At 51.2% G+C, this 57,671-nt stretch carries 57 protein-coding genes and 2 pseudogenes (1 of these 59 cut by a window edge); 18 read left to right on the plus strand and 41 right to left on the minus strand.

Features of this window, described 5'->3' with window-relative positions:
* Nucleotides 1–376: the 5' portion of an LLM class flavin-dependent oxidoreductase gene (locus E2566_RS11160; protein ID WP_107169566.1), read on the minus strand. 605 nt of this gene lie to the left of the window's left edge; the window shows 376 of its 981 coding nt (coding positions 1–376); it begins with the start codon at nt 374–376; its stop codon lies off the left edge, out of view.
* Nucleotides 377–643: 267 nt separating this feature from the next.
* Between E2566_RS11160 and E2566_RS11165 the strand changes: the two genes are divergently transcribed.
* On the plus strand, nt 644–1,840 hold the full coding sequence (locus tag E2566_RS11165) for a M20 peptidase aminoacylase family protein (protein WP_107169567.1): 1,197 nt from the start codon (nt 644–646) through the stop codon (nt 1,838–1,840).
* 180 nt (nt 1,841–2,020) lie between these two features.
* On the opposite strand, the gene E2566_RS11170 is transcribed toward E2566_RS11165, so the two are convergent.
* Nucleotides 2,021–2,566: a flavin reductase gene (locus E2566_RS11170; RefSeq protein ID WP_107169568.1), complete on the minus strand. Its 546-nt coding sequence runs from the start codon at nt 2,564–2,566 to the stop codon at nt 2,021–2,023.
* Between the two features lie 280 nt (nt 2,567–2,846).
* Between E2566_RS11170 and E2566_RS11175 the strand changes: the two genes are divergently transcribed.
* The 6 genes from E2566_RS11175 to E2566_RS11200 all read left to right on the plus strand — a co-directional run bounded on the left by E2566_RS11175 (nt 2,847) and on the right by E2566_RS11200 (nt 8,671).
* Entirely contained in the window at nt 2,847–4,175 is a 1,329-nt protein-coding gene (locus tag E2566_RS11175) for an LLM class flavin-dependent oxidoreductase (protein ID WP_107169569.1), read from the plus strand.
* Between the two features lie 22 nt (nt 4,176–4,197).
* Complete coding sequence (locus E2566_RS11180; protein WP_107169570.1) at nt 4,198–5,133, plus strand: transporter substrate-binding domain-containing protein; 936 nt, start codon at nt 4,198–4,200, stop codon at nt 5,131–5,133.
* Nucleotides 5,134–5,201: 68 nt separating this feature from the next.
* Nucleotides 5,202–6,182 (plus strand): ABC transporter substrate-binding protein, encoded by a 981-nt coding sequence (locus E2566_RS11185; protein ID WP_107169571.1) that lies wholly within the window; start codon nt 5,202–5,204, stop codon nt 6,180–6,182.
* Between the two features lie 62 nt (nt 6,183–6,244).
* Nucleotides 6,245–6,799 (plus strand): GNAT family N-acetyltransferase, encoded by a 555-nt coding sequence (locus E2566_RS11190; protein WP_107169572.1) that lies wholly within the window; start codon nt 6,245–6,247, stop codon nt 6,797–6,799.
* A 78-nt stretch (nt 6,800–6,877) separates the two neighbouring features.
* The gene (locus E2566_RS11195; RefSeq protein ID WP_107169573.1) at nt 6,878–7,831 is read left to right on the plus strand and encodes an amino acid ABC transporter permease; all 954 of its coding nucleotides are present in this window, start codon (nt 6,878–6,880) and stop codon (nt 7,829–7,831) included.
* Between the two features lie 15 nt (nt 7,832–7,846).
* Nucleotides 7,847–8,671 (plus strand): amino acid ABC transporter ATP-binding protein, encoded by an 825-nt coding sequence (locus E2566_RS11200; protein WP_107169574.1) that lies wholly within the window; start codon nt 7,847–7,849, stop codon nt 8,669–8,671.
* Between the two features lie 35 nt (nt 8,672–8,706).
* Here the strand turns inward: E2566_RS11200 and arsC are convergent, their stop codons facing one another.
* A complete protein-coding gene (gene arsC / locus E2566_RS11205) occupies nt 8,707–9,132 on the minus strand; it encodes a glutaredoxin-dependent arsenate reductase (protein ID WP_107169575.1) in 426 nt (141 codons plus the stop codon).
* A gap of 660 nt (nt 9,133–9,792) precedes the next feature.
* Between arsC and E2566_RS11210 the strand changes: the two genes are divergently transcribed.
* Nucleotides 9,793–10,188: a hypothetical protein gene (locus tag E2566_RS11210; protein ID WP_107169576.1), complete on the plus strand. Its 396-nt coding sequence runs from the start codon at nt 9,793–9,795 to the stop codon at nt 10,186–10,188.
* A 237-nt stretch (nt 10,189–10,425) separates the two neighbouring features.
* Here the strand turns inward: E2566_RS11210 and urtE are convergent, their stop codons facing one another.
* The 10 genes from urtE to E2566_RS11260 all read right to left on the minus strand — a co-directional run bounded on the left by urtE (nt 10,426) and on the right by E2566_RS11260 (nt 25,505).
* On the minus strand, nt 10,426–11,124 hold the full coding sequence (gene urtE / locus E2566_RS11215) for an urea ABC transporter ATP-binding subunit UrtE (protein ID WP_107169577.1): 699 nt from the start codon (nt 11,122–11,124) through the stop codon (nt 10,426–10,428).
* Between the two features lies 1 nt (nt 11,125).
* Nucleotides 11,126–11,962, minus strand: coding sequence for an urea ABC transporter ATP-binding protein UrtD (urtD, locus tag E2566_RS11220; protein WP_107169578.1), 837 nt, complete (start codon nt 11,960–11,962; stop codon nt 11,126–11,128).
* Nucleotides 11,955–13,031: an urea ABC transporter permease subunit UrtC gene (gene urtC, locus E2566_RS11225; protein WP_107169686.1), complete on the minus strand. Its 1,077-nt coding sequence runs from the start codon at nt 13,029–13,031 to the stop codon at nt 11,955–11,957. The genes urtD and urtC overlap by 8 nt, the downstream gene beginning before the upstream one ends.
* Nucleotides 13,032–13,054: 23 nt before the next feature.
* Nucleotides 13,055–14,629 (minus strand): urea ABC transporter permease subunit UrtB, encoded by a 1,575-nt coding sequence (gene urtB, locus E2566_RS11230; protein WP_240618636.1) that lies wholly within the window; start codon nt 14,627–14,629, stop codon nt 13,055–13,057.
* Nucleotides 14,630–14,699: 70 nt separating this feature from the next.
* Nucleotides 14,700–15,968 carry an urea ABC transporter substrate-binding protein gene (gene urtA / locus E2566_RS11235; protein ID WP_107169580.1) on the minus strand — a complete coding sequence of 423 codons (1,269 nt, stop codon included), beginning with the start codon at nt 15,966–15,968 and terminating at the stop codon, nt 14,700–14,702.
* Nucleotides 15,965–16,744 carry a GntR family transcriptional regulator gene (locus tag E2566_RS11240; protein WP_107169687.1) on the minus strand — a complete coding sequence of 260 codons (780 nt, stop codon included), beginning with the start codon at nt 16,742–16,744 and terminating at the stop codon, nt 15,965–15,967. Before E2566_RS11240 ends, urtA begins: the two co-directional genes overlap by 4 nt.
* Nucleotides 16,745–16,781: 37 nt before the next feature.
* A complete protein-coding gene (uca, locus tag E2566_RS11245) occupies nt 16,782–20,396 on the minus strand; it encodes an urea carboxylase (RefSeq protein WP_107169581.1) in 3,615 nt (1,204 codons plus the stop codon).
* Nucleotides 20,389–22,191, minus strand: coding sequence for an allophanate hydrolase (gene atzF / locus E2566_RS11250; RefSeq protein WP_107169582.1), 1,803 nt, complete (start codon nt 22,189–22,191; stop codon nt 20,389–20,391). The genes uca and atzF overlap by 8 nt, the downstream gene beginning before the upstream one ends.
* A gap of 205 nt (nt 22,192–22,396) precedes the next feature.
* Nucleotides 22,397–24,073 carry a glycoside hydrolase family 43 protein gene (locus E2566_RS11255; protein ID WP_107169583.1) on the minus strand — a complete coding sequence of 559 codons (1,677 nt, stop codon included), beginning with the start codon at nt 24,071–24,073 and terminating at the stop codon, nt 22,397–22,399.
* A 103-nt stretch (nt 24,074–24,176) separates the two neighbouring features.
* Entirely contained in the window at nt 24,177–25,505 is a 1,329-nt protein-coding gene (locus E2566_RS11260) for an MFS transporter (RefSeq protein ID WP_107169584.1), read from the minus strand.
* Between the two features lie 144 nt (nt 25,506–25,649).
* Here E2566_RS11260 and E2566_RS11265 point away from each other — a divergent pair, with 144 nt between their 5' ends.
* Nucleotides 25,650–26,546: a helix-turn-helix domain-containing protein gene (locus tag E2566_RS11265; protein WP_234256986.1), complete on the plus strand. Its 897-nt coding sequence runs from the start codon at nt 25,650–25,652 to the stop codon at nt 26,544–26,546.
* A gap of 21 nt (nt 26,547–26,567) precedes the next feature.
* On the opposite strand, the gene E2566_RS11270 is transcribed toward E2566_RS11265, so the two are convergent.
* Nucleotides 26,568–27,575 (minus strand): Gfo/Idh/MocA family protein, encoded by a 1,008-nt coding sequence (locus E2566_RS11270; RefSeq protein ID WP_107169688.1) that lies wholly within the window; start codon nt 27,573–27,575, stop codon nt 26,568–26,570.
* Nucleotides 27,576–27,721: 146 nt separating this feature from the next.
* Between E2566_RS11270 and E2566_RS11275 the strand changes: the two genes are divergently transcribed.
* On the plus strand, nt 27,722–27,898 hold the full coding sequence (locus tag E2566_RS11275; RefSeq protein WP_011093700.1) for a hypothetical protein: 177 nt from the start codon (nt 27,722–27,724) through the stop codon (nt 27,896–27,898).
* Nucleotides 27,899–27,922: 24 nt separating this feature from the next.
* Here E2566_RS11275 and E2566_RS11280 read toward each other — a convergent pair whose 3' ends face one another.
* Complete coding sequence (locus tag E2566_RS11280) at nt 27,923–29,662, minus strand: type III effector HrpK domain-containing protein (protein ID WP_107169586.1); 1,740 nt, start codon at nt 29,660–29,662, stop codon at nt 27,923–27,925.
* 758 nt (nt 29,663–30,420) lie between these two features.
* On the opposite strand from E2566_RS11280, the gene E2566_RS11285 reads away from it, so the two are divergent.
* From E2566_RS11285 to E2566_RS11295, 3 genes are all read left to right on the plus strand, one after another.
* Complete coding sequence (locus E2566_RS11285) at nt 30,421–31,239, plus strand: oligogalacturonate-specific porin KdgM family protein (RefSeq protein WP_107169587.1); 819 nt, start codon at nt 30,421–30,423, stop codon at nt 31,237–31,239.
* A gap of 131 nt (nt 31,240–31,370) precedes the next feature.
* Entirely contained in the window at nt 31,371–32,123 is a 753-nt protein-coding gene (locus E2566_RS11290; RefSeq protein WP_107169588.1) for an oligogalacturonate-specific porin KdgM family protein, read from the plus strand.
* Nucleotides 32,124–32,223: 100 nt separating this feature from the next.
* The gene (locus E2566_RS11295) at nt 32,224–33,930 is read left to right on the plus strand and encodes a pectate lyase (RefSeq protein ID WP_107169589.1); all 1,707 of its coding nucleotides are present in this window, start codon (nt 32,224–32,226) and stop codon (nt 33,928–33,930) included.
* Nucleotides 33,931–34,078: 148 nt separating this feature from the next.
* Here the strand turns inward: E2566_RS11295 and E2566_RS11300 are convergent, their stop codons facing one another.
* The 11 genes and pseudogenes from E2566_RS11300 to E2566_RS21860 form a co-directional block, all read right to left on the minus strand.
* Nucleotides 34,079–35,200, minus strand: a complete 1,122-nt coding sequence (locus tag E2566_RS11300; RefSeq protein WP_107169590.1) for an ABC transporter substrate-binding protein — start codon at nt 35,198–35,200, stop codon at nt 34,079–34,081.
* A gap of 566 nt (nt 35,201–35,766) precedes the next feature.
* Nucleotides 35,767–36,495, minus strand: a complete 729-nt coding sequence (locus E2566_RS11305) for a carbon-nitrogen hydrolase family protein (protein ID WP_240618637.1) — start codon at nt 36,493–36,495, stop codon at nt 35,767–35,769.
* 93 nt (nt 36,496–36,588) lie between these two features.
* Nucleotides 36,589–36,942, minus strand: a complete 354-nt coding sequence (locus tag E2566_RS11310; protein ID WP_107169591.1) for a hypothetical protein — start codon at nt 36,940–36,942, stop codon at nt 36,589–36,591.
* 47 nt (nt 36,943–36,989) lie between these two features.
* A complete protein-coding gene (locus E2566_RS11315) occupies nt 36,990–37,559 on the minus strand; it encodes a hypothetical protein (protein WP_240618638.1) in 570 nt (189 codons plus the stop codon).
* 34 nt (nt 37,560–37,593) lie between these two features.
* The gene (locus tag E2566_RS11320; RefSeq protein WP_107169592.1) at nt 37,594–37,977 is read right to left on the minus strand and encodes a DUF6896 domain-containing protein; all 384 of its coding nucleotides are present in this window, start codon (nt 37,975–37,977) and stop codon (nt 37,594–37,596) included.
* A 106-nt stretch (nt 37,978–38,083) separates the two neighbouring features.
* Nucleotides 38,084–38,341, minus strand: a complete 258-nt coding sequence (locus E2566_RS11325) for a hypothetical protein (RefSeq protein ID WP_133169864.1) — start codon at nt 38,339–38,341, stop codon at nt 38,084–38,086.
* A 192-nt stretch (nt 38,342–38,533) separates the two neighbouring features.
* Nucleotides 38,534–38,896 (minus strand): hypothetical protein, encoded by a 363-nt coding sequence (locus E2566_RS11330; protein WP_107169594.1) that lies wholly within the window; start codon nt 38,894–38,896, stop codon nt 38,534–38,536.
* Nucleotides 38,897–38,978: 82 nt separating this feature from the next.
* A complete protein-coding gene (locus E2566_RS11335; RefSeq protein WP_107169595.1) occupies nt 38,979–39,368 on the minus strand; it encodes a contact-dependent growth inhibition system immunity protein in 390 nt (129 codons plus the stop codon).
* Between the two features lie 179 nt (nt 39,369–39,547).
* Nucleotides 39,548–39,655, minus strand: a pseudogene (locus E2566_RS22040) (hemolysin); the annotation flags it as partial.
* A gap of 131 nt (nt 39,656–39,786) precedes the next feature.
* Nucleotides 39,787–40,191, minus strand: a complete 405-nt coding sequence (locus E2566_RS11340; RefSeq protein WP_107169596.1) for a DUF4279 domain-containing protein — start codon at nt 40,189–40,191, stop codon at nt 39,787–39,789.
* 9 nt (nt 40,192–40,200) lie between these two features.
* Entirely contained in the window at nt 40,201–40,308 is a 108-nt protein-coding gene (locus E2566_RS21860) for a polymorphic toxin type 33 domain-containing protein (protein WP_338090071.1), read from the minus strand.
* Between the two features lie 48 nt (nt 40,309–40,356).
* On the opposite strand from E2566_RS21860, the gene E2566_RS22045 reads away from it, so the two are divergent.
* Complete coding sequence (locus E2566_RS22045; RefSeq protein ID WP_107169597.1) at nt 40,357–40,467, plus strand: SymE family type I addiction module toxin; 111 nt, start codon at nt 40,357–40,359, stop codon at nt 40,465–40,467.
* Nucleotides 40,468–40,564: 97 nt separating this feature from the next.
* On the opposite strand, the gene E2566_RS11355 is transcribed toward E2566_RS22045, so the two are convergent.
* Nucleotides 40,565–40,912, minus strand: a complete 348-nt coding sequence (locus tag E2566_RS11355; protein WP_107169598.1) for a hypothetical protein — start codon at nt 40,910–40,912, stop codon at nt 40,565–40,567.
* A 57-nt stretch (nt 40,913–40,969) separates the two neighbouring features.
* Nucleotides 40,970–41,464, minus strand: a pseudogene (locus E2566_RS11360) (hypothetical protein); the annotation flags it as partial.
* Between the two features lie 116 nt (nt 41,465–41,580).
* Between E2566_RS11360 and E2566_RS11365 the strand changes: the two are divergent.
* The gene (locus E2566_RS11365) at nt 41,581–42,252 is read left to right on the plus strand and encodes a GntR family transcriptional regulator (RefSeq protein ID WP_107169600.1); all 672 of its coding nucleotides are present in this window, start codon (nt 41,581–41,583) and stop codon (nt 42,250–42,252) included.
* Here the strand turns inward: E2566_RS11365 and E2566_RS11370 are convergent.
* A complete protein-coding gene (locus E2566_RS11370) occupies nt 42,249–42,671 on the minus strand; it encodes a type III secretion system chaperone (protein WP_107169601.1) in 423 nt (140 codons plus the stop codon). The two genes, E2566_RS11365 and E2566_RS11370, sit on opposite strands and share 4 nt — an antisense overlap.
* Nucleotides 42,672–42,691: 20 nt before the next feature.
* Nucleotides 42,692–47,587, minus strand: a complete 4,896-nt coding sequence (locus E2566_RS11375; RefSeq protein WP_107169602.1) for an AvrE-family type 3 secretion system effector — start codon at nt 47,585–47,587, stop codon at nt 42,692–42,694.
* Between the two features lie 176 nt (nt 47,588–47,763).
* Between E2566_RS11375 and E2566_RS11380 the strand changes: the two genes are divergently transcribed.
* The 3 genes from E2566_RS11380 (at nt 47,764) to E2566_RS11390 (ending at nt 50,148) form a co-directional block, all read left to right on the plus strand.
* The gene (locus tag E2566_RS11380; protein WP_107169603.1) at nt 47,764–49,221 is read left to right on the plus strand and encodes a pectate lyase; all 1,458 of its coding nucleotides are present in this window, start codon (nt 47,764–47,766) and stop codon (nt 49,219–49,221) included.
* 1 nt (nt 49,222) lies between these two features.
* Nucleotides 49,223–49,546, plus strand: a complete 324-nt coding sequence (locus tag E2566_RS11385; RefSeq protein ID WP_107169604.1) for a DNA-binding protein — start codon at nt 49,223–49,225, stop codon at nt 49,544–49,546.
* A 299-nt stretch (nt 49,547–49,845) separates the two neighbouring features.
* Nucleotides 49,846–50,148 (plus strand): hypothetical protein, encoded by a 303-nt coding sequence (locus tag E2566_RS11390; RefSeq protein ID WP_133169865.1) that lies wholly within the window; start codon nt 49,846–49,848, stop codon nt 50,146–50,148.
* 89 nt (nt 50,149–50,237) lie between these two features.
* Here E2566_RS11390 and E2566_RS11395 read toward each other — a convergent pair whose 3' ends face one another.
* The 11 genes from E2566_RS11395 to E2566_RS11445 form a co-directional block, all read right to left on the minus strand.
* Nucleotides 50,238–51,320: a harpin HrpZ family protein gene (locus E2566_RS11395; RefSeq protein ID WP_107169606.1), complete on the minus strand. Its 1,083-nt coding sequence runs from the start codon at nt 51,318–51,320 to the stop codon at nt 50,238–50,240.
* A 145-nt stretch (nt 51,321–51,465) separates the two neighbouring features.
* On the minus strand, nt 51,466–51,813 hold the full coding sequence (locus tag E2566_RS11400) for a type III secretion protein (protein WP_107169607.1): 348 nt from the start codon (nt 51,811–51,813) through the stop codon (nt 51,466–51,468).
* Entirely contained in the window at nt 51,806–51,997 is a 192-nt protein-coding gene (gene hrpT / locus E2566_RS11405) for an HrpT family type III secretion system protein (protein WP_107169608.1), read from the minus strand. The genes E2566_RS11400 and hrpT overlap by 8 nt, the downstream gene beginning before the upstream one ends.
* Nucleotides 51,998–52,024: 27 nt before the next feature.
* Nucleotides 52,025–54,094 carry a type III secretion system outer membrane ring subunit SctC gene (gene sctC, locus E2566_RS11410; protein ID WP_107169609.1) on the minus strand — a complete coding sequence of 690 codons (2,070 nt, stop codon included), beginning with the start codon at nt 54,092–54,094 and terminating at the stop codon, nt 52,025–52,027.
* A complete protein-coding gene (locus E2566_RS11415; RefSeq protein WP_107169610.1) occupies nt 54,087–54,521 on the minus strand; it encodes a type III secretion system chaperone in 435 nt (144 codons plus the stop codon). The genes sctC and E2566_RS11415 overlap by 8 nt, the downstream gene beginning before the upstream one ends.
* The gene (locus E2566_RS11420; protein ID WP_009112566.1) at nt 54,508–54,732 is read right to left on the minus strand and encodes a type III secretion protein HrpF; all 225 of its coding nucleotides are present in this window, start codon (nt 54,730–54,732) and stop codon (nt 54,508–54,510) included. The genes E2566_RS11415 and E2566_RS11420 overlap by 14 nt, the downstream gene beginning before the upstream one ends.
* Before the next feature lie 126 nt (nt 54,733–54,858).
* Nucleotides 54,859–55,458, minus strand: coding sequence for a type III secretion system stator protein SctL (gene sctL / locus E2566_RS11425; RefSeq protein ID WP_107169611.1), 600 nt, complete (start codon nt 55,456–55,458; stop codon nt 54,859–54,861).
* Between the two features lie 36 nt (nt 55,459–55,494).
* A complete protein-coding gene (locus E2566_RS11430) occupies nt 55,495–56,112 on the minus strand; it encodes a type III secretion protein (RefSeq protein ID WP_107169612.1) in 618 nt (205 codons plus the stop codon).
* Entirely contained in the window at nt 56,109–56,876 is a 768-nt protein-coding gene (gene sctJ / locus E2566_RS11435) for a type III secretion system inner membrane ring lipoprotein SctJ (RefSeq protein ID WP_107169613.1), read from the minus strand. The genes E2566_RS11430 and sctJ overlap by 4 nt, the downstream gene beginning before the upstream one ends.
* A gap of 6 nt (nt 56,877–56,882) precedes the next feature.
* Entirely contained in the window at nt 56,883–57,248 is a 366-nt protein-coding gene (locus tag E2566_RS11440) for an EscI/YscI/HrpB family type III secretion system inner rod protein (protein ID WP_107169614.1), read from the minus strand.
* A 67-nt stretch (nt 57,249–57,315) separates the two neighbouring features.
* On the minus strand, nt 57,316–57,522 hold the full coding sequence (locus tag E2566_RS11445) for a type III secretion system major pilin HrpA (protein ID WP_014915546.1): 207 nt from the start codon (nt 57,520–57,522) through the stop codon (nt 57,316–57,318).
* Between the last annotated feature and the right edge of the window lie 149 nt (nt 57,523–57,671).

Below are 57,671 nucleotides of genomic sequence, written 5' to 3' on the forward strand. Positions count from 1 at the left end.
CAATTTCCTGCTGAAGTGCACGCGTCGCCCGTGGCAATCCGCCTGGTGCTTTGCCGATGCCTAAATCAACACGTCCGCCCGCCAATGCACTGATGACATGGAAATTCTCTGCAACCTTATACGGGCTGTAGTGCTGTAACATCACGCCGCCGGAACCGATGCGCAGCGTTGTCGTGTGCGCTAGCAGCCAGGTGATCAAAACCTCGGGAGACGACCCGGCCAATTCATCGGAATTATGATGCTCGGAAACCCAAAAGCGGTAATAGCCAAGTGCTTCCGCCACTTTCGCCAACGACACGGTTTGCGCCAACGCCTGCGCCACACTCATTCCTTCGGCGATAGGGCTTTGATCTAATAAACTGAGCTTATATCCCACGATGTTTCCTTATTTTAGCGACTATCCGTTAACACTATTCATAGCAATAAATAGGCATAACAAAAAAACAGAATAAGAAGAATGTTGCATAAAAGTGTGAAAAATAAATATCAATAATGAATTTTGTTAGCAGAAATATTCATAATAAATGAATACAAAAAAGCGCCATCATAAAAAGACATGAAATATAACCAGACGGTATTTATCCATTGAGTGGCTATCGGCTACCTTTACCATGTTTACGTTTTGTTAAGGAGGTGTATTGATATGGCTGAATCTATCCCCTGTTGTGATACGTCATTTGAGCAACAGTTAATTAACTGGCGACGGCACTTACATCAGTACCCGGAATTATCCAATCAGGAACACCAAACCACCGCGCACATTACCCGCTGGCTACAAGAGAAAGACATCCGTCTGTTACCTCTGGCGTTAACCACAGGCGTCGTTGCCGAAATGGGTCACGGCAGCGGCCCAACCATTGCGCTGCGTGCCGATATTGATGCATTACCCATTGAAGAACAGGTTGATGTCGATTTTCGCTCCCAGCATGCTGGCGTTATGCATGCCTGTGGCCACGATTTCCATACCGCCGTCATGCTCGGTGCTGCTTGCCTGCTGAAAAAACGTGAGCATGTCTTACCGGGTAAAGTCAGGTTATTTTTCCAACCGGCAGAGGAAGTGTCTACCGGTGCCAAACAGTTTATCCGTGCCGGAGCACTCGCCGATGTTGCCGCCGTTTTCGGCCTGCACAATGCGCCAGAGCTTCCTGCGGGGATGTTCGCCACACGCAGCGGCCCGTTTTATGCCAATGTGGATCGCTTCGCTATTCACATTACAGGCAAAGGGGCGCACGCGGCCAAGCCGGAACAGGGTATCGACAGCATTGTCACCGCCTGCAATATCGTCAATGCGCTGCAAACCCTCCCCAGCCGCAGCTTTAGTTCGCTGGAATCGCTGGTGATCAGCGTCACGCGTATTCAGGGCGGTAACACCTGGAACGTACTGCCGCAAACGGTAGAGCTGGAAGGGACCGTACGCACCTACAATGCCGCGATCCGCGCGGAAATACCGGAGCGAATTGAACAACTGATTGGTGGTATTGCCCTTGCGCTGGGCGCCAAAGCGGAACTGAAGTGGTATCCCGGCCCGCCTGCTGTCGTGAACACCAGCGAATGGGCAGACTTCAGCAAGCAAATTGCCCGAGACGCAGGCTATCAGGTAGAAAACGCCGAACTGCAAATGAGCGGCGAGGATTTTGCCCTTTACCTTCAGGACGTGCCGGGCACGTTCGTCAGCATTGGCTCAAACAGCGAATTTGGTCTGCACCACCCTCAGTTCAACCCAGATGAAAGTGCTATTGCGCCGGCATCACGCTACTTTGCACAGTTAGCGGAAGCCGCACTGCATCGCCTGCGTACCACGAAAAGCACCGTTCCACAGGCGGTACTGTCTCCATCGTAATATTTTGATCTGCAAATATAATCACCTCCGCCCAGTCGATTGGGGGGAGGTGTAGTGGTTACATAAATCCGATATTAGGAGAGACACGGGGATGAGGTTCCCGCAGGGACGCCTCACCCCGTGGTTGCTCCGGGTATCTCGATCGTCAAACGATCGGAGTTAGAAAGAAAGCGATACTCATTAACCACGAACCACATGATAACCACGGGAAAAATACACCAGACCATCAGTACTTTCGCCCTGCTTAATCGCTAACACTCGGCAAATAAAGATATCGTGTGTCGCCGCACTCACCACTTCCTCAACCCGGCAGTCAAATGCAACCAAAGCATCCTGCAATACGGGTGAACCCGTGTGTAACACGTCCCATTCCGCCGCCGCAAACCGTTCTTCCGTCGATGATCGACTCCCAAACAGCGACGACAGCGCTTCATGATCTGCCGTTAGCGTATTAACGCACAAATGTTCATTCGCCTGAAACGTGGGATACACCGATGAACCACGATTCAGACACACCAGCAGCGTGCCGGGCGTGTCGCTGACGCTGGACACGGCAGATGCCGTAAATCCGGCCTTACCGGCCGGGCCATCCGTCGTAACGATATTAACCGCTGCGCTCAATTTTGCCATTGCGTCACGAAACGCCTGCTGGTCAACGGCGGTCACCGCCGCAGAGGGAACGGCGTCATTCGCTGTTGCGCGTCGTTCAACTGTCAAATCAGACATCAAATTTTATCCTTTAGATACGGCGAGACACATAGCCATTAACATCATACTAACAAAACAAGCCGCGCCATCATCTGAAATTTTTGAATTTCATTATACATTTTTGTTGTTTTACATCATACCTCGCCTCATCAATAGTGAAAACACGCTATTAACGTCCTATTAACCTTTCATTGAATACGTGAATACCTATTGATGGCTTATCGATTGATAGCCGGTTTATTGATGGATTGTTTTCACTTTCATGGAAGTGTGTTCAATTAATAAAAGGTTTCGAATAATGAGTGAAAAACAAATATCATCAAAACGGCAATTAAGACTGGGTTTAATATTACAAGGTGCGGCGGGAAATATGTCCGCATGGCGACATAAAAACGTCGTACCAGACGCCAGTATTAATTTTGGCTTTGTTCTGGATGCGGTAAAAAAAGCCGAACAGGGTAAATTCGACTTTGTCTTCGTGGCTGATGGATTGTATATCAATGAAAAATCCATCCCCCACTTTCTCAACCGGTTCGAGCCGTTAACGCTGCTCTCCGCATTGGCTACCGTCACCAGCCATATTGGCCTGGTCGGCACACTGTCAACATCGTATTCCGAGCCCTTTACCACCGCCCGACAGTTTTCCAGCCTCGACCATCTGAGCAATGGCCGCGCAGGGTGGAACGTGGTGACATCACCGCTGGAAGGCTCAGCGAAAAATTTTTCCCGCGCACAGCACCCGGAACATGCACTGCGCTACCGCATTGCCGATGAATTTCTTCAGGTGGCGAAAGGCCTGTGGGATTCCTGGGAAGACGACGCCTTTATTCGTGACAAAGCCAGCGGGCAGTTCTTCGATCCTGAGAAGTTACACACGCTGAATCATCAGGGGGAATTCTTCTCGGTACAAGGGCCGCTGAATATTGGCCGATCCGCGCAGGGTCGCCCGATTGTATTTCAGGCGGGTGCGTCTGAAGACGGCCAAAAACTGGCCGCCAAACACGCCGATGCCATCTTCACCCACCAACACACGCTGGAAGACTCACAGCGCTATTACCGCGAAGTGAAGCAGAAGCTGGAAGAAAACGGTCGCCGCGCCGATCAACTGCACGTATTCCAAGGCGTCAGCGTCATTGTCGGCAACGATGCAGAAGACGTAGAGCGCCAGTATCAGGAAACGGCACAGCTAGTGACAATTGAAGATGCCCTCAATTATCTGGGGCGCTACTTTGAGCACTACGACTTCTCGCAGCATCCGCTGGATGCGCCCTTCCCCGATATCGGCGATCTGGGGAAAAACAGCTTCCGCAGCACTACCGACGAAATCAAACGCAACGCGCAGGAAAAAGGCTTAACGCTGCGTCAGGTTGCACTGGAAGCCGCATCACCGCGTCCGGTCTTCAGCGGTACACCTGAGCAGGTGGCAGATGGTTTACAGCGCTGGTTTGAAAATGGTGCAGCAGACGGCTTCATTATTCAGGGTGGCACGCCGGATACGCTCAATCACTTTGTCGATCGCGTCGTTCCTCTGCTGCAACAGCGTGGCCTGTTCCGCCAGGAGTATGCCGGCTATACGCTACGGGAAAATCTGGCGCTGGACTATCCGGTGAATCAATTCACGCGCTAATTCGCGCTACAGGAGATTTACCGTGAAACGTTCCCCTTTTATTACCGCGACAAATCTGGCAACGCTGCTTAGCGCCACGCTGGCAATAAGTGCGCAGGCGCAAGACACGGGATTCGTCAGCCGTATCGATCTCAAGGCCAACCAGATTCCCATTCGCACGGGGAAAAATGCCGAGGCTATTGCGCAGATTCCGGCTCATTTCAAATTTGTGACGCCGGGTAAATTGACCGTTACCGTCTCATCGCTCAGTTCACCGCCGCTCTCGTTGCTGGCTGACGACAACAAAACGATTGTCGGCAGCGACGCCGACATCGCACGACTGGTGGCGGACAGTCTCGGGCTCGAACTAAAGCTGGTTCCTGCTTCTTGGGAGGACTGGCCGCTGGGTATCACGGCGGGGAAATACGATGCCGCTATTTTTAATATTGCCGTGACAAAACCGCGCAAAGAAAAGTTCGATTTCGCTACCTACCGCATTGATACATTGGGTTTTTATGTGAAATCGACCAGCAAAATTACTGCAATCAATAAGCCGGAAGACGTGGCGGGCCTGAAGGTGATTGTTGGTTCCGGTACCAATCAGGAAAACATTTTGCTGGGGTGGGATCGACAAAACCGTGCCAACGGTCTTCCCCCTGTGCAACCGGTCTACGTCACCGACGATGCCGCCGCCAACCTGAGCATTCAGTCTGGGCGCGTCGATGCGTTTTTCGGTCCACATTCCATCGGAGCCTATAAAGCAGCGCTGACAGGCAAGACGCGCATGGTAGGAAAAGGTCCGACTGTCGCTCATGTCGCCGTCACCACGCAGAAAGGCAATGGTTTGGCGCAGGCAATCAGCACCGCCATCAATGGCACGATCCACAACGGTAGCTATGCACAGGTACTGGATCGCTGGGGTGAAGACGATGAAAAGGTCACGCAGTCCGTGGTAAATCCGCCAGGTATCGGTGATTAAGTAACGGTAATCAACCCAAAAAGTGACAGTGTCACCATTATAAATAATAACCTGCAAGGGAAAAAGAGATGCAAAAAGAGATCACCCACATCACCGCACAGTCGGTCGCAACACCTCGCGTGCGCCCATCACTTTTGACAACGCTACTGGCAGGATCGCTACTGCTCGGCACGCTGTCCGCAACCGGCGTACAGGCCGCCATCGACCTGAAAGCCAATCAGCAGCCAATCCATGCACCGAAAAATGCAGAGGCCATCACGCAGATTCCAGCCGACTTTAAGTTTGTTACGCCGGGCAAGTTCACCGTCGCCATTGCCGCGTTGGGATCATCACCGCCGTTGGCCTTTTTGGCTGACGACAACAAAACCGTGGTGGGCAGCGAGCCGGATATCGCCCGACTGGTGGCAGACAGCCTTGGGCTGGAGCTGAACATTGTGCCCACCTCGTGGGAAGACTGGCCGCTCGGTGTAGCCTCCGGTAAATATGACGCCGCCATCATCAACATTACGGTCACCAAAGAGCGTAAAGAAAAGTTCGATTTCGCCACTTACCGCATCGATTCACTCGGTTTCTATGTGAAATCCACCAGTAAAATTCAATCCATCAAGGAAGCGAAAGACATCGCTGGGCTGAAGATTATCGTCGGTTCAGGCACTAATCAGGAAGCCGTCCTGCTGGCATGGGATAAACAAAATCGCGCCAACGGCCTGCCCGCCTTTCAGCCGATCTATGTCACGGACGATGCCGCCGCCAACCTCAGCCTGCAATCCGGCCGTTCTGATGCCTATTTTGGTCCAAACGTGGTGGGTGCCTACAAGGCAGAGCTGACAGGCAAAGTTAAACATGTGGGTACGGTAAACGGCGGTTACCCCGACGTCGCACATATCGCAGTCACCACGCGCAAAGGCAGCGGATTGGTACAGCCGATTAATACCGCGTTGAACGGCGTGATTAAAAGCGGCGAATACGATCGGGTGCTGAGCCGTTGGGGAGAGAGTATTGAGCGTATTGACCGTTCAGAAATCAATCCACCTGGTCTGGGCGATTAATCCCGTCCTATGGCTATCGGGATACCGATAGCCCGTAATACGCTAATGAATCAGGAGCACTTATGTCCGACGACATCTTCATCATTACCCAGCCCGAAGACCCTATTGTGGCCCCCATTATCGACGGTCTGTTCGCGGAATATGCACAGCGTTATGGCGATTTTTTTGGTGAACGGGAAAGCGATCCACCGGGAATCTACCAACAGCCGCACGGCATTTTTATTGCGCTGCTGCGTCAAGGTGTCCCCATTGCTACCGGCGCATTTAAACGCTACGACAGCACCACCGCTGAGATTAAACGGGTATGGACGGATAATTCGCTGCGCCGTCAGGGGTTAGCAGGGAAAGTGATGCAAGAGCTGGAGCAGCATGCCCGGCGACTAGGCTATCAGCATTTTTTCCTGACGACGGGCTTCCGTCAGCCTGAAGCGGTGCGCTTATACCTGAGCCACGGTTATACCCCTCAGTTCGATACCACCGTCGATCCAGCGACTTACAGCATTCCGCCTTACGATGGGCGTTTACCGTTTAAGAAAGCGCTGTTTGAAATAGCAACGCCACAGGCCGCGTGGCAAACGGAAGTCGAGATGATCAACCGCCATTTGAAAGTGTGTTGATCCTTACGCACCGCTAATAACGCAATGGATTAACCACAAAACGACATTTTTCAGCATCACCTTCAAATGGTATCGATCATGACGCAATCTCTACAAACGTCTTCTCAACAGCCACCGCTGAGTCAGGCACAGGAACCGCCATTAAACATTGTTCCCGCGCGTTACCCTTTCCGCTTTGCCGGTGCGCTGTTTTCGCTGTTTATTTTTGCCGGGATTATTCAATCCATCGCGCTGAACCCACGTTGGGAGTGGGCAGTCTTTGCCGAGTGGTTTTTTAATCCGGTAATCCTTACCGGATTAGGGCAAACGCTGCTGCTGACCGCGCTTGGCACATTATTCAGCATTATTTTCGGCACCGCGCTGGCGCTGGCTCGCCTTTCGCCGTCGTACCTGCTTTCCACGCTGTCATGGCTGTATATCTGGCTCTTTCGGTCACTCCCGCTGATTCTGGTGTTGATCATCCTGTACAACTTCTCTTATCTCTATGACGAATTGGCGTTAGGCATTCCGTTCACCTCCGTCGTATTTCTGCGCTATCCGACGATTGACCTACTGGATCAATTTTCCGTCGCCGTGCTTGGCCTGACGCTAGTGCAATCTGCGTATACGGCGGAAATTATTCGCGGCGGTATTCTCGGCGTGGACGCGGGCCAGTTTGAAGCCTCTGCGGCACTCGGTCTGCCCGGTGGTCGCCGCACGGTGCGCATCATTCTGCCGCAGGCGCTACGTTCCATTCTGCCCACCGGCTTCAACGAAATCATCAGTCTGGCGAAAGGCACTTCGATCGTTTACGTACTGGCGCTACCGGAGCTGTTTTACACCGTTCAGGTCATCTACAACCGTACACAACAGGTTATTCCGTTGCTGATGGTCGCTACCATCTGGTATCTGCTGATTACCACTGTGCTCTCCATCGTCCAATACTACGTAGAACGCTATGTGTCCCGCGGTGCCGTGCGCGAAATGCCGCCTACACCGCGCCAGAGGTTCGTCCGTTTCCTGACGCGCAAACGCGCACGTTCACTCACCTGATTTTGGAGATTCACCATGTCTGAAGCTATCGACTATTTTGCTCACGCCCGAACCACTACGCAGCCACAGGCAGAAAGCGCGCGTGGGCTGCTCGAGATCCGCAATGTGGCAAAACATTTTGGTCAACATAAAGCGCTGGAGGATATCAATCTGACGCTGGCACCCGGCTCGGTCACGGTAATCCTTGGCCCATCCGGTTCGGGGAAATCCACGCTGCTGCGCACGATTAACCATCTTGAGCGCGTGGATCAAGGCTTTATCCGTATCGACGGCGACTACATCGGCTATCGCCGCAAAGGGAATACACTCTACGAATTGAAAGAAAAGGACGTGTTACGCCAGCGTATCAACGTCGGCTATGTATTCCAGAATTTCAATCTGTTCCCCCATCTTTCGGTGTTGGAAAACATCATTGAAGCCCCGCTGGCGCATCGGCTCTATTCCCGGCAGGAAGCCGAAGATGTCGCCTTTACTCTGCTAGAGAGTGTTGGACTTCGTCACAAAGCACACTCTTATCCACGCCACCTTTCCGGTGGTCAGCAGCAGCGCGTCGCCATCGCCCGCGCGCTGGCACTTAAGCCGAAAGTGATGCTGTTTGATGAACCGACGTCCGCCCTCGATCCCGAGCTGGTCGGCGAGGTGTTGGATGTCATCAAATCACTTGCCCGCTCCGGCGTGACGCTGGTTGTCGTCACACATGAAATCGGCTTTGCGCGTGAAGTCGCCGATCGCGTGGTATTCATGGTCGATGGCAAAATCGTCGAAAGCGGTGATTCCTGGCAGGTGCTAAACCATCCCCGCCACCCGCGCACCATCAATTTTTTGAATAAGGTGTTGTGAGAAAGCGCATTGAGCCAGATGTCTCCCTTCTGGCTCTATTTCACGCGTTGGCCCGCTTCATCAGTGACTTCTTCACCATCTTCTTTCGTGAATGCACCTCGTTGCGGATCGGGAAGAATATCCAGCACCTGCTCTGATGGACGACATAGTCGGGTTCCCAGCGGAGTAACGACAATCGGACGGTTTATCAGGATCGGATGTTGCAACATGAAATCAATGAGCTGTTCGTCAGTAAATCTTTCTTCAGCAAGCCCCAGTTGTGTGTAAGGTTCTACGTTCTTGCGCAGCAAGGCACGAACCGTCATTCCCATGTCGCCAATGAGCGTCACCAGTTCATCACGTGAAGGCGGCGTATCAAGATAGTAAATCACCGTGGGTTCTGCGCCGCTATTACGGATCATCTCCAGCGTATTACGCGAGGTACCGCAGTCGGGGTTGTGGTAGATACTAATTGTGTTCATATCGATATCTCATAGCAACGTAACAGTGAGACGGAAAGTCACGCCTGTGGCTAGAAAAGATAACTGACGATACGTCGAATATACAGATAGCAGAGTATATATTTGAGCAGAAGAGAGAAGAAACGGTGGTTTCTGCACAGCAATACTCGCGTCGAAAGCATGCTGCTTATAGCGTAGGCACTATCATTTCGGGCGTGTTAACAACGCGGTGTTCATGTCTGTCCGTACACGCCCACTTCAACGCAATTTTCTACGTTGAAGTTACGAGACATCACTATAAACCCGCCTGACAAAATAAGTCGCAACACCATCGTGAATTCTGATGTGCTGATGTGCTGATGTGCTGATGTGCTGATGTTTGCAAGGATACACGTTCTACAGCAAAGTACATTTTCCTGACAAGCTTTGAATGTGGCTGTTATATCCAATAAAGCACCCATTTGTTGAATAATAATTTCCCAAAAAATAAAATTTTAGAAAAAACATAATCAGAGAATTATATTTAAAAAAATCATTAATTAATAGGTTAAATCATTGAGGATTTTTACCCTTTATAGCCTAGAATAAGCGCGATTTTTTAATGGATTGGTTTATTGATGACGATATGCATTGCAAGATTGCATTAATTCATCCATGACCCGCTTATCAGGAGATTTAATCATGCGTAATACCGCTATCAGCATGTTCATGCTGGCCTTTTTTTCTTTCGCCACAGAAGCTGCAACGAACATAACGATTGATCCTAAAAGCAATTGTTTGAGTACACCGTTTACTGACACCTTAACAGGCACCCCCGTAAAATTTACTTTAGATCAAGGGAGATATGTTTTTTCTCTCGTTTCTAATACCATGAATTGCATGGGCGCATCTAATAGTTGCATTATCGATAGCGTTATGTTGCAAGGTGGATTTAAAAATGCCCGCTGGGGCGTTTCTGTGACCAGCACTCCGACGGTTGTGGATACAACAACATCACCGTTTGTAGCCTATATCGTTGACGATAATTGTAATGATAATGCCGGTCAGGCCACGTTGTTGATACAAAAAGCAGAATAATTCAGCTCCGTTAATATAATTTCGGATATGGATTCGATTTTTAAATATAAAGCCAAATTTATAATTTTATATCCTAAGCAATTCGACATTCAGGGTGAAAATTAACGTTTGAACACCGTTCGTGTTGGTACGCTAGCGGTGTATCTGCTACAGAAAATTAGGCTGCCTCTTCTACTCATTATGTAATATTGAAAATATGCAGGCGCAGCCTATTCAACATTTTAGACAGAACACGTATCAAATCGCGACCAGTCCGCGTACGCCGTCTTGCTCCATTGTTTCTCCCCGCCCGCGCTGGACGATTTCCCCACGTGACATCACCAGATAGCTGTCTGCCAGTTCAGCGGCGAAGTCGTAAAACTGCTCGACCAGCAGAATCGCCATATCACCGCGCTGCGCCAGTTGGCGAATAACCGCGCCAATCTCTTTAATGACCGATGGCTGTATCCCTTCTGTCGGCTCATCCAAAATCAATAACTGTGGTTTGCAGGCCAGCGCGCGTCCAATCGCCAGCTGTTGCTGTTGCCCGCCGGACAAATCACCGCCGCGCCGCTGTTTCATTTCATCCAGCACCGGGAAAAGCTGGTAGATCTCATCTGGCACCTGTCGCGCCTGTTTGCCCGGAAAGCGTGATAGCCCCATCAGCAGATTCTCCTCTACCGTCAGGCGAGGAAAAATTTCCCGCCCCTGCGGCACGTAGGCGATGCCCGCCTGCACACGCTGATAAGGTTTACGCGTATTGATCGCTTCGCCCTGCCAGCGAATTGTGCCGGATTTTGCCGGGATCAAGCCCATCAGACATTTCAGCAGCGTGGTTTTCCCTACGCCGTTGCGCCCTAGCAGGCAGGTAATTTCGCCGGAGTTTACCTCAAAAGATAAGCCGCGCAGGATGTGGCTACCGCCGTAATATTGATTCAATTCTGAAATTTCTAACATGTTAGCGCCCCAGATAAACGTCAATAACCTGCTCGTTAGCCTGTACCTCGCGCAGCGATCCTTCTGCCAGTACCTGTCCCTGGTGCAGCACCGTAACGTGGTCAGCAATACTTTCGACAAAACCCATATCGTGTTCCACGACCATCAACGAGTGCTTACCTGCCAAACTGCGGAACAGTTCGGCGGTATAGGCGGTTTCTGCATCGGTCATCCCGGCTGCGGGTTCATCGAGCAACAGCAGATGTGGTTCTTGAACTAACAGCATGCCAATTTCTAAAAACTGCTTTTGCCCATGCGACAACAGCCCTGCGGGTCGCTGTCGTTCATGGCCGAGCCGCAACAGCGCCAGCGTGTCGTCAATCCGATCACGTTGTTCGCCGTTCAACCTGGCACGCAGGCTTGCCCACACCGATTTATCGGTTTTCAACGCGATTTCGAGGTTTTCGAACACCGTCAGTGCTTCAAATACCGTCGGTTTTTGGAATTTTCGCCCTATTCCCGCACGGGCAATGTCCACTGGCGATAGCATCGTCAGGTCAGTGAACTGATCGTAAAACACCTTACCGTTATCCGGTCGCGTTTTACCGGTAATCACATCCATCAGCGTAGTTTTCCCCGCGCCGTTAGGCCCGATGATGCAGCGCAGTTCCCCCACACCAATCTGCAATGAGAGATCGGTGAGCGCACGGAAACCGTCAAAACTGACGTTAATCTTGTCGAGTTGCAGCACCGGGTCGGTCTGGTGTCGATGGCGATCCGACGGGTGTCGCTGGGCAAACTGGGTCTGTGAAGAAACCGTAGGTACAGCCGCTGAGGGTACAAATACAGACTCAGTCATGTTTCTTCCTCCTCAACAATCCAATCACCCCACGCGGTAAAAATAGCGTGACGAGAATAAACATCAGCCCCAAGAAAAACAGCCAGTATTCGGGAAAGGCCACGGTAAACCAGCTTTTTGCTCCGTTGACGATCCCCGCGCCGAGCAGCGGGCCGATTAGCGTTCCGCGTCCACCCAAAGCAACCCAGATCGCCGCCTCGATGGAGTTAGTTGGTGACATTTCGCTAGGGTTGATGATGCCAACCTGCGGCACATACAGCGCCCCTGCCAGCCCGCATAGCACGGCGGAAAGCGTCCAGACAAACAGCTTAAAGCCTTTCGGATCGTAGCCGCAGAACATCAGGCGATTTTCCGCATCGCGCACCGCCGTCAACACACGGCCAAATTTGCTACGTGCCAGCGTAAACCCCACCAGCAGGCTGGCAGCGAGCAGCAGCACGGTGGCAACAAATAGCCCGATACGTGTACCCGTAGCCGTAATGGGGAAGCCCAGCAGCGTAGTAAAACCGGTAAATCCGTTGTTACCCCCAAAACCCGTTTCGTTACGGAAGAACAGCAGCATGCCGGCGTAGGTCAACGCCTGCGTCATGATTGAGAAATAGACGCCCTTGATTTTGGAGCGGAATGCGAACCAGCCGAATACAAACGCCAGCACACCCGGCACCAGCACAATCAGGCACAGCGCCCAGACGAAATACTGCGTGCCGGCCCAAAACCACGGTAGCTCCGTCCACGACAGGAATGACATAAATGCGGGCATCCCTTCGCCAGCGGCCTGTCGCATCAGGTACATGCCCATCGCGTAGCCGCCCAGTGCGAAAAACAGGCCGTGACCGAGCGACAGCAGCCCGGCGTAGCCCCACACCAGATCCAGCGCCACGGCGACAATCGCATAGCACAGAATTTTGCCGATTAGCGTCAGCGTATAAGTGGAGATCGCCAGCGGGTTCTCTGCGGGCAACAGCGCGAGAAACGGCAGGATCAGCAAAGCCAATAGTAGCGTCGAACCAAGGCCAAGCATGAGTCGCGGCGCGCGCTGCGTCAGGGTTATCGTCATCGGCTGCTTAATAGATTGCGTAATAGGTTGCGTCATCAGTCAATCACCCGTCCTTTGAAGGCAAACAGCCCCTGTGGCCGTTTCTGAATAAACAGCACGATCAGTACCAGAATGACGATTTTACCCAGCACCGCACCGATCTGCGGTTCCAGCACTTTGTTAAGGATACCGAGGCTGAACGCGGCAACCACTGTCCCGGCAAGCTGCCCGACGCCACCCAACACGACGACGAGGAAGGAATCAATGATGTAACCTTGTCCCAATTCCGGTCCGACGTTGCCCAATTGCGACAGTGCCACCCCACCAAGACCAGCAATGCCAGAGCCGAGGCCAAAAGCCAGCATATCGACGCGTCCGGTCGGCACGCCGCAGCAGTCTGCCATCGCCCGATTTTGCGTCACCGCCCGCACATTCATGCCAAGGCGGGTTTTATTGAGTAAGATCCAAGTGAGCAGCAGCACGCCGAGGACAAACAGAATTACCGCGATGCGGTTATACGGCAGCACCAGATTCGGCAATACACGCAGCCCGCCAGACAGCCACGCGGGGTTCGCCACTTCCAGATTCTGCGTACCGAACAGCATCCGCACCAGTTGGATCAGCATCAGGCTAATCCCCCAGGTCGCCAGCAGCGTTTCCAGTGGTCGGCCATAAAGATGGCGGATCACCGTGCGCTCCAGCGCCATCCCGACGCCAGCGGTAATGAAAAAAGCGACAGGCAGCGCCAGCAGCGGGTAATACGCCAGCCAACTGGGTGCAAACTGCTGGCACAGCGACTGCACCAGCCAGGTTGCGTATGCTCCCAGCATCAGCATTTCGCCGTGCGCCATGTTGATGACGCCCAGCAACCCGTAGGTGATTGCCAGCCCCAATGCCGCCAGCAGCAAAATAGAACCGAGCGACAGCCCAGTAAACGCCTGCCCCAGCAGATCGCCCACGATCAAACTTTGCTTAATCTGATCCAAACTCTCCTGCGCCGCCGCCCGCACGCCGGTATCGGATTCATTGGGTGCCTGCGTCAACGGCTGTAACAGCGCCTGCATTTGCGGATCGCCGGTCTGCCCTAATCGTTTGACGGCATCGAGACGCACCAACGGATCGGCGTCGATTAGCTGCCGAGTGGCAATCGCGATATTCAGCGCATCGTGCACCTGTGCGTCTTTTTCTACCTCAAGCCGTTGCACCAATAGCGGCAGTTGCTCCGCACTGCTGTCGCCCTGCAATTGCCGCACCGCATTCAGGCGAGTGGTCGCGTCATCACTGACTAACTGGTGCGAGGCCAGCGCGGTGGCAATCAGCACGCGCAGGCGGTTGTTCATAAACAGTTTTTTGGTCGCACCAACCGGTTCCGCACTCCCTTCCAGCGGCGTTAACGTACCCTGTACATCCATAAACGGCTGCTGATCCCGATCGAGCACCACCGATTCATTACGCAGTGCCTGTAGCAGCGGCAAGCGCGCAGGTTCCGGCGCTGTGGCCCATTGCTGCAACAGTTCGGCCTGCTGCGTGCGGCTGGCGGCGGCGAAATCGGCCGCAGGCCCAGCCTGTGCCAGACAGGGAAGCATCAGACACAGCGACAGCACAAACGTAGATAATTGACGATTAATCATCGCAATGTCCGCCATATAAGAGAGGAAATATCCCCGTCCAATCGTTGGACGGGGCGTATAGGGGCGATGTTTACTGTGCGGCTTTGATTGGATGATCGGGCTTCTTATCATTACCGGCGATGTACGGGCTCCAGGGCTGAGCGCGAACCGGTTTATCGGTTTGCCAGACCACGTTGAACTGACCGTTTTCCTCGATTTCGCCAATCATCACCGGCTTATGCAAATGGTGGTTGGTGCTATCCATCGTCAGCGTAAAGCCATCCGGTGCGGCAAAGGTTTGACCCGCCATTGCAACGCGTACTTTATCCACGTCCGTGGTGCCCGCTTTCTCTACCGCCTGTGCCCACATATGAATGCCGACATAGGTGGCTTCCATTGGATCGTTAGTCACCACCGTGGCCGCGTTCGGCAGGTTCTTCGCTTTGGCATAGGCTTTGTAGGCTTCCACGAAGTCGGCATTGGTTGGATTATCGACCGATTCAAAGTAGTTCCATGCTGCCAAATGACCGACCAGCGGTTTGGTATCGATACCGCGCAGTTCCTCTTCGCCTACCGAGAACGCGACAACAGGCACATCGGTCGCTTTGATGCCTTGATTCGCCAGTTCTTTATAGAACGGCACGTTGGAATCGCCGTTAATGGTAGAAACTACCGCCGTCTTACCGCCCGTCGAGAACTTCTTGATATTGGAAACGATGGTCTGATAATCGCTGTGGCCAAACGGTGTATAAACCTCCTCGATATCCTTGTCCTGAACGCCTTTGGAATGCAGGAACGCGCGCAATATTTTATTGGTGGTACGCGGATACACATAGTCTGTACCCAACAGGAAGAAACGCTTCGCCGCCCCGCCGTCTTCACTCATCAGGTATTCCACCGCAGGGATAGCCTGCTGATTGGGGGCTGCACCGGTATAGAACACGTTCGGCGACATCTCTTCACCCTCATACTGCACCGGGTAGAACAACAAACCGTTTAGCTCTTCAAATACCGGCAGCACCGATTTACGCGATACCGATGTCCAGCAGCCGAACACCACCGCCGCCTTATCCTGCGTCAGCAACTGACGCGCCTTTTCAGCAAACAGCGGCCAGTTTGATGCGGGATCGACCACTACCGGCTCCAGCTTTTTACCTAGCACCCCACCCTTGGCGTTGATTTCATCAATGGCCATCAGCGCCACATCCTTCAGTGGCGTTTCCGAAATCGCCATCGTGCCGGACAGCGAATGCATAATGCCGACTTTGATGGTCTCCGCCGCCTGCACGCTCCAGGTTAACCCCATACCCACCACCGTCGCGGAAAGCGCAAAAACTTTTAGCAATGAACGTCTTTTCATTTATTAGCCCTTAAGTCATGTTGAGTGAGAATGGAATCGTGTGATGCGTTAGATGCAACTGAGACCGATTCCGTTGGAACCGATTGAGGTCGCGCCTGCTGTAGCATGTGCAAAGTAATTTTCCTGACTTCGGCCTTACTGACCGCAATGTGATCGGTCAGAATGCGCTGTGCCTCCTCGGTGTGTTGTTGCAATATCACCAGCAAAATCTGGGCATGTTCTTTATAGGTGGCGTCGATGCGATCCTCACGGGTGAAGTCGAGGCGGCGAATGATGCGGATTTTCTCCGTCAATTCACCGTGAACACGCGCCATTTCGCTATTGCCCGCCGCCGCAACCAGCCCCCGGTGAAACGCTTCGTCATAACGGGATACGATCTTGCCGTCATCCAGACGCGGTTCTTCAATCCAGAAGCGTTTCAGGTCAGCCAGTAACTCTGCGCAACGACCTGGTGGCATCCCACACAGTCGCCGAATAGCTTCGCGTTCCAGCACAATGCGGAAGTCATACAGTTCTTCGAAATAGGCGAAATCAAACGGACGAACCTGCCAACCGCTGCGGAAATAGACTTCGACATAGCCTTCCCGCTCCAGCCAGAACAACGCCTGACGCACTGGCGTACGGCTGACCGACATCCGCTCGGCAATCTCATTTTCACTAAAGCGATCGCCCGGCATGAGTCGAAAATCGAAAATGTCGTTTTTCAGCGTTTGATATACCCGCTCTGCCAGTGCTTCCGGGCGATCTTTATTGCTTTTCTGTGTGCCTGTTCGCATCGTTTTCTCCATTTAGCCGTTTATTCCTGCCAATCCGTTATTCCAGCCACAGCAAGGCATCGCCGGGACTAACCGGTCGACCCGGCTGGCAGCCAATACGCTTCACCCGACCAGACTGCGGCGCACTAATCGTCAGTTCCATCTTCATGGCTTCGACGATAATCAGCGGCTGTCCGGCTTCGATGACATCCCCCACGTTCACCAACACTTTCCAGATATTGCCGTTCATATCTGCACTCACCTGAAACGCGTCTTCGTCGTTGTCTACGGATGCCGATGGTGTGTTCTCCAACGGCGAGCTGTCCTCCTCCTGCTGCCACAGCGCCACTTCGGCTTCAAATGCTGAAGCCTGACGCTGGCGAAACGCGGTGATGTCTTCAGCCTGTTCCGCCAGGAAACGTGTGTGTTCAGCAAAATCAAACTCGGTTTCCTCGATATGGATCGCCGCGCGTCCTTCGCGGAAATCCTCACGCAGCGTCGTCAGTTCGGCCTCGCTAACCGGATAAAACCGCACCTGATCGAAGAAGCGCAGCAGCCAGGGTTCATCGGCGATGAACTGATCATTTTTGAGGAACTTGTTCCAGATCGGCAGCGTGCGCCCTACGAGTTGATAGCCGCCCGGCGAATCCATGCCATAGATGCACATGTACATGCCGCCGATACCGACCGTGCCTTCGGCGGTGAAGGTGCGCGCAGGGTTATATTTGGAGCTGAGCAGACGGTGGCGTGGATCGACGGGCACCGCACAGGGTGCGCCAAGATAAACGTCGCCCAATCCCAGAATCAGGTAGCTGGCATCGAAAATGATGTCGCGCACATCATCACGACTCGGTAAGCCGTTAATGCGTTGAATAAAATCGACGTTATTCGGCAACCAGGGCGCGTTGGCGCGTACGGTTTCACGGTAGCGTTCCACCGCACCGAGCGTGGCGCCATCTTCAAACGCCATTGGCAAATGGACGATGCGCGACGGCACGGTCATCTGGCTGACATCGCCAAGCTGGCTTTCCAGATGCAGTAACACATCCAGCAGTGCACGCTGGCGGAGAATTCGGCTGTCATAACGCACCTGTAGCGAGCGCACACCAGGTGACAGTTCCTCTATTCCTACCGTCTCAGAAGCACGAATGGCAACCATCAGCAAATGAATACGCAGCCGCAGCGCTAGATCCAACACGTTCTCGCCGTATTCGATCAGAATGTAGTTATCGCCTGCCTGACGGTAAACGGCGGCTGGCGTGGTCGCCGTAGCCTGCACTGCCGCCAGTACCGTTGCAGAACCGTATGCCGTTGTCGCCAACGAGGGAACGTCAAATGCAGGCGCATGGGCTATGCCCAGCGTAGAAACACGGTCAGATTGCGCCTGTTCCAGCGCCAGCGCTTCCTCCGCGCTGATAGGATGAAAGCGGATACGATCGCCCGGTTTCACCTGACCGACTTTCCACAGTTCCGCTTTGGCAATCGTGACCGGGCAGACAAACCCGCCCAGGCTCGGCCCATCTCGCGTGAGGATCACCGGGAAATCGCCGGTAAAATTCACCGCGCCGATGGCGTATTCACAGTCGTGAACGTTGGAAGGATGTAACCCGGCCTCACCGCCGTTCGCCCGCGTCCAGCTTGGTTTTGGCCCCACCAGACGCACGCCAAGTCGGTTCGAGTTGTAGTGCACCTGCCATTCTGCTGCGAAAAATTCGTCGATCGCCGCGTGGGTAAAGAAATCCGGTGCACCATGCGGACCGTAGAGCACACCAATGCGCCAGTCGTTGCCATACTGCGGGATCAGCGCGGCATCCACGGCCTGCGGCGTGCTCACCGGGGCGGGCGTGGTGCAGGCGGGCAAATCGGGTTGAGAGATCGCCAACATATCCGCCACGCGCAGCGTTCTTCCTGCATGGCCGCCAAATTCTCCGAGTGCGAAAGTCGAGCGGCTACCGAGATATTGCGGTACATCAATGCCGTTGCGTACCGCCAGATAAGTGCGGCAGCCAGACTGCGCGCGCCCCAGCGTCAGCGTTTGTCCGGCCGTGACCGTAACGGGCTGCCAGTATGGCACCGCCACCCCATCCAACGTCGCCGGGCAGTCAGCCCCCGTCAGCGCAATTACCGCTGTACTGTGGAAACGCAGCGTCGGTCCTTGCAGCGTAAATTCCAGCCCTGCCGCAGCCTCATCGTTACCGACAATGCGGTTCGCCAGCCGGAAGGCAAAATCATCCATCGGACCGGATGGCGGCACGCCGATATCCCAATAACCGAGACGTCCGGGATAGTCTTGCACGCTGCTCCAGGTGCCGGGTTGGATCACTTCAATGACCGACGCAGACGGCATAAAGCTATCAAGCATCCGCGTCCACACGGTTCCGTTGCGGAACGCCTCGGTAGCGATAATCTGGCGCAGGTAATCGAGGTTGGTGGCAATACCGTGCAAACGCGTAACATTCAGCGCCAGCAGCATCTTCTCCAGCGCCAGTTCGCGGGTTTCCGCGTGAACGATCAACTTAGCGATCATCGGATCGTAATACGCCGACACCGCAGTACCGGTGCTTACCCAGCCGTCGACCCGCACGTCGCTGGGAAACGCGACTTCGGTCAGCACGCCGGGGCTGGGCTGGAAGTTTTTCAGCGGATCTTCCGCATAAATACGCACTTCAATCGCCGCGCCACGCGGGAGCTGTGCGAGCTGCACCCAATCCAGCGGTTCATCCGCCGCAACGCGCAACATGCATTCGACCAAATCCAGCCCGGTGACGCACTCGGTCACTGGATGTTCAACCTGTAAACGCGTGTTCACTTCGAGGAAAAAGAACGCATCACGCTCGGCATCGTAGATAAACTCCACCGTTCCCGCGCTGCGGTAGTTGACCAGTTCGCCTAGTTTTACTGCCGAAGCCAACAGCGCCGCGCGCGTAGCGTCCGGCAAATGCGGTGCGGGCGTTTCTTCAACCACTTTCTGGTTGCGCCGCTGCAATGAACAATCACGTTCGCCCAGCGCCACCACGCGGCCTTTGCCATCGCCAAAAATCTGTACTTCTACGTGACGCGCGCGATCGATGCAGCGTTCGAGAAAAACGCCAGCATCGCTGAAAAATTGCTCGCCCAACCGGCGCACGCTCTCCCACGCGGCTTGCAGCGCAGCGGCATCCGCACAGCGCGTCAGACCGATCCCTCCGCCACCGGCTGTACTTTTCAGCATCACCGGATAGCCGATCTCTTCTGCTGCGGTCAGCGCCTCCTCCAGCGAGGCCAGCAGCGGTGTTCCCGGCGTCATCGGTACACCAGCGGCGGCAGCCAATTCACGGGCGCGGTGCTTCAGGCCAAATTCACCAATTTGCTGCGCGGTTGGCCCGACAAACACAATGCCCGCGTTTTCACACGCGGCGGCAAACGGCAGGCTTTCAGAGAGAAAACCATAGCCCGGCCAGACCGCCTCAGCCCCCGTCTGTTGCGCGGCTGCAAGCACTTTATCGATACACAGATAGCTGTCGCTGGCCTTTTCCCCACCAATCGATACAGCAATATCGGCATCTTTCACATGCTGCGCGTTTTTATCCGCGTCGGAATAAATTGCCACGCTGGTAATACCCAAGCGCTTCAGCGTGCGTATCGCGCGGCAGGCAATTTCACCGCGGTTAGCGATCAGTACGGTTTTAAACATGAGACGCCTCCTGACGGGCAAGCCAGTTGCGCCAGCCGCCGAATGCCGTGATATCCACGGCGTCGCTCAGCGCGGCTGGTTCGCAAATAAAGCCTTTAACCTGTCGGCCATCCGCTAACGCCAGCGTGCCAATCCCCAACGGCGCTGGAATCTCTGCGACAAACTCACCAAAGCGCGCCAGTGGAATGTCCCACAGTTCGACGACGATCGCCGCGCCATCGGTGCTTTTCGCTAAACCGGGCTTGGCCGGTTGCGTATTTGCCAGCGCATAAAGACGATAGTTTTCCGCCGTGCGCGTCTCTTCTATTCGTACCGCATCGCGGTTAGTTAATTGATGGTTCAGAGGCATGCCCGTTAGATGTGCACCGACAACGGCGAGGCGAACGTGCAATGCGGAAGGCGGCAAGACAGCGGAAACGGAAGGCTGCGGTTTTCCCGTTGCGCCCAGCGTAAGCGCAAGATGCGCCTGCCAGCGCAGGCCAAAGCTTGCTAATGCACGGTCATGCCAGGCGGGTGCAATCAGCGTGATACCTGCGGGCAAGCCGTCAGCACGGAAAGGAGCAGGCAGCGCCAGCGCCGAGAGGTCGGCCAGATTGGTAAAGTTGGTATAGGTTCCCAACTGAGAGTTGTAGCGCACCGGCTCCTGCTTCATCGCCTCACGCGTGTGGATGGTCGGCGAGGTCGGCACAACTAACGCATCGAACGCGGTCAGCCTCTGCTGGATTTGGCGTGCCAGTTCAGCCCGCAGATATTCGGCTTTGAAAGTATCCACTGCACTGAAACGCTCGCCGCTCGCCACAATACCGAGCACCACCGGGTCCATGTTTTCTGGCTGACGTAGCAGGTCACCCACAGCCACCGTACGCTCCGCCACCCAAGGGCCTTGGTAAAGCTGTTCTGCTAACTGCGTGAACACACTGAAATCGATAGGATGCAGCGTCGCACCCGTCGCTTCTAATTCAGCCAGCGCGTGCTGCCATGCTGCCTGTGCGGTGGCATCGGCAAAAAAGGTCGGATCGCTGGGGATAGCAAAGCGCGGTGCGGTTGGCAGCGTGGCAGACGTACTCCCCGGATGACGGCGTGAATACGCATCTGCTGCATCGTACCCGCCAGCCAGCTCAGCGACGGTAAACGCATCTTCGACCGTTAACGCGAACACGGAGATGGTGTCATTCAAACGACAGGCTGGTACGATACCGCTTGCCGATAGCCACCCTTTGGTCGGCTTAAGACCAACGATATTGTTAAACCCTGCAGGAACCCGCCCCGATCCGGCGGTGTCGGTTCCCAACGAAAATGCCACCAGTCCACGTGCTAATACCGAAGCCGATCCTGAACTGGAGCCACCGCTGATATAGTCTGCATTGAAGGTGTTCGGCACCTCGCCAAACGGTGAGCGCGTACCGACTAGCCCAGTGGCAAACTGATCGAGATTGGTTTTGCCAATGACAATGGCCCCTGCCGCTTTTAATTTGGCAACGGCAGTCGCATCCTTGTCGGCCAAATAGGTGAATGCCGGACACGCCGCGCTCGTCGGCCAGCCTGCAACATCAATATTGTCTTTGACGGCAAAGGGAACGCCAAACAGCGGCAGCGCGTCTGGGTTTTCACGATATCGCGGTAATAGCGCCGCGATCTGCACCTCAAGCAGCTCAGGTGTCGCCAGCACGATCCACGCTGGATCGTCCGCCGACAGACTAGCAAGCAGTGAACTTAACGTCTTGCCAACGCTATCGGCCTGCTGTTGGTAATGCTGTTTCCATTCCTGAAGCGTGAGTCCCGTCATTCTTGGCATAGTGTGAATCCCATCTGGTATACAAGATTGAATTCACTAAAGCGAAAACCATGCCAGTTTTTATTCTATTGATTTATAAATAATTAAATGAATTAACTTCATTGGCGTGCACAGAAAAGGAACAACCGTGCGCCATTGCGGAGCACGGTTGTTATGGCTTAACTCGCGAAAAATACGCGACCGCTGCGTTTATCTCTGACGTGATTTATTCAATATCTCGAATTTCATCCGCCTGATAATCGAAGAAATCAAACGCAGCAGTATGCTGATGCAACACGCTGTCTACACAGGCGATCCCAACAAACGTCCCCGTAAACTCGCCATGTTGGCTGTATTCATCCGAAAACTTGATCGTTTCGTAAACATTCCCGACCGATTGATAATGTACATCGTCATACGACCAGGCGAAGGAAATCGACCGCCCTTCAATCGTCAGCCGTAAATACACCGCGTCGGCATTAAGCCGAGCACTGGCATGCCAGTCTTCCCGCTTCGCACCATTTTCCATGTGAATAACAGAAAGTGCCGCACACTGATTTTCTTCGTCATAGTGCTTTTGTAAATAGAGATAGTTCATGTTGTCGTAGTACAACACCAGTCCTGCACTATGCTGGAACACCTCTGGGGTAAAGCACATTTTGGTTTTCACTGTCGTATAGACAGAGGTTAATTTTCTGGCCAGTAAGCTGACGTTATTCGTGGAACTGAGCGATTCTTGCCCGCGTAAACAGACATGGCTGGCTCGGTTTGTCAGGTCGGTAAATGAATTAGGATGAATTCGCGGAGCGTAGTAATGCAGTGCGAGCGTATCATCATTAAAGTCGTCGCGCGCAGGCGTTACGAATGACGGCGATTCAGGCAAGGCGCTCGGTTCGACGACGGCTTTCGCCATGTTGTCATCCCCTTCCAACCGCATCCACCCCTCTGTCGTCCAGCACATTTTCTGTATTGCCGATTCGCGCCCTAAGGGGCAGCATAACTCTGGCCGAAAAGGCCGCGCGCAGAGATGGACCAAATACACCTCTCCTTCTGGCGTTTCGACATAGCTACCATGACCCGCCTTTTGTATTTTCACCTCTGGGTTAAAACACTCCGGCCGCAGATAGTCTTTCACGCCTAAAATCGAAAAGTCAGGCTTCTCATATTCCGCGTTATTCTTTTCAAATAGCGCCGGATTCACCGACGTGAGAATTGGGTTACCCGTATCGCTTTCATAAGGCCCCCAGACCTGTTCCGCTCGCGCCATCGTCACGCAATGCCCGTAGCCCGTCCCACCTTCCGCGCACATCAGATAATAGTAACGGCCCCGTTTTGTCAGATGCGGGCCTTCCGCGCCAATTCCCGTCATTCCCGCCCAGATTCGTTTCGGGTAGCCGATGACAGCCTGCGTTTCTGGCGAATATTCCACCAGAGAAATCGCGCCGTTGTAGCCATCGCGAGTTTCCCAATCGACAGCCACAATCCATTTCCGCCCGTCATCGTCATGCAAAATGGAGGCATCATAACCACCAGAATGCAAATAGACGGGCTCGCTCCAGGGACCCGTAATGTCCGGTGCTGTAATCAGATAATTGTCTACATCGAAATATCGGCCATGCATCGAGTTCATCACGCCGTAAATGACGTAAAAAAGCTGTTCTTCTTCGCACCAGGTGAGGCACGGAGCCCAAATGCCCTTTGCTGAAGGCAGTCGCGTTAAATCGACTTTCTTTTCATCATTTAAAACATGAGTATGCAACGTCCAGTTTTTTAAGTCGGTAGAATGGTAAATCGGTATTCCGGGAAACCATTCAAAAGAAGAAACAGCAACGTAATAATCATTATTACGGCGACAAATAGACGGATCGGGATTGAATCCTTTAAAAATGGGATTTTTGATCATAAAGCACTCCGTTATAATCTATTCTTAAATCACATAGCATCAGGTAGCATTATCTGCATAGCTAATATTGCTTGTGGATTTGCATTTTCGGTAAGGTTTACTTTCAGGTTTTCGTTATTGCCTCAAGTCTGGCATCATTCAAGGTATAATGATTCATAATAATCACCAGACTAAAAACCAATATCGCCGGATAAACAGAAAACAGAAGCGCGACGGTATTAACAGCATTTTCCGGCTGAACGTCAGCCCCACCGATATAACCACTCCAGGACAATAGCCAGCCAATAAATGCACCGCCCAGCGCGATACCTAGCTTAATCGCAAATAGGTTGGTGGAAAATACAATGCCACTTAATTTCCTGCCACTCTCTTTTTCCAATACGTCAACCACGTCCGATATCATTCCCCATTGCAATGGCGTCGCCGCCCCTTGAATGATATTAACCAGTATCACAGTACCAAATATCAGCCACAGCATGTCGGGAGTGATGATGTAGATGGCAATCAGTAAAATGGCTTCCAGGAACATCGCATATTTAAATCCTCTCACCTTATCAATATTTTTAAAAACGTATGGTGATATAAATGCACCGATGGTTCCAGAAATGATCGCCGTGGTTAATAAATACGTGCTGATATCCGGGCGATTCAATACATAGTTACAATAATAGATCGCACTACCGCCTTTGAATAACACCGCAATCAGGTTGATAACATTCAACGTGAACATGCTACGCCAGTCGCGGTTCCCGCACAGCGTTTTAAAATCACGCCAGACAGAACCTGAATTTTGCTCTACCGGGGAGATGTATCGCTCATGGGTATTTGAGAAACAGAGGTAAAAAAACACAATACTCAGTGCGCCAAATACCATCATGGTATAGAAATAGCCTTCCTGAATATTGCCTTTCCCTATGTATTTTACCAACGGCAACGCGGAGATAGAGACGATTAACCCACCGATGGCGCTGAGCGAAAACCGCCATGACTGGAGAGAAACCCGCTGGCGGGAGTCGTTGCTGATGTTATTAATCATCGCACAGTACGGCACGTTAATCGCGCTGTAGACGATGGACAGCAGCAGGTAAGACGCATAAGCGTAAATCAGTTTCCCGGTGTAACTAAAATCAGGCGTATAAAACGTCAGCGTGCAAACCACGCCGAACGGAATGGCGAACCAGAGAATATACGGCCTGAACTGCCCAAACCGCGTTCTCGTTCTATCCGCCAGAGCACCAATACCAACGTCAATGACTGCATCAATCGCCCGAACCACGAGAAACATGGTTCCCATATGGGCAGGCGATAAACCAAAAACATCCGTATAAAAGTAAGCCATAAACAGCATCACAGTCTGCCAGACTAAATTACAGGCCGTGTCCCCTAATCCATACCCTATTTTTTCTTTAATACTTATTGCAGAATCAGACATAACTCCCCCACATCAATTTGACAGAGCTCAACCCTTTTGGGGACTCAGAGTAGGCTTACTCTCTCATCCTCAAAATCAGGTTATTGATTTTCATCCGGGAGATATGTATAAAAAAAAGATAAAAATATAATGAAAGTGAACCTTATGAGTGACGAACATCCCATTTACGAAATCATTCCTGTTTTAACGGGGGAACTTTATACTCTGGTAGAAGATGACGTTCTAAAATTTAACGGCTGCGATGTTATCCCACACTATCACTTCATGAATGAAATTATGTGGTTCAGAAGAGCGGACGGACTCTTTTCCATTAACGACAACCAGTATAAAATCAAAGATAATACGCTCATCTTCGTTCCAGCCCTCGTCATTCATGATATGTTTTTATCGCCTCAACCCAATCATTTACGTTATTTATTCCAGTTTGAAAACGATTTCATCAATGAAACTAACGCCTCAATTTCCTCACTAAAAAAATCAAAACCCCTGGTTTTCCATATTGACGAAAGAAATGCAGAACGTATTGATACACTGCTATCCTGGTGCAATGAATTGTTTACCTATAACAGGTCATCACTATTGATGACAAAATTATTAGCGTCATTTCTTGAACTGGTATTTTCTTTTGAAAGTCAGGAAGAAAATGAAAGTGACCACGATGTTACGTCTAGTGCATCAAGCCTGATAAAATATCTGTACAGTCTGGAAAATAGCACGGTGTCTGAGATCACAACGGCAGAGGCTTCTGCTGCCTGCAATTGGTCTAAATCCTATTTTTCTCGGCTATTCAAAAGTTACTTTGGCATGACGTTTAAACAATATATGTTATTAAAAAAAATAAAGCATGCCATCCGGTTACTGTCTTCGACAGAGTTAAAAATTGCCGATATTGCTGAAAATGCGGGTTTTACGGACAGCGCGTATTTTTGTATGAAATTTAAAATTGTCATGGGCTGTAGCCCAGCCACCTTCAGACACAGGATCTGGGCATCACAAAATTTAGCGGCTCCGGTTCAGATAACCCCCTGTCTGCCGGATTGACGGGGAGTCGTCGTGCAATCGTCAGACAATCTTCTTCGCAGCCTGCTGTGCCAGAATCGACAACTCTGTTGCCTTGAAGATATGCGACTGCGACATCGCGTTTTCGGTGCGTTCACGGCAGTCACGCAAAAAATCCGGGAAAAAGTGGCGTTTGACGCGGCCTGCGGGGGTAAAACGCTGCTCACCCTTGCTATTCACCAGATAAACAATGTTGCTTTCACCGCGCGTGAGATCGACATATTTCCTGATTTCGATATAGCCTTCCGTTCCCAGTATCGTCAAACGGCCGTCGCCCCAAACGCTCAACCCATCCGGCGTAAACCAGTCACAGCGGAAATAGCCCGTCGCTCCATTGTCGCCCAGCAGCATGGCATCACCAAAATCCTCAAATTCGGGATGATGCGGATGGTGGTAATTCGCCGTCTGACTGGTCACCACTCGCGCATCGGTGTTGCCAGTAAAATAGAGAAACTGTTCTATCTGGTGGATGCCGATATCACAGAGAATTCCCCCATATTGATGTTTTTGATAAAACCAGTCAGGCCGCGCGCCGCGTTCACGATGTGGGCCAACCCCCATCGTCTGAATCACCCGCCCAATCTCGCCCTGTTGCACCAGTTCACCCGCAAACAGCGCGCTATCTACATTGATGCGTTCATTAAAGTACACAGCAAACTTGCGACCCGTTTTCGCCACCTGACGTTGGACGGCATCCAACTGTTCCAACGAGGTCAGCGGTGGCTTAGCCGTGAAAAAATCTTTGCCGGCATCCAGCGCTCGCAACGCGAGTTCGGCTCTATCACTGGGGATCGCCGCGCAGGCGATGAGATCGATCGATGTGTCGCTAATCAACTGTTCTGCCGATGACGCAAAAGGAATGGAGGGGAAAAGCGAGGTGAATTTTTCTCGATTATCCGGGTCGGATTCGAATACGCCAACCAGTTCAGCGCCTGCATCAATCAACTGTCGACACATATCGTAAATGTGGTTATGCGCTAACCCAATCGCTGCAAACCGAATCTTTTTCATCTTCACCTCGCCGATCTCACTATGTCGAATCACTACAATAGAGTGGAAACCGAGCAGGCTAAAGACAAAAGCCACGTAACACGTTAGAATTTTTCCTGTTTTTTTAACATATACACATTTTTGTAACGCAACCACGAAAAATAACCATGAAAAGAAAACGTATACTGATCCCCCTCCTCATTCTGATCCTGTTTGTGCTCTATCTGAATCGCGATGCGTTGAATCCTTTTGCTCCAGACTGTAAAAACCTGCCAGCGAATCAGCCAAAGCCTGAAGCGTGTAAAAAACCAGTGAAAGAAGTCGCTCCAGGTTTTGAAATTTAAGCCGTCGAGATTTAAGCGGGCACCTTAGCGCGGTTTGGGGATATTGAACTGCTCCAGCACGGGATTAACCGTCTTGGCAAAATCTTCCCGCCGGTGTTTGAGTTTGTTTTTGGCATTGAAAAAATTCACTAGCTCAGCAATTCCCATACCGATGCTGAGCGCCCCGCTCACTGCCCAACCTACTGGGCCTGCGGCTGCGCCAACGGCGGAAGCAGCGGCGACCCCCGCAGCTTCACCTGCAATAGCGCCGACCACTTTTCCGGCAATCGCCGCCCCCGCTTTACCTGCCAGCCCAATGGCCGTTTTGCTCCCCGCAGCCTTGGTTAAATCCTCCGCATGCAGCGACGATTTAGCAAAATCCATCACGCTGCGTCCGGCATCTTTTAGCGCCTTCGCATCGCTTTTTACTCCTGAATCTGCGTGAGATACAGCCGAAAGTGAAGTATCCAGCCCAACAGATCGCGGCACAGTCGGTGACGCCGTAGAAAAACGTTGGCTCATTGCCGCCTGCGCTAACAGCGGGTCGGACAGTAAAATGGTGTTAATCTCGCGTGGCACCGCTTGCTCAAAATGTTGAATAACATCTCCGTCTTTCTGTAACGCCTCAATACGTTGATTCAGCGCTTTTTCCGTTTCGTCAGTGTTCCGATATTCTCGCCCTGCTACCACCTGTTCCAGCGTCTGTTGCAGTTTGATCAGCGTTGCCGATTTTTGCGCCCCGCTATACTGCGGCGGTTGGGTAAAAATAGCGTCATTCAGCTTACTGATATCGGTTTTCGCTGCCAGCCCTAATGCTGCCGCATTGTGCAGCGTCTCCGCCGCTTCCTGACGGTTTATCGGCGCCTGCTCCCGAATCCAGCTTGTCATGTCCTTCATCATCAGTTTGCCATCGTGCGGGACGCGCGCCAGCTTCTCTCCTTTAACATCCGCATGCTCCAAAATTCCGAATAATCCAGGGTTAGACCACAATTTTACCGCTGCTTTAAGCTGAGGTGACAGCGTCGGGTTATTGGTTATGATCGCGTTCAGATCGGTCAGCGTGCTGGTGCGTTCGTTCTGTTGCGGAGGGGAATGCGCATGGGATTTCTTGGGATCGGCGGCATTAAGTAACGGTTCATTAGCCAGTAAAAGCGCGGAAGATTGCACTAACCGCAGCGACTGCGCATCGGCTGACGGATTTTTCGCCTTGTATTCCTTCACCGCGTGGCTGGCATCGCTAGCGCGCCGTTCCATGTTATTAATAAAGGATTGGGTATCCCGATTCGAAATATGTCCGTCGGCTCTATCTCCATCTTTTGCCGTATCCATCGCCGTATAGATGGCAGGATTCTCACGCAGATAGATCAGTGCTTTTTCCGCGTTTACCCCGCCATCCTGTAGCATTTTCGCTGCGGCCAGCGGACGGTTCAGTTCCTTTGCCGCCTTCTCGCGTTCGTTTTCCGGCAGATCGCTCAGTAGTGTCGACCACTTTTCCAGTGCTTTTGCGTTACTGTGTGCCGAACTATCGATCGCCTGAAGATCGACGAGAGGTTTCGGTTCCGCAATCAGCGAGCTGTCCGCAATCTGCATGGCTGGCAGTGCCCGCGTAGGTGCCATCGCTCTCAAATCAGAGGAAATCGGCGGCACATCACCAAAATCGATTGAGCGCGATCCCGACCGCGCAGCGGGCAATGCTGCATGTTGCCCATGTTGTCTGCTGGCTTCCGCGCCATATGCAGGCGCCGCGTTTCCCCAACTGCTTTTGCTCTCAATACGGTTGATCATTAACGCCCCCATTCTGCTGTCGCCAAACTTAATAAACGGATGTCCCGCGTCATTCCACACGGAAAGGCCTGCAAACGTGCTGACCGCAGCATGACGGAGATAGCTAGAGATGAGTGGCGTGAAAATAAGATAGGTTCCCTAAAATTTTAGGGATAGTTGATGGCTATCGGTTACTTATTCATTTAACAACGGCACGTCGATAAAATAATTTCGAGTTCGTGGTAGAAGCAATACAGGCGAAAGGTTAAACATTGTTCAATCACATATCATTATCATCATTAACGTTCAAGAGATACATCCCCCAATCTTACAACAATGTCCTCCATACACTTATTCCATTCCCTTACAATAATCAGATTAAAAGATTACAAAAAATTTCAAACAGTAACCAAATGTGTGATCCACATAAATGAAACAGCGTTTCCTTTTCACCATAATGCCATACAACCTAATTATCAAGTCTGCTGATTAATTAGAACGAATTGTAAAAGGTCAGAATTATCGATATTCACTCTTCAGCATTAGCCGTTGCTATGTGTGAAATATTCATAACTCAGCCTCTATATAAGGAGTATTCGATGAGCTGATAGAACCTGATTTACCAGGGGGATACCCTGTATAACATTATTAATGGCGTTATCATCATTCCTGGTGATTCTATTTTTACGCCCAAAAAATGACATCAACTGTCTGGTTTTAAAGATAGAGACTGCGCTCGTCAATAGTATTATTTATTTATCAAGAAAGAGAAAGATAGAATGAAAATATACACACGTAACCTACTCCTCGTTTGTGCTGGATTCGCTCCTTTCCTCGCCCAGGCAGAGACCGACGGCAAAACCACCTTCCAATATGAGCACAACTGGAAGACGGAAGACCGCCGCCACTCAGACTCCGTCAAGCTTATTCATAAGAAAACCAACGGCTGGTCGTACGAAGTCAAATTCAGTACATCTGCGGGTGGGAACAGCAACTATGACGTCGCCTATGACGATATGCAAGGCGGCTCAGGCGGTATGGTGATTGGTAAAGACTTCAAGCTAAGCAAGGCTGCAACCTTAACACCTAGCTTCGAGTTTTCCATCGGGAATGCCTCCATGATGTATCAGTCGGGGTTAAAATATGGTTACCGTATTAACAGCGACTGGTCCACTTATGGCCGCTACCGCTACGAATATAAAAAGCCCACTCGCAGCTCGCGTTATTCGACCATTTCCACATCGGACAAATATGGTCACGCAGGGGAATCTTATTTATCAAAATCTGACACCGGACGCCACCGTCTGGATGCTGGGGTAACCTATTCCGGGTTTGATAATATTAGTCTGACTTATGTCTTTAACTACTATATCGGTGATAACACCACCAAATCGTATAAATATAGCAAAGGTGAATTCACAGAAAGAGAATACGCCGTTTATGACAATGGTAAAACGGACTATGAGCATCAGTTCAAAGTTCAATATAAGTTAAACAAACAGCTAACTCCTTACATTGAGTATGATGATATTAGCCAATCCAGCACATCATCAAGCCGTCAGGGGAAAATCAAAGTTGGTTTCAACTACGTTTTCTAAGAAATACCGAATTTTATAAAGAAAACATGCCGTATTTCGTGCTGCGTTGATGAAAAAATAAATTCATGAATGAATTTTGTCTATCAGCGCACAGTTTTCACAATTAACGACCAATATTAATGGTGCCTATAATGAAAAAACGCTACCTTGTGGCCGGTATTCTCTTTGCCCAAATCTATGCTATTTCCGCGTCAGCCTCTGATACCAAACTCAGCTATGAACATAGCTGGGGTACGATGAATCGCTATCACGGTGATGAAATCGGCATGCGACATTTTATGGATAATGGCCTCTACGTTGGCGTTGAGCTGAATTTTTATAATAAGAATAAAGATCTGACCATCGATGATGTCGTTTCTAATTCTTATGCTTTTTATACCGGCTATGCCTACAAGTTAACGCCAGAACTAACGCTGACGCCCAACCTGGAAGCGCGCTTCTACTCCGGCGGCACCAGCGGTGAAGGCACTGTCGGCAATATCGGCGATAGTCAAACTTCAGGTGCACGCTACACGCCAGGCTTGAAACTGACCTGGGCTGTGACTGATACAATGGATCTTCATGCGCAATATCGCTATGACCTTAGAAAAATCACTCGCAGCAAGCGTACCAGCACGGACGATGACACCCATCGCCAACGCTATGAAGCTGGTGTTGCCTATAAAGGCTTCGATAATTTCACGTTGGCGTATACCGCTTACTACTATCACGCGGATTACGTGCTGCAAAACAACAAGAAGCATGACTATCAGCAGGATTTCGACGTGTCTTATACCATCAATGAAAACTGGACGGCACACGTTGGCGTTGAAGATGTCGCTAGCGGGCGCGATGTGAAATCGCGTGAAGGGAAAGGGAAAGTCGGCTTCACCTATACCTTCTAAAGACGGCTTACTGCTACGCACTTGTTTCTCGGGGGACCTGTTAACCAAACAGGTCCTCTTTATTACAGCTATGGATTAACACTCGTTACAGGTAGATAACATGAAAAGATTTACGCTATCGCTCCTTGCGGGCCTGGTCGCTTTACAGGCCAGCGCCGCGACACCAGACCGCCTCACCATCGTCAACCAGTACGTTGACAACGTGTTGACGAAAGCCGGTGACCATTATCACGGCCAATCACCCACGCCACTGCTTGCTGATGGTGTCGATCCTCGCACCGGCAAACAGATGGAATGGATCTTCCCTGATGGTCGTCAGGCCGTGTTGTCCAACTTTTCCGCTCAGCAAAACCTGATGCGCGTGCTGGTCGGGCTCAGTAATCTAAGCGGTAACCCCAGCTATAAGCAGCGTGCCGAAGCGATTGTGAAGTATCATTTTCAACATTATCAGGATGAGAGCGGCCTGCTGATTTGGGGCGGCCACCGTTTCGTTGATTTAAAAACGCTGCAACCGGAAGGCCCCAGTGAAAAAGAGATGGTGCATGAGTTGAAAAATGCCTATCCCTACTACGATTTGATGTTCAGCGTCGATAAAGAGGCGACCGCGCGCTTTATTCGCGGTTTCTGGAATGCGCACGTTTATGACTGGAAGATCATGGAAACCAGTCGCCACGGTAAATATGGGCAAAAAATAGGTGCACTCTGGCAAAGTCCGTTCGAGCAACAACCGCCCTTCTTCGCGACCAAAGGCCTTAGCTTCCTGAATGCCGGTAACGACCTGATCTATTCCGCTTCCTTGCTGTATAAATACAATAAAGAAGAGGGAGCGCTAATCTGGGCAAAACGTCTGGCGCAGCAATATGTGCTGCCACGGGATAAAGCAACCGGACTCGGCGTGTATCAGTTTACGCAGGCGCTGAAACGCGACGAAACCACCGACGATGCCGATACGCATTCCAAATACGGCGATCGCGCTCAGCGTCAGTTTGGCCCAGAGTTCGGTCCAACTGCATTGGAAGGCAATATGATGCTGAAAGGACGCACCAGTACAATCTATTCTGAAAATGCGCTCATGCAGCTCCAACTCGGTAAAGATTTAGGGGTGGAAGGCAAAGAGTTGCTGACGTGGACAACCGACGGTCTCAAAGCCTTTGCTAAATATGCCTACAACGAGTCCGATAACACCTTCCGTCCGATGCTCGCTAACGGCAAAGATCTCTCCAACTATGTCCTGCCACGTGACGGTTACTACGGCAAAAAAGGCACCGTGCTCAAGCCTTATCCTGCGGATAACGCATTCCTGCTCTCGTATGCTCGTGCCTACACCGTTTCACCAGATGCTGAACTATGGCGTGTCGCACGCGGCATCGCTCGCGCACAAGGACTTGGTGAATTAGGTTCAGCACCGGGTAAGGACGTCAAAATTGATCTCGCAACAAAAAACAGCGATCCTTACGCCCTGTTCGCGCTGCTGGATCTGTATCAGGCGAGCAAAGTGAAGGACTACCTGTCGCTGGCGGAAAAAGTAGGCGATAACATTATCAGTACGCGTTATAAAAACGGCTTTTTCATGGCTGAACCCAACAGACAATATGCCGATGTCGACACCATCGAGCCTTACGCTCTGTTAGCGCTGGAAGCCACGGTACGTAATCAACCACAGTCCGTTGCTCCGTTCCTGAATGGTGCAGGCTTCACCGAAGGCGGTTACCGCATGGAAGATGGTTCAACACGCGTGTCTACGCGCGATAACGAGATCTTCCTGCTGAATGTCGGCGAGACATTAAAGCCAAACAATAAGAAGTAAGCGTTAAGCCTCAATAGGCCAATGGCGGTTCATTGCCATTGGTCATCTCCTGTAGCCCTACCTAACGATTCATTGACAATGCTGCTCACATTAAATGAGCAGCATTAATTAGCGTAATCATTCCAACAATCGGTTCGATCAGATGCTATCAGTTAACCAAAGGCACTGTCGGGCGTGGACCGAGCCAGCCTGGAGTGGGTTCCCCTTTTACCTCACCGATATACAGGCTCAGCTGCGCGCGAAAGCGCTCGACCGCACCGCGATCGTACATGAAATCGGCAAAAGCCTGCGGACGGGTATTGCGGTATTCCCAGATAGGTTTGTAACCCGCGGGTGGTGCAACATCAGTACGTACCGACCACATCCGCGAAACCTGAGTCTGCGTTTGCGGATCGAGCAGCCAGCTCAGATACAACTTGGCGCTTTCGGGGTGTTTAGCCTGTTTGAGAATGGCGGCACGCTGCGCCCAGGAAACAAAAGGATCGGACTTCGGCAAAACAAAGCGGGTCACAGAATCCGCAGCCGGAACGAGCGCACCGGAACTGGTAAATGTCGCGCTGTATTTTCCCGTCGCAATTTCAACACCGGGCACGTTGGTGCCGCGTACATAGACCGGATCTTGTTCCTGTAATTTTTTAACAAAGTCCCAGCCGTATTTATCCACGACCAACTTATACCAGAACAGCACTGCATCATCGTCATTAGGATAGGCCAGAATCAAATTGCCTCTTAGACTGGGACGAAGATAGTCATTAGCTTCACGCGGCCAGGACTTTTCATCCAGAAGCTGCGTGTTGACCAGATTGCTGAACGCGATGACATAGGCACCGATCCAGGCACCATCTGCATCACGAAATTCCGGGTAGATCTTGTCCCAGCCCCGTGGTTTGTAGTTCAGTAACACGCCCTCTTTTTTCCAGCGTGGATAATTTTGCACTGTTTGCAATTGCACCACATCAGGAACCAAAGCATCGGACGCCAGTTGGTTATCGATACGGGCATCATGGTATTTGCTGTAATCCACAATCACGTTCAACTTGATGCCGGGAAAACGCGTCTCAAACGCACGTTTGAAACCCGCTTGCTGTGACTGTACATCACCACCGGCATAGACAGTAACCGTACCGCCTTCGCTCAACGCACTCTTATATATTTGATCCAGCGAACGCGTCTCCAGCTCGACTGCCGCCTGACTTTGTCCGACGCTGAGCCCGGCCATCATAGCCAACATCAGCACTGTTTTCTTCAGGTACTTCCCAGTGTATTGCATTGTGATTTCCTTCACTTAATGAATAAAACCCGTGCCAAAAAACGACAGAGATGAGCCGTTGAAGCGGCAACGGTGTAACCAGCGAATCGCGGCTAGACGACGCACAGGATTGATTCGGCGATAGTCGATCGCCAAAAATAAAATCGGAATAGGAAGCGTATAAGCCTTCGGCATTACCTCTTATCCAAAGGAAAATACCCATACTTATAATGTGTCATTTGGCCGTGAGTTTACAGGATTAAATAAAAACACATAGAGATAAAAAGTGAACAGTATAGTTAAAATTATTGAATGAATAAGATAGACGATTATTCTATTCAGCGCGAACCCAATATACTCGTCATACTTCAAGTTACATGTCCGTTGGCAGCGCTACTCGGCATTCCTGAAAATCGAATTATTTAGAGTATAAAGGTAGGAAGCCAGAGAAAATGGAATGAAATTATTTATCTTTTATAATGATTTGACATTTAATTATGTGAATTCAAAATCATATCTATTTAATAATATTAGGATTAAAATCATTTATCTATTTAGACATTGAAATAAAAGGCTGAAAATAATTGTCACTCGATTATTGTTACCTTATCTGTTTCAGTATCCAGAATAAGCAAAGCTTCTTGTGTCGCGTTAGCCTGTATAAGAAGTTTGCCCTCACGATCCCAAATCGCCGACTGCCCTGCACAGATAAAATTATCGGCGTGGCCCACCGCATTCGCCATCAGGACAAACATCTTATGCTGACTGGCGATGGTAGGATAATGTTCATAAGCCTGTATGACGCCAGTCGATGACTTTGCCACGCTCGCGACATACAGATCGGCTGCCAGATTTGCAGCCTCAAGTGCATGATCAGGCTGCAAAGACTCATAACATATCGCCGGCACCACTAATTCCTCTTCAACGCGCACCGTTGTCTGTTGCTTGCCTTGTTTAAAAAAAGATATTTCATCAGGATGAAGTAACTGCTTTGAATAAAATAACGTCTCTTTTTCCGGCTGAAAAATAACCATCGTTATTTTTATTCCATCGTTAAATCTGACGGGATAACCTACTGCAATAAAAATCCTATATTCATCGCTCATAGATTGAAAGGTATAAATATTAACGTCATCAGATGGCAATGCTAATGATTCAGCTAATGAGGGGACATAGCCACTTAATGAGAGTTCAGGAAATAAAATGATATCAACAAAATTCTTCGCCGCCGTAATAACCATATCCTGATGCTTTTTTATATTTTCATCAACATTGCCAAGAATTGATTCCATTTGAGCGATGCAAATTTTCATCATGAATCCATTTCATTTATTTTAAGTGAACATTATAGATCTTATACCACGTATAAACTAAAAATTAAAATAAGAGTTTTTTATTTTTAACGATAGTCATTTATAGCTGAAGAATACATTTTCAGGCATAACATCAAGATAGTCGGGTAGCAGACCGTGGCTATCTAAAAATCGCCGATGCTGCGCAATAATCTCAAAAGCTTGCTGCAACGGATCTTGCATTTGCTCTGCTCCTGCAATCCACTGCTGGTTATGCAATAAGAATTCCGCCGTTTTTTTCAATTCCCCTATCGACCATTGATCGACAGGGTCATAAGCTTGCTCAAGCTCGGCAATATACGCTCGAAGCTCAGATAAATAACGCTGGAACAGGGCAATGTCAGCTACCGTGGCACAGGCCGTTCGATCAAAAAAAGCATTAAATGCCTGCTGAACCAACCCCCTATTCATATCGCTTTCATCCTTAATCCGTCTGGTTTTTCACAATATATTCTACATCAAACGATGGTACGCGCGAGATCGGGCACCAAATACACAGCAAAAATTCTGCAAGGCCCCGGCTCACAGCCGTGAAAAATGCCACTTTCCAGATGTTCTTTTGCCTCATCAAAAGAGGCCAACAAGCAATGTTCATTAACATCCAACGCCTGCGCCATATGATTACAGGATAAATAAGAACACTCTGGCCATCGTTCATTGCACAAAGAAACAATATCAAAACCCTGCAACACCTTTTTCTGCGGTATCTTCACGTCAGTATCAAAAGACACTTCTGGCTCGAACATTTTCCATCCAGATATCTTTTCATCATACTGATACTCGTATGCCTCGTAATAAAACATCGTTGTACCGCTCATATCAATCCCTTCTTCTTTTGCCAGGGAATAAATCAACGCCGGCGAATCAAACAGCCAGTAGCCATTATGGCGCCAGAACTGGATATACTCACAAAAGGAATCAGAGATACAACAACTTACCGAATAAATTTCTTTTACTTGTTCTGTTTTTAGCCAGCTTGGCTTTATTTCTACCCTTTTAGATAGATATCCAACTGGGATCATATGCATTTACTCTACTCTGCTGAAATAATAAAATTTATTTTTAGTGAGATTGTAACTCATATTTATTTCCTAATTTCTTTTTTAAAATTCCAGACGTAACCATTTCATCTAATAACTCTTTTATTTCGTAATCATTACACAATGGAAAGTATTGAGGCAAACGCCACATATCAATTAACTTAGGATTTTTTATATCACTATTAACATCGACTGTCCTTACCGAGTGAGCGTCTTCTATTAAAAATTTAATGCCTTTCCCATGCTTAACAAAACGCCATTTGTCACCATTAACCAAAACACATCCTGTCTTAGGGAAATCCAACAACAACTCAAAATCTTTTATGTCTGGATACGCAATAAAGAAAGCCTTCATTAATTTATCTTGAAGCGAGATGAAATGTAAAATTTCATTTTCAGTTATCATATTACCCCCCCATTTTCGCAACTTCTTGTAAACGTCAGCTACTCTGGTTCACGCAATTCTAATTCAGAGCATCACGTAACTGAAACAAATTTTTTACAGCACCCCACTAGCCAATTTTATATTTCACACAAATATCACTTGCGGTTAAATTAAAACTAACCAACTGGTTATACTCATCCTCTGTAATTTCCACTTTTTGTTCTTCAGTACCATTACCGCCGGAAAAACAGGAAAAAATATACTGTTCTTCATTTATTTTCCTTACCACCCACCAATCATCGGTTGAGAACTCGTCATCTGTCAATGGGGCTTTTTTCGGGTATGAAAATGGTTTCATTGTGTAGTATTTATCCATATCATTCATTTTATTTACCACCATTATGTTTATTCAATTCACTCAACGGAGAATTTGAGTTGTATGAAAATCTGTCACACAGTAACACTAAATTCAAAGGACAGCACCTGATCCTTCAGGGTCCACGGTTGATCTGGATTGTGACAGAATAACTGATAAAACAAGCCAGACCTGTTAATAGTCAGAATTTATCATAAAATATTAGATTAAATCCTCGCCATTTAGAAGTACAACAACATTGTTTTCCCCTAACTCTCGCCTGAATACATCGGCTATTTCAGAAGTATTCAACTCGGGGAAAGATTTGTCATTGACCGCAACTAAAAAATAGGACTTTGGCTCTTTTAAGCCAAACGACTCAGCAGTTAATAATTTAGATTCTTGGTTGTACTTTTCGATACGATCATCAATCCGTTCAAGTTGTTGGCGGCTTAAAATGACATGCGGTTCAAACATAAGGTATGAACCATCAAAGAGATGGCCAGTATTCCTCTTCACCATATCTAATCGTTCTTTCAGCGCATCAATATTTATTGATGAGTAACATATTATGTCAATTGACATTCACGCACCTTATTTTATTGGCTTCCGGGCTGATCAATAACAATAATTTTATCTAATCTTGTTGGAGCCGAGATTACCTTATTTAAGGTCTGGATAGTTTCTCTATTTTTTCTATATCCATAACCAATTGAGCATCAAGGCTATTTTTATCCAATTGATTTAATAAAGAACTCACTCTCCGAAAACAAGGTAATGCAACTTTTATCTTTTCACTATTTAACGACGCTATAGACGATATTAATTGTCCATCATAATCATCTCCAGCCAGAGGGTTCTTCTTTAAAATAATTTCGGCTTTTGGTAGCACAGCGGCTAAAAAAAGATCTTGCCTTATTGCTCGAGCAACATCACTAACATCTAACTCATCAAGAGAAATATCCAGAATACCACTAAACCATTCATCTAAAGATGAACGTTTATTTGGCTCATAATTGCTATTACTAATCAATAATAACTCTCTAAATGTTGTCATATTTCGTGCACCTTATTGTTAATTTACATTTTCTGAAGAAAGTTAAGATACCTCTGGGTGATATTATCATTTACAGGGTAAGACCAAACTATGATCTGCCCCTGAAATTATTGCCACCTAATTATGCCGGGGTATTGTTCGGCCATAATGGTGCGCACGGCCAGTTCACCGCTGGAGACACCTAGCGCCCCGCCGATTTCACCGATCAGTTGCGCCTGTTTCAGACGTTTCTGCTCTTTCTCTTTGTTAAAGATCGGGCTGAGTGCATTGTTCGCCTGCTCAACATCATTATGTCAGCCGCCGACCGCAATGACATAACGCACGATTACAGCCGCAACCTTCAGGGCAACTGGTGATACGCATTGTGGCTGAGTGACTGACAAAAAATCCCGGCTTGTTTCAGGAACCAGGATATTAATTAGCTATAGATGTATAAATCAACTGAACTTTCTGCTCCGATTCTCCCTAAAAATTGATTCGTTTCTGCTGTCCAGTAAATTGCTGGTTTTTCACCATTTTCTATTTCGATTAAAAGTGAAAGAATGAATGTCGTATTATATTTTCCTTTTATTTTATCTAAAGCATCAATTTTATCTATCAATAAAAATAGTAATTTTTTCGTTTGTTCATTGATGTCACATGACGCTTCTTTCTCTGTACATATTGACCAACTAGTCTCCGTACTGGGCTTTTTCCTCGTCCCACTGATAATACCTTTTCGATGAACTTCCATAGGCTCTATCTGTAACAATGCAGTTATCTCATTGGGTTCAAAGACATCGCCACAAATGGAAAACTCTGCTTTTACTGTTGTCTTATCCATATAACTGCCTTACTGATTAATAAATTCGCCAGTCGGGATACCTTCGCCTTTCCCGCCCTTTCTAAAAATCCACAATTGCCCATTACCTTTATCAATATGAATGTCATAAAACTTTATTTCTGAGCACCGAGAACATCCTTTTTGATCCGGTGAGCGTCAACCCCATTGTTTTTCAGGAAGTTATCATCAGCAACTTACGGCTTCAACATCGGACAGCCCGTTATCGTCACCGTTGAACACGGGCGACTGGTTATTGAGACGAAGCTGCGCTTCTGACAGGCACATGTAAAAATCCCGGCGCTAAGGCCGGGATTTTTTACTTCAACATAGCCAATCGAGAAACCTGCATACAGAACTATTTATAACGTCCGAATTACTTATCCAACATGTTAGAATCGTACAAAGATGAGGCCTGCATTTTGGGTTTGATTTCTTCATACCAAGCCTTAAAAATCCAGTCTTGTGGCCGATTATTTATCACAGGATTGGCCTTAAGATCGATTTCTATTGCTTTTTCTATCTGTTCATAGCAACACATATATTCTCTTGAGGATAATTTTGTAAAGTCAAGAAACTGAAAATAATCGAATACTTCATAAACCGTCTCCATTACCTCCATACTGACATCACTAATATATGGCCGTAGATAATCCGCAATAATATCTATCGCAGATGAGCCCAAAGACACTGTTTCGCCTTTAAAACACAATCCTCCTGCCATGAATTACCTCATAATAACAATCTGATTTTTTTTACTTGCTGGCAAAGTATTCAAATATTCTAAGATTCTCTGCTGATTTGCTGGAGCAAGATTTCTAAAGTCTAAAGGAACTATGGTACGCACGATATCCATCACCTGCGCGCCGATTTCACCGATCAGTTGCGCCTGTTTCAGACGTTTCTGCTCTTTCTCTTTGTTAAAGATCGGGCTGAGCGCATTGTTCGCCTGCCCAACATCACGGCTCAGCGTGGTGATATCCTGCATCTGCTTCGCCGTATCACGCAACGGCAGGCCACCCTCACTCACCGCCGCAGTGCTCCACCTTGAATTCGGCTTTATTGTTAAGCCCGCCCCAGCCGAGCGCCCCGTTTCCAACCGGTTTTTCTCGGCGCTGGCGGTGGAACCAATCACGGCGGTGTCAAGCTGAGTGTGCTCACCCGTTTTTATACCAAATCCGTCTTTACCGGCAAAGAACCCCGTCTGCTGTTGCACACTATCATAATTGCTGTGCATCTTGTCTTTACTGAGGCTGATATAACCGCTGTTGGTTACCATAGCCTCGTTGATGCATCATATTGTATATTAGCGCCTCATCACCGCGGACAGTTGCGGTATCAACCCATATCGCTATCTCATCTCATTACGCAGCACTTCTTTCTGGGGGAACAGTGAATTATCCAATCGGACAGATCAATCACAGCTATCTGGGTTCCAGCGTTTACACCATGCTGCGCGAGGCGTTAATTACCGGTCAGCTCAAACCGGACGATCGCCTAAGAATACGTGAGCTTGCCGCTCAGGTTGGCACCAGCGTAACCCCGGTGCGAGATGCGATCCTACAATTAGCGAAAGAGCAGGCATTGGTGCTCAAAACACCACGCGATATCCGCGTTCCCCAATTGACCGACGATCAATTTAAAGAGATCCGCACGCTACGGTTGGCACTGGAAGGTACGGGAGCCGAGCTAGCCGCCACGCACATTACCCCGAAGATGCTCAAGCAGATTGAAGAGAATATTCGCCAGAATCGTCTGGCGATTGAAGAGAAAAACTTACGCGAAGCATTACGGTTGAATAGCGAATTTCATCTGTTTCTGGCACAGGCAGCACGAATGCCGTTGTTGACGCAGTTTATTGGCAGTTTATGGATGCGCACCGGCCCGCTGATTGCGCAAGCCTATGCGCATTTTTCTGTGCAGATGGCGATCGAACATCACGAGGACGTTTTTACTGCGCTACAGCAGCGCGATGCCAGCGCCGCCCGACAGGCCATCCAATCCGACATTCTGGACGGCAGCGAAACGATGCTGGCCTTTATTGCTGTAGATCAGCAACCTTAAGCCGCCATGAGCCGTGGTAATAGTCCGCGAATCAGCAGCCGGGTTTCTTTTACCTGGCTGATAAACGCGGGTAGCAGCGCGGTAAAGCTCGGCTCGTCCAGCGACGCGGCGGTGTGCTGAGTGCACAAACGCAGCGTCGAATTTTCATCCAGCGCCAGCCAGCATCCCTTCATCGCCGCCATCTCAAAATTGAGCATCAGCATAAGTTGGTACACCGATGTACCCACGTCCTTCTGAAGCTGCATCACGCCACTGTGCAATAACAATACACTGCTGCTGGCGGGCACCTCCAAAACCACCGCCTCCTGCCCGTCGGGTTCACGCAGTGCGCAGATACCGTCCTGCAAACCCAGTTGAGTCCGGCTGAGTGCACCATAATGACGTAATAAGCGGGTAATATGCTGCTGTGTTGGTGTCATGTTGTTCTCCTTCATCACGATTAGCTTTTCAGTTGCAGCCCTTCTTGCTGTAACTGCTGCAGGGCATTAGCGGTAGCGGGATTAGCTTTTGCAATCTCGCCGCTCAGTTTGTAGCTTTGCGGTACGGTTTGATTTTGCCCATAGCTGAAGCTCACACTGCCCAGCAGTTTATTCATGCTGACGCCCGCACTGCTTGAGGCGTTGATAATGACCGCGGGAGTATTGAACCCTTCACTCTTCTTCACCGTCTGCGAGACATCGATACTGGCGAGGCGTAAATTATTGCCGTCCTTAAACAGCGCAATGACATCATCCTTACCGTGCGTCTTGTTCTGGATGCCCTTTTCTATCTTTTCCCGCACATCGTCTTTCAGCTCCAATGTGACCGTTACCGAAGCACGATCGTTGTCCTGCAAGCGATTCACGATATCCTTCAATGCCGGGTTGTCCGCAATCAGTTGATTAATACGGTCGGCATTACTGGGAGGGAGCGAAGAGAACAAATGGTTACCGATCACCTGAAACAGTCCGTTCTCCGTCAGTTTGCTGAGATTGGTGTAGGACGTGGTGTGCTTAACGCTATCCAGCGTTGCGCCATCACGCTGGGCGACATCCTGCCGCACGTTCAATTTTTGCAAACTCAGTAGCCCCTGATGCTGATCGTCGTTTTTGGCTGTTTTATCGGCGAAGTGTTCATTCAATATGGCCAGCTGATCGTCCGGCTCCGCGATTTTTTTCACACTGTCGATCAACAACTGGCTGGCGGGATCGTTGAATGCGGCGTTCAGCGTCTTGGTCAACGCATCCATATCCTTTTTCTCCAACGGTTCGGCTTTCTTCATACCCAGACTAATCGATTGGTTAGTGCGCGAGTCCGCCGCTACGTTCACCCCGACGCTGGCTGAGGTGAAGAACGGGACGGAGCCATCCGGCGTGGTTCTGGCTGCTCCGGCACTGATCGTTGCGTTAGCCCCCATCGCCGCCTGATTCATGAAGCGCAAGCGGTTGTCGGATTCGGTGTAGGTGGTGGATTTCTCTCCTTGCGCGACGCTGGACGAGCTGGTGCCAGACAACACATTGGCACTCGCCGTCAGCCCGACAGAGCCACGTAATGTAGCGCTAGTGGGGGCCGCGCCTTTTTCTGTCAGGTTTATCCCACCGCGCAGTTCCAGTGCCGCATTGCTATCCAGATTGAAGCTAACCGTTTTTCCTGCCTTCACGCTGTGCTGCTCGCCTTTATCCAGCAGAGCAAGCGGATTGATCGTGCCGCTCGACAGACCGTCAATAAAACCGGGCAGTTCTTCTTCACTGAGGGTAAAATTCAGGGCGTTTTGCTGCGCCATTTGCAGGCTGGCGGATACGCCGAATGACGCACGGACATCCGGTGCAAAGCTGTGTTTGCTGTTAATGTTTTGCGTCATCTGCGCCGAGGTTTTTCCTGTCAGATACTCGCTGACGTCATATCCACCGGAATAGCTCACTTTCCCGGTAATCCCGCCCGAACGCTCGAAGGCGACATTAATGCCGCTTTCGCCACGGGAAAAACTCAGGTTGTAATTCCTTTCGCCGCTGACACCGCCACCTGGCACCGGAGGGAAAGGAAGGGGCGTGCCGCTGACCACAAACGACATGGATGCGCCGCCGCCATAGGTCCGGTTAAAGGCGATGCTTTCGTTACTGTCCAACGACAAAACGGTCGCCTTCATTTTATCGATCATGTCCGTCTGGCTGGCCGCCTGCATCACGGTTTTCGAGGTTACGCTGACGGCATTCTCCTCTTTCCTGAACGCCTTCATAAAGGTTTTAACCGAATCGTAATCCGCCTCCAGCGATTTGTGATTGGTGAACCCCATATCCGTCATTTTCTTCACCGGATTGTCGCCATAATCCCCCTGCCGTAGCGCATTAAGCGCCTTCATCATCGAGGCCAACGCCGCCTCATTCGGCGAGGTGCCTGATAACGCCCCAGCGCGGTCGGCCAGCTTGTGCAAATCGCCCAGCACCAGGGTATCCAGCACCAGCCGCGTTTTTGCCAACGACAGGGCGTCGCTGGTATCTCGCTGTTGCCCAAACGACTCGCTATTTGGCTTTTGCGCTATCGGCGTTTTACTGTCTACAAAGGCTTTTATCAGCGTACCGGCGGTACTCGTTTTCGATGATGGGTGGCTCTCCATCGCTGCCAGCAGCACCGGAGCCAGATCTTTTTCTCTGCCGTGCACGCTGGCAGGCTTACCTTCGGTGTTCATCACACCGTTATCGCTCACCATGCCCTGCTGCCTGCCAATAAGCAGAGCTGCTTTGGCCGAGCTGTTTTCCAGTTCGGTTTGGAACTGTTTTAACAGGCTTACCAACGGCTTCCCTTGTTCCCCCAGATCCAGATTGTCGAGCTTAGTCGCCAGATCCAGCGCCGCGCCCTGCGGCTGGCTCGTCGTGGCATCCAGCTTTTTCAGTAATTCGGTCTGCATGTCGTAAACGGGTTTCAGACCTTCTCGGCCGCTGATGTGGTGCTGCACATGGTCGGCAAAGGTTTTTAGCGGTCGTGGTACTTCCATGGAGAACGAGACAACATGGGCTCTGAGCAAATCGGACAGTTTGCTTTTCACCTGCTGTGACTCTTCACCCGTTTTACCGAAAACCTGAACATCGGCTTTAACCGACACGCCGGTTAGCGGTATTTTCGTCCCTTTTGTCGCCATATCCAGTCGGCCAAACACCGTTTCTGCGGCACGCGCTTCCGAGGGTAATGGCGCTTCCCCCTTCGGCACCGTCGTTTTCCATGCGCTCCCGTGTTGGGTGTGGAGTTCATGATCGTCATGCGCAACCTGCAAATGATGCTGCGCATCCGTACCCAGCGAATTGACTTTGCCCTCTGCTGGCGTCTTGACCGGCTGCCATTGTGCTTCATCATGGTTCGCAGCATTCTGCCAGTCGTCTTTCGGTAGCTGAAAGAGCTGCCCCGCTTTGTTCAGCGCGAATAACGTCTGCTGGTGATCCAGCGTGATGTCCTGTATCTCACCGGACAACCCATTTTTAGGCAGCGCCAGCGGCGGCGCGGCGGACTGATCCGTTCCCGGCTTGATCTGGTGAAAATGCAGATCGCCCTGTTTATCGACGACAATAAATTTATTGCGGTTGACCACGGCCATCGCCGATACGCCGTCGTCCTTGGCGATCCCAGGGAGCGCGGTGCCCGCAGACGGCGTCATACGTACCTGCGACAAGGCAAAAACAGTGTTGTCACCGTGCGTAAACGACGCTGATTTCTGATTGATGGACAGTGGTGTGATTTCGCCGTCTTTTAGCGTGTAAGCCTGATTGTCCAGCCCGCGCTTTAATTGGCTGGCTTCAACGCTGGATGCTTCCCAGTTTTTAGTATTGCCGTTGTAAAAATGGACTTTGCCGTCCTGTAGCCCGATTTGCCCCAGTCGACCCAGATCTACGGTGTCTTTTGCGGCGGGTGCCTCTGTGGTCAGACCCAGTTTATTATCCACCACCAGACTGTCGCTCAGGTTCCACCCCGGCATTGGTGACAGCCCATGTTGCCCCAGAGGCGCGACATGTTTTTGTCCCTGACGATCGGTGGCGAGTGCCTGCATCTGCCCATGTTCATCGTGGGCAAATCCGGTAATCAGGTGGTCAGTCCCCAACGCCGCATTGAGTCCAGATGTGCTGACTGGCGTTAAGGTGGCGTGCGGTTCTCCCGCCTCAGGCAACGGTGCGTGATAAAGCTTGCCATCATTATCGGCAACCAGCAGATGTTCAGCGGTTAATCCCACCGCTTTCGCATACACCGGTTCACCATTTTCCAGTTTAAGATCCACCGGCTGCGGCGCGGCATCCAGCGCACTCATCAGGTGTAATTGTGTCAGATGATCCTGCTCGGTCAGCACGGCCGATTGCCCGTTCTGGTTAGCGGAGAACGCCGTGATTTTATCGCTGAACGCTGATGACGCTATCCCCGACGACAAGTTACTCAATATGTGATCATCGTTGACCGCATACAGTTGGCCATCCCCCTGCCGCGATAATTGGCTATGGGGAACGTCGCTGTTTTGCTGCCAGACGCCAAATTCGGTATTTAACGAAAACAGCTTGCCGTCATGCAGGCGCAATGGCTCACCCGCGCCTGAAGCCGAGTCGGGCTGCCGGTGGATGCCCGTCAATAGCTCGTGGTTCATCCGCCCAGATAGCGGCACACTCGTAGATTCGCCCGAGGTTGCTTTCAGAGAAATACGTTCCGGCGTGGAGTCCAGCTGTACGTTACTCGCGCTCAGCTTGCCCGCTGGCATCGCGCTGCGGCCGCTGCTGTGGAGTGCAATATGCTGATTTTCATCGCTTTGAATAACGAATAGCCGCCCTGATTTGTCGGCTAACGCATGCTGTTGTTCGCCTGATCGCGCATCTTGATTTTCATGATGGGCAACGAACGGTTGGCTGTTTTTCCCTATGGTCTGTTGCAACAGCGTCGTCAACGCTTCCGGTAAACCTTTGCCAAACTGAAGCTTACCGTGGCTGTCCAGCGTGATATCGGATTTAGCCGCGAGCGTCTGGCTGCCGCTGCCGTTTATTTTGCTATCGGCATCTGCGGTAGAAGCAAAACGCGGCAGGCTCTGGATAGGCCCGCCCGACGCCAGCGAATCACGCTGCGTGCGCGGTGCGTTCTGACTCATGCCTTCCGATGAAAATAGCTCGCGCAACGTCGTTGAGCGCGCCCCCTGATTCTTCACCTGACTGCGGCTTCCCTGCTCCAATTCAGGCGGTTTGTTTTTATCATGCAAACCTTGCTGAATCAGGGATTGCGCCCCCTTCTGGCTCGCACTGGTGCTACTGCCCTGCGATAACGATGTTTTAGCTAGCGCGGCAGGTGCAATTCCCGAAATGGACAGACTGGGCTGAACATGCTGGATTTTCTGCATAACAAGTTCCAAGAGTGATGAAGTGAACGTGCCAGTTAAGTGGTCGTATTCCCCTTTCGGTTCCCGTCATCTTTCTCTCCCCCCAATCGGGAACCACATCACACCGCCCCTCACTTAATACGCAACAGACGTAAGCCTGTTAATAACCCATCACTATTCACTTTCAAGGAGATGTTATGGCTGATATGACGATTACGCTCAGCATACAACCCGGTGCAGGTCTGTCATCGACAGGTCTGAATTCCCCGCTTTCAGGCAGTAATGGGGGAATATCACCACGTTCCACGCAGCAAAATAGCCAATTGATGGAGGCGTTGGGGACGTTACTTAGCGCTCTCTTGCCCAATACCCAAGGCAATACGCCATCATCAACCCATGGCAGCCCGATGAATCCATCTGGTGCCGGTAATGGCGGTAGTTCGGCATTAGGGCAAAACGGTAGCCCTACCGATATGCTGATGAAATTGCTGGAAGCGCTGATCCCTGGCAAAAATGGTCAAGAAGCGGGGAATCCGCTTTCTTCCGGTACACCGGGAGCAACTGGCGGTAACAACGGTGCCTCGCCGCTCGCAGGTTCGTCCGGTACTGGCGGTGCCGGCGGCGCACAAAACCCAGAAGATCTGAGCCGCTCCCTATTACAGGATTCAGCGGGCAGCGCATTAGATAATGCGATCAATCCCACGGAAGACGGCGGTGGCCAACTGAGCGGCAACGAGCTGTTAAAAGCACTGCTGGAATTGATCGGTAATTTGATGGATTCACAGAAAGGTCAATTTGGTCAACCACAGGGTAGCGGACAATCACAAGGTGGCGGATCGCCGTCAACGGGCGCACCGCAGGCATCATCTGGTGGCGGCGGTGGTTCACCTGCCGCATTGTCTGGCGGTGGTTCACCGGCTGCACCATCTTCATCAGTCGGCGGTAACGGCGGTGCAGCGCCCGCCCCATTAACGGCTGCACCAACTGGCGTTGATGGCGGCTCGGTCGCCTCACCCACAGCGTCAACAGCCGGTGCTGGCCCGGTATCTTTCCCAACCGCCAGCGGTGATGCCACGGTGGTAAATGACACCATCAAAGTCGGCCCTGGTGAGGTTTTTGACGGCGGTGGCAAAACCTTTACCGCAGGTAGCAAGTTAGGTGACGGCGGCCAGGCTGAAGGCCAAAAACCGCTGTTTGAGTTGGCTCAAGGTGCAACGCTGAAAAACGTGGTGTTGGGTGATAATGCGGCGGACGGTGTACACGTCCGTGGTGATGCCAAAATTGATAACGTGCACTGGACCAACGTCGGTGAAGATGCGCTGACGGTGAAATCAAACAACGGCAAGCCTGCCAATGTGGAAATCACCAACAGCAGTGCTCAGGGCGCTGCCGATAAAATTTTCCAGTTGAACGCGGATGCCAACCTGACCATCGATAATTTCAAAGCGAAGGATTTCGGTACGTTCGTGCGCACTAACGGCGGACAACAGGGTAACTGGAATCTGAATCTGAGTAACATTGACGCTGAAAACGGCAAATTCTCGTTTGTGAAGAGCGACAGTGAAGGGTTGAACGTCAAAGGTAGCAATATCAACCTGACGAACGTCAATAATCACTACAAAGTACCTGACTCCGCCAACTTACAGGTGAATTAAGATGCCAAACACGATGACGTCGCCCACGCCGACCCGCTGGGCCGATATCGCCAGACAAGGCGGATACATCACACCTGTTCAACGTGAAGCGTTCACCCAGGCTATTCATCTGGTGAGAACACAGTTGAATACCGTACTTAACCAATCAGGAACGCGGCGGCAGGGTGAGTTTGAGTTCGATGCCTTTGTGGATTCGCTGGAGCAGGATTTCCTGCATCAGGCTGATATCCATACGCAGAATGGGTTACATAGCGACGTGGCACAGACCTCATTTTGGATCGCCCGTCTGATCGCCGATCGCTTTATCGCAGTACGTCAAATGTAATACTTGCGCCATACAATACTGGGGAAAAAGCCAGCCGGGGAAACCTGTGCTGGCTTTTTTTATCGTTATATTTGCCGCAAGCGTAATGCAGCACGATAAATCAAAGGTTATAGTCTTTTGCATCGCGCAGGATAATAGCGATATTTACGCTGCACACAGCGACGAACAATTCTTCAGGTATCCTTTCGTTTCTCAACAGAACGCCGTCAAACAAGCAGGAGGCATGAGGAACCACGTCGCCAGTTACTATTCTGGCGTAAGAAAACTTTATCTGTCGTCATTTCATGGAGAAAATAGCGTTGAAAAAACTGACCAACAATATTAGTGAATGGCTCAATAATGAGAATGATGATGTCGAGTATATTTACGCTCTACATAACTTACTTTCAGGTTCAGTAGGCGCATACGGATATAAAAGTATCCCTGTTCCCAACGATCATCATGCTGTGCATATCTCTTCCCCTAACCAGCCAGATGTCCTTATTTTGTCTTCGCAAAAAGCGATTGACGAATGCAAGCGACAACTGCGTGACATGTATTACGCAGAATATCCAGACATTGATTCTTGGTACAGGGATCGGAAAAATGCAGAAGACGAATAACGGCATTTAGCGGCGACATTGTTGCAGAAAGTCAAAAAAATGCCGGACACATTACGTGACCGGCATGATGGATTTGAATCCCCACGGTTTTAGCTGGAGAGCTTTTGCAGCCCCATATTGACAATCCGATCGCCGATCATCGCCGCGTCAATACCTAAAGACGAGCCGCCATTACCGCGCGCACTCAGGTTAGTGTTCCCGGTATCACCGGCTACTGCGCTTTTGATCATACCGACCGCCTTCATGAATTTATCCATGCTGCCTTTGGTCATGCCGTCGTCATCTGGCTTGCTCAACGCCTTAGCCCAGGATTTGTCATCTTGTTTCGCCGTCTGCCAGTTATCTTTCTGATACTCGGGTTTGCCGAAGACTTCAGGATACTGGTCCATAAACTGACCGATTTCTTTTGCCATTCCTCGGTCTTCTTTATCCACGAAATAACGCGTCGGACTGTCATTGTGCGTGCTGATGTTGTTCAACTCCTGCAAACCCGCTTTTTGTCCCACGCTCATCCCCAGCGTGCTACCCAGTTGATTGAACGCGCCTGCACCACTCAAGCCTTGCAAACCGTTGTTACCCAGTTGCAGCGGTGAAGTTTGCCCTTTCGCCTGACTTAAGCCGTTACCCAAAATGGCGGACAAAGCATCATTAACGCCCTGCGTATACGCCGAGATCTCCGGTGATGCCGGCTGTTTGTTGCCGAAAAGCCCACCCTGCTGCTGTGACATCCCGCCGCCCAGCAGATCTTCCAGTGCGCTAAACAACAGGCTGCCCATCATGGCCGATGGATTCATGGCATTCATACCGGCACCCAGCGCCCCGCCCAAGCCACCGCCGAGTGCGCTTCCCAGTCCACTGCCAAGGCTACTGCCGAGACCGCCACCCAAGCCACCGCCTAGTAAACCGCCACCGAGTCCGCCTAGGCTACTGCCTAAACCACCGAGCCCACCGCCCAGACCGCCACCCAGGCCCCCCCCCATCATGCTGCCCATGAACATCATGGTTGTCATGATATCGGACAGCTTTTCTGCGATGTTGCTACGCTGGCCACCAAACGCTGACTGAGACGACGAGCCGCCATTCTGTGAAGACTGAGATTGAAATAAACCGCCGTTACCGCCCGCTTTGATTGTGATTTGCAACGACGTCCCGCCACCAAGAGAATTAAGCATAATGTTTCCTCAATAAATAAATGGAGTATGAAAGCGCCAATAGATTTGCGGTCAGCCCGCGTGATTGTGACACTCCCCCATTAAGTGATTTTTTGGCTAGCGTGGTTCCCATTACAGGCACGGAAACACGTGATTTATTCAGGGTTCAGCGCGGCGGAAGCCCCGCTAAACGCCACAGTGCCTCTACCGCCCTGGCGGGCTCGGCAGAGGGAGATAGAATGTGGTGTAACCGCAGATTTTGTTGGTCATCCAGACTCAGACCGCATGCCGACAACGCGTCGGCCTCCAGAAAGCGGCGTTGTAATATTTGTCGCAGCATGCCGGGATAATGTCGTGCAGGAGCCAGCGTCAAGACGATCGCCGCCTGCCGCGCCGACACCGTCGTAGACCACAGCGTGACACCCGGCTGGATTCGCCAACAGACCGTCGGCACGGTGTCCAGCGCCATGAGAAAGTCATGCTGATTGTCGAATACTTCCGCAGGTTTATTCATCCACGCTTACCCTGCTGTAATCCGTCGGGCCGCTGCGTAAGTCAGGCTGCCACCAGATAATGAGCTGGCGCGTTTCCGGCTGCGGACGGCAGGTGACAGACGCGCAGTGAGTCGCCTGCCGCGGCGCGTTGCAGGCACTCAATAAGAATGCAATGAGCAACACTGACAGCGTTTTCTGGTTCATAAGCATCTCCTGTAGCGGATGAGGTTATCATTTTGATATCAGTACGTTGCGTCGGGCAGGCTGAGGCGTTAACGCGGGCTGCAAAGCCAGAAACACCTCGCTGGACTCCCCCGGTGCCAGCGTTGTTTTCGGCCATACGGCCACCGCTAGCGTGCGGCTACTGGCGCAGGCGGCTTCATCAAAACGCTGTGGCTGCGTTCCACCATTACGCACCACCCCGACACTCAGACGTACCTGCCCGTTGCCATACCATTGATAGCGAGAACTGTCATAGATCAGACCCGACTGCGAGCGGCACACGTCACCCAATCGTGTACCTTTGTCCTCGACCTGAAACCCTGCGGGAAGCTGGCGGCTGGCAAGGTCGCGAAACGCGCCTTCAATCAGGCTATAGAGATCCGTTTTGCCGTTGCGCTGCGCCACGCGGTTCATGGCACCGTTCAGTTGCTGGCGATTGGCGGAGGATACATAGCGAGTAGGATCGGTTTGATCGCCGACAAGATGCGGCGTAAGAATGAACAGGCGTTCACGGCGCGAGACTTCATGGCGCGTCGAGGTAAACAGTTTCCCCAGCAGCGGGATATCTCCAAGGATCGGAATGCGGCGATCGCGATCGCCACTTTCCTCAACGTGAAAACCACCCAATACCAGCGCTCTGTTTTCACCAATCAGCGCCTGCGTACTGACAGTTCCTCGCTTCACGCCAGAGGCTTCCCCCTCACGCCCCGTCTCAACCTGACCGTCTTCGATATCGATAACCAGTTGGATGCTGCGCTGCGCCCCTTCACCGACCACCCGCGGCGTCACTTGCAGGCTGGTGCCCGCCGTCACGGGTTGAATATCCGCGACACGTTCGCCCGTCGCCGTGATGAACGCCGTTCGGCTGAAGTCGACAATCGCGGGCTGATTTTCCAGCGTCAATACAGAAGGGTTGGCGACGATGGAGGCCGTTCCCTCTCCCTCTAATGCCTGAATATCAGCAAAAAAGCGTTTGAAATCGCTGACAAATAGCGTGCTTCTCCCTATCATCATGGTACTGCCCGCACTCACATTGCCGAGCTGCGCCTGCCAGTTCGCTTCCAGCCGCGACAGCGCGGTACGATCCACGTCCAAAATAATGGCATCAATGTTGACCAGATTTTGCGGTACGTCGATATGGTCAACGAGCTGCTGATACTCTGCCCGACGTTTTTCATCATCCCTAATCAACAACGCGTTATTGCGTACATCGGCAGAAATTTTACCGCTTAGTGCCATACGCCCGCCCTCCCCAGCGTTGCGTTTCGGACTATTGCGGGTTGCCAACTGCGTCATCAGCGAACGGGTACTATCCCGCATGGCTTCCATCCCCGTATCCGGCTGAACCGGCACAGGACCGGATGCCCCTGCGGGTGCCGTTCGCTGGCCATCCATTAGCTCATTGAGGATCGTGGCGACGCCCGGAATCGTCACCTTCTGATCGCGGTATTGCAGTGACCGATCGGATACTGAGGCATAGCGCAGCGGAAAAATCATCACCTTACGCCGCTCGTCCTGCTTTTCCCGCTGTTGGCTAAAATTGCGGATGAGATCGATATACGCCTGCGGCCCCGTAACCAGCACTACGCCCTCTTCGGGTAACTCTCCCCAGCCGAAGCGCGAATCGAGCAGTCCGATACCGCTGAGCGCCTGTTTGATATCGGGCGCGGCATCCGGGGAGATTTCCAGCCGCACCGATGCTTGTTCATCCTGCGGGCTGACATACAGCGCATTGTTATACACGAACCACTGAAAACGGTGCTCCAGCGCGAGCCTGTCGAGAAACAGCGCAGGATTATCCGCGCGGATTTTTGCCGTCACCTCATTGTCCGCAATATTCCCCAGCACCAAATCCACACCGTGGCTATTGGCGAAATCCGTCAGAATCGCCGATAGCGGTGTTTGTTCAGCAGAATACGCATACGCTCCCTTATTCCAGTCGGCTGGCGTAGCGGCGTGCGCCAGCGACATCATCCCGTTCACGGGGATCATCCCGATCAGCACTACCGCCCAGCAAAACCAGCGATAGAACATCAGTAAAACGCGATACGATCCATTACGCATCAATCCCTTACGCATGTCGTTCTCCTTGCAAAAAAGCCAGCGTGCTCAGATTAAGTGGGGCGGGAACGGGTGCTTTTGTGTGCCGCGTAAGCAGGCTCAACCAGACATCCCGTTGATTAAGTAAGGTTTCCAGACTGCGACACAGCTGCATGACGTCATCGGCATCGGGTCGCATCCATAGCCAAAACTGCTCATCCTGTGGTGAGAGCGAAAGCACGGCAGTCTCCTCCTGAAACTGTGCGTGGGCGGCATCGGCCAACTGGAGTGCGCGCACCAGCAGAGACTCATCCGGCAAGGTAGGCAGCGGAATGGCAGCGCTGCACGCTACGCCCGACGACTGCCGCACCACCGCCACCGCGCCGCCATCAATCGCCAACTTCAACATCGATGTTCCGCTGTTTAACCAGCGTTCCAGCATCGCGGCTAACTCAGTTGAAGTCATTGATGATGGCCTTTGCCAAACCGTGTTTAACGCTCAACAGTTGCCCGACCGCCCAACTGGCATTGGAATAATCCATACTGGCTTCAAAAAAGGCGTAGCTATCCGCCTGGCTGGCACCGCCTTCCGCAACATTCAGCGCAATATCATCCAACTGTTGCTGCGAATCGACCAAATGCGCGTCAAGGCGACGCTGAATGGGGTTAAGGGACATAGCACTCTCTCCTCATAAGGTATTTTCCTCACAAAACAGGTTTCGATCGTTAACCTAATATTTGGGTCATTGACCTGATAGTGAGTGGTTAACCCCAGCGTGCAGTTCCCACAGCAAACGAGGATTTCACCTGACGGCGGAAGGCTCAGGAGGAATGAGCTGCTGTGTTGCCTGCCGCCAGCTCAGTGACATCACACCATGCGCCGTCATCAGTTTCATCGCATCGCTATCCAGCGCTTCATCGCCGGCAAGACGCCACTCCAGATGCGCATGCACATCCAGCCAGTTCCGCACATCGGTAAGCTGGGCGGGATGGCAGTACAGCGTTCCCCGACTCTCACCCTGCTGCTGTTTCAATAACTGGCGCAGTAAGGCGTAGTGGCGCGACGGTGCTGGTGTTTTATCCAGTAACTGCGCCAGCGCATCGCGCAGCAACTGTCCAGCTTGCGTAATCATGATTTTCTCCAGGTGCATGCGATCTTGCTGAATGCCTTGCAACAGCGCATTTGCCTGCTGCCAAAATTCCGCTTCAGCCTGTTCTACCGCCTGCTCGCAGAGCGTTCGCGCACGTTCGTGCGCCTGTGCCACAATCGTATCGGCCTGCACCGTGGCTGCTTCCCAGAGCGTCCGGCTACGCCGATGCGCCACGACCCGCGCCGCGGGAATAATCACCGTTTCATCCCGACTTGCACCGGGTAATGTCACAAACGTCTTCGTCGTCAGCATGCGTCGTCCTTAGCAACGTGAATAGATATGGGAGGGTTATGCAGGTACAGAGGCTTTCCAGATAAGCGCCTCACACAGCGCATTTAGTCTGGCTGCGGGTAATGACATCGGCGGCGCGCTGCGATGATCTTCCCCATCGCGCGCCCAATCCCGTGGAAACAGCAGCCGCAAACGCGGCCAGCACGCCTCACCATAGCGAATACGCAGTAACAGCAACGCGTCCTGATAGGACACCGACGGCGAAGCAGGAAATGTCACTGGTGCCGGTAGCCACAACCCCGGCCGCAACGCTTTTGCCAGCCGCTCACACCATATACCCTCTGCGTCAGCGCAATCCGGGGTACGTGTGGGCTGGCAAACCCGTGTCATCAGGCGCAATACCGTTTCCCGCTGCGCCGTATCCAGCGCGCCGATCTGCATCAGTGAGGTAAGCGGTTCCGGCGGCAGCACCACAGGCAGAGAAAAATAGCGATGAAGCTGCACGGTATTCACATGCAGCCAATTACGACGCGGTGGCACATCGGGTAACGTCACCTTATCACTCCACCAACTGGGATCAGCCTGTAACAGGCAGTCCTCCACCCACCAGGTCAGCCACGCCAGCGGTGTGATATCACCCGACTCGTGCCTCCCACTTCGCGCTTGTGTTGTCATTGTGACGACGGCACCTCCGCTTTCTTCTGCTGCCACCGTCGCAGGTAAGGCATGCCTACGCGCCAGCCTAATAGGCCGGCCAGCATCAGACCAAACAGCGCTGCGCTCCACTGCCAGCGCTTCATCTCATCCGGTGTGAGCGTGAAGGGTCCCAGCGTGACAACCGGAATGATGTCCTGATACGGCTCTGCCGGAACAAAGACGATAGCCAGTTCTTTATCATCCTTACCCGACAGGCCGGGAATGCTGCTGGCAACCATACGACGGATACGTGGCTCCATCCCATCAGGTTCCAGCTCGGCGCGGTATTTGATAAATACGGCGGCCGAAGCGGGCTGGACGGGCTCGCCGGGTGCGATACGCTCCGGCAACACCACATGCACCCGCGCCACCAGCACGCCATCAATCTGCGCCAGCGTCGCTTCTACCTCTTGTGATAGGGCGTAGATATAACGGGCACGCTCTTCCAACGGTGTTGAGATCACCCCACTTTTCTGGAAAACCGCCCCCAGATTGGTGCGCGATTGTTTCGGTAACCCGGCGGCATTGAGAATATTGACTGCGCGCTCCATATTTTTTGCATCAATCACCAGCGTCACACCGGTTTTGTCTACCCGTTTCTCCGCACCGATCTGATAGCGACCAAGCATCGAAATCGCCTCGTTGGCATCATTTTCCGACAGCCCGCGATTCAGCTCAATCGGCTCGCCGCAGCCAGCCAATAGCCCGATTAGCAGAAGAAGGACTCGCTTATCGATTTTCATAGGCCGCTACTGTAAGTTGGTGAGTTTTTCCAGACTTTGCACACTTTTCGCCACCAGTTTGGCGCTCAGCAGGCTTTCCAGATAGAACGACGACAACGTTCGGGTCGCATCCAGTACGTCCTTAGGATTATTGGAGCGCATCGACTGGCTGATGTCGCGTTCGGCAGATTTGAATACGCCGTTCAGCCCCTGCGATTTTTCCGCCAGCGCACCCAACCACTGGCTGTTGCCGCGTTCTGCCGTCATCGGTGTCGACGACAGCGCCGCGCTAAACCAGGAAACGTCCTGATCATTGGCGGAAAAGGACGTGCTGCTATCTGCCAGCGGTGCCTCCCCCGACGGGGACAGCGCACTGGCATGGTTGATTTTCATGATATGGATTCCATCGCAGACAGGATAAAATAAAGCCGGAGCATGGCTCCGGCTCGTTGACTCACAATCAGAACTGGATGGCTTTAGCCGCTTTCTGTCCAGAGTTCAGTGACTTGGAAGCAGAGTCCATCTGACCATCCAGAATGGAGTTTTCGGTATCTATCGCCATTTTCTGTGCCTGAGCGCCTGCGGCGCGCGTTAGAGAACCGGCCATCGCGGTATCCAAAGTCTGAGATGCCGCCTGAGATGCAATCTGGGAAAGTCCAAAGCTCATATATATCTCCAAATAGTATGAATGTTTACGGTAGTGAACTGTCATGCTGTACACACAGTCATCTTGTTCATTCATTAAGTAGAGATCGGGCGGAGTGAGTTCCCGCAGAAAAGTAATTCTTTCTGAAATCAGGTTAAGGGGAAGAACTA

Source organism: Pectobacterium punjabense (assembly GCF_012427845.1).
In the GTDB taxonomy this organism is placed as follows: Bacteria; Pseudomonadota; Gammaproteobacteria; order Enterobacterales; family Enterobacteriaceae; genus Pectobacterium; species Pectobacterium punjabense.

Excerpts from the sequence above, each read along its gene's own strand:
- E2566_RS11165 (WP_107169567.1), top strand. The coding sequence starts at position 644 with ATGGCTGAATCTATCCCCTGTTGTGATACGTCATTTGAGCAACAGTTA.
- E2566_RS11170 (WP_107169568.1), bottom strand. The coding sequence starts at position 2,566 with ATGTCTGATTTGACAGTTGAACGACGCGCAACAGCGAATGACGCCGTT.
- E2566_RS11175 (WP_107169569.1), top strand. The coding sequence starts at position 2,847 with ATGAGTGAAAAACAAATATCATCAAAACGGCAATTAAGACTGGGTTTA.
- E2566_RS11185 (WP_107169571.1), top strand. The coding sequence starts at position 5,202 with ATGCAAAAAGAGATCACCCACATCACCGCACAGTCGGTCGCAACACCT.
- E2566_RS11190 (WP_107169572.1), top strand. The coding sequence starts at position 6,245 with ATGTCCGACGACATCTTCATCATTACCCAGCCCGAAGACCCTATTGTG.
- E2566_RS11195 (WP_107169573.1), top strand. The coding sequence starts at position 6,878 with ATGACGCAATCTCTACAAACGTCTTCTCAACAGCCACCGCTGAGTCAG.
- E2566_RS11200 (WP_107169574.1), top strand. The coding sequence starts at position 7,847 with ATGTCTGAAGCTATCGACTATTTTGCTCACGCCCGAACCACTACGCAG.
- arsC (WP_107169575.1), bottom strand. The coding sequence starts at position 9,132 with ATGAACACAATTAGTATCTACCACAACCCCGACTGCGGTACCTCGCGT.
- E2566_RS11210 (WP_107169576.1), top strand. The coding sequence starts at position 9,793 with ATGCGTAATACCGCTATCAGCATGTTCATGCTGGCCTTTTTTTCTTTC.
- urtE (WP_107169577.1), bottom strand. The coding sequence starts at position 11,124 with ATGTTAGAAATTTCAGAATTGAATCAATATTACGGCGGTAGCCACATC.
- urtD (WP_107169578.1), bottom strand. The coding sequence starts at position 11,962 with ATGACTGAGTCTGTATTTGTACCCTCAGCGGCTGTACCTACGGTTTCT.
- urtB (WP_240618636.1), bottom strand. The coding sequence starts at position 14,629 with ATGATTAATCGTCAATTATCTACGTTTGTGCTGTCGCTGTGTCTGATG.
- urtA (WP_107169580.1), bottom strand. The coding sequence starts at position 15,968 with ATGAAAAGACGTTCATTGCTAAAAGTTTTTGCGCTTTCCGCGACGGTG.
- E2566_RS11240 (WP_107169687.1), bottom strand. The coding sequence starts at position 16,744 with ATGCGAACAGGCACACAGAAAAGCAATAAAGATCGCCCGGAAGCACTG.
- uca (WP_107169581.1), bottom strand. The coding sequence starts at position 20,396 with ATGTTTAAAACCGTACTGATCGCTAACCGCGGTGAAATTGCCTGCCGC.
- atzF (WP_107169582.1), bottom strand. The coding sequence starts at position 22,191 with ATGCCAAGAATGACGGGACTCACGCTTCAGGAATGGAAACAGCATTAC.
- E2566_RS11255 (WP_107169583.1), bottom strand. The coding sequence starts at position 24,073 with ATGATCAAAAATCCCATTTTTAAAGGATTCAATCCCGATCCGTCTATT.
- E2566_RS11260 (WP_107169584.1), bottom strand. The coding sequence starts at position 25,505 with ATGTCTGATTCTGCAATAAGTATTAAAGAAAAAATAGGGTATGGATTA.
- E2566_RS11265 (WP_234256986.1), top strand. The coding sequence starts at position 25,650 with ATGAGTGACGAACATCCCATTTACGAAATCATTCCTGTTTTAACGGGG.
- E2566_RS11270 (WP_107169688.1), bottom strand. The coding sequence starts at position 27,575 with ATGAAAAAGATTCGGTTTGCAGCGATTGGGTTAGCGCATAACCACATT.
- E2566_RS11275 (WP_011093700.1), top strand. The coding sequence starts at position 27,722 with ATGAAAAGAAAACGTATACTGATCCCCCTCCTCATTCTGATCCTGTTT.
- E2566_RS11280 (WP_107169586.1), bottom strand. The coding sequence starts at position 29,662 with ATGATCAACCGTATTGAGAGCAAAAGCAGTTGGGGAAACGCGGCGCCT.
- E2566_RS11285 (WP_107169587.1), top strand. The coding sequence starts at position 30,421 with ATGAAAATATACACACGTAACCTACTCCTCGTTTGTGCTGGATTCGCT.
- E2566_RS11290 (WP_107169588.1), top strand. The coding sequence starts at position 31,371 with ATGAAAAAACGCTACCTTGTGGCCGGTATTCTCTTTGCCCAAATCTAT.
- E2566_RS11295 (WP_107169589.1), top strand. The coding sequence starts at position 32,224 with ATGAAAAGATTTACGCTATCGCTCCTTGCGGGCCTGGTCGCTTTACAG.
- E2566_RS11300 (WP_107169590.1), bottom strand. The coding sequence starts at position 35,200 with ATGCAATACACTGGGAAGTACCTGAAGAAAACAGTGCTGATGTTGGCT.
- E2566_RS11305 (WP_240618637.1), bottom strand. The coding sequence starts at position 36,495 with ATGATGAAAATTTGCATCGCTCAAATGGAATCAATTCTTGGCAATGTT.
- E2566_RS11310 (WP_107169591.1), bottom strand. The coding sequence starts at position 36,942 with ATGAATAGGGGGTTGGTTCAGCAGGCATTTAATGCTTTTTTTGATCGA.
- E2566_RS11315 (WP_240618638.1), bottom strand. The coding sequence starts at position 37,559 with ATGCATATGATCCCAGTTGGATATCTATCTAAAAGGGTAGAAATAAAG.
- E2566_RS11320 (WP_107169592.1), bottom strand. The coding sequence starts at position 37,977 with ATGATAACTGAAAATGAAATTTTACATTTCATCTCGCTTCAAGATAAA.
- E2566_RS11325 (WP_133169864.1), bottom strand. The coding sequence starts at position 38,341 with ATGAATGATATGGATAAATACTACACAATGAAACCATTTTCATACCCG.
- E2566_RS11330 (WP_107169594.1), bottom strand. The coding sequence starts at position 38,896 with ATGTCAATTGACATAATATGTTACTCATCAATAAATATTGATGCGCTG.
- E2566_RS11335 (WP_107169595.1), bottom strand. The coding sequence starts at position 39,368 with ATGACAACATTTAGAGAGTTATTATTGATTAGTAATAGCAATTATGAG.
- E2566_RS11340 (WP_107169596.1), bottom strand. The coding sequence starts at position 40,191 with ATGGATAAGACAACAGTAAAAGCAGAGTTTTCCATTTGTGGCGATGTC.
- E2566_RS11355 (WP_107169598.1), bottom strand. The coding sequence starts at position 40,912 with ATGGCAGGAGGATTGTGTTTTAAAGGCGAAACAGTGTCTTTGGGCTCA.
- E2566_RS11370 (WP_107169601.1), bottom strand. The coding sequence starts at position 42,671 with ATGACACCAACACAGCAGCATATTACCCGCTTATTACGTCATTATGGT.
- E2566_RS11375 (WP_107169602.1), bottom strand. The coding sequence starts at position 47,587 with ATGCAGAAAATCCAGCATGTTCAGCCCAGTCTGTCCATTTCGGGAATT.
- E2566_RS11380 (WP_107169603.1), top strand. The coding sequence starts at position 47,764 with ATGGCTGATATGACGATTACGCTCAGCATACAACCCGGTGCAGGTCTG.
- E2566_RS11385 (WP_107169604.1), top strand. The coding sequence starts at position 49,223 with ATGCCAAACACGATGACGTCGCCCACGCCGACCCGCTGGGCCGATATC.
- E2566_RS11395 (WP_107169606.1), bottom strand. The coding sequence starts at position 51,320 with ATGCTTAATTCTCTTGGTGGCGGGACGTCGTTGCAAATCACAATCAAA.
- E2566_RS11400 (WP_107169607.1), bottom strand. The coding sequence starts at position 51,813 with ATGAATAAACCTGCGGAAGTATTCGACAATCAGCATGACTTTCTCATG.
- hrpT (WP_107169608.1), bottom strand. The coding sequence starts at position 51,997 with ATGAACCAGAAAACGCTGTCAGTGTTGCTCATTGCATTCTTATTGAGT.
- sctC (WP_107169609.1), bottom strand. The coding sequence starts at position 54,094 with ATGCGTAAGGGATTGATGCGTAATGGATCGTATCGCGTTTTACTGATG.
- E2566_RS11415 (WP_107169610.1), bottom strand. The coding sequence starts at position 54,521 with ATGACTTCAACTGAGTTAGCCGCGATGCTGGAACGCTGGTTAAACAGC.
- E2566_RS11420 (WP_009112566.1), bottom strand. The coding sequence starts at position 54,732 with ATGTCCCTTAACCCCATTCAGCGTCGCCTTGACGCGCATTTGGTCGAT.
- sctL (WP_107169611.1), bottom strand. The coding sequence starts at position 55,458 with ATGCTGACGACGAAGACGTTTGTGACATTACCCGGTGCAAGTCGGGAT.
- E2566_RS11430 (WP_107169612.1), bottom strand. The coding sequence starts at position 56,112 with ATGACAACACAAGCGCGAAGTGGGAGGCACGAGTCGGGTGATATCACA.
- sctJ (WP_107169613.1), bottom strand. The coding sequence starts at position 56,876 with ATGAAAATCGATAAGCGAGTCCTTCTTCTGCTAATCGGGCTATTGGCT.
- E2566_RS11440 (WP_107169614.1), bottom strand. The coding sequence starts at position 57,248 with ATGAAAATCAACCATGCCAGTGCGCTGTCCCCGTCGGGGGAGGCACCG.
- E2566_RS11445 (WP_014915546.1), bottom strand. The coding sequence starts at position 57,522 with ATGAGCTTTGGACTTTCCCAGATTGCATCTCAGGCGGCATCTCAGACT.